The following is a 57283-nucleotide window of genomic DNA, read 5'->3' as shown; positions in this document are numbered from 1 at the left end:
GGTCGGCGTGCGGCGCCCCGGCGATCAGATGCTGATGTACGGATCGACGATGTTCCTGGTGCAGGTCATCGCCGAGTACTACAGCGATCCGGCGTTGTGGACCACGGCAGGCGTCGAACGAGGCACCCTGGCACTGGCCGCGGGTACCTCGACCGCGGGCAGCCTGATCAACTGGCTTCAGGGCGTCACCGGCGGGGCGTCCTTCGAGGAATTGGTGGCCGAAGCCCGGGATGTGCCGCCTGGCAGTGAAGGGTTGTTGGTGCTGCCGTACCTGGCGGGGGAGCGCACGCCGGTGTTCGATCCTCAGGCCCGCGGTGTGGTTGCCGGGCTGACCTTGCGCCACGGCCGCGGCCATCTGTTCCGCGCTGCCTACGAAGGGATTTCGTTCGGGATCCGGCAGATTCTGGAGCGTTTCGACGACGCCCACAGCGGGGCCCGCACAGTCGCGGTCGGCGGTGGCCTGCGCAGCCCGATCTGGGTGCAGGCGGTCAGCGACATCACCGGCCGCCCGCAGTTGATCCCGGAGCAGGGGATCGGCGCCAGCTACGGGGATGCCCTGCTGGCGGCGATCGGGACGGGGTTGGTGCCTGCCGACACCGACTGGGCCAAGATCGCCCGCGAGATCAAGCCCGACGCGCGCAACCGCGATCTCTACGACGATCTGTATGCGACGTGGCGTGAGCTGTACCCGGCGACCAGGGAGCAGGTGCACCGGTTGTCCGGTCCGATGCGGGGTGACGGTTAGGCCTGTTCGGTTCTCTCGAGGATGGCCGAGGCCGTCACCGGGTCGGTCACCAGTTGGTTGAAATACCCGCCGCGGGCGCCCGCAATGATCGAGTCGACCTTGTCACTGCCGACCGCGACGGCGATGGTGACCGGGACATGTTGCAGCACTTCGAGTTCCACCGCGATGAGGCGGTCACTGCCGTCGAATTCCACCGGTTCGCCGTCGCGATCGTAGAACCGCGAGCACACATCGCCGACCGCGGTGCGCAGCGATGTGGACCCGGTCGGCACGAACCGGGGGATGTCCGAACGGCTCAGCGGCGGAGCACCGACACCCATCAACGCGCATCGCGCACGCGGCCACAGGTTCAGCACGCGCTGAATGCTCGGATCGTTGAGCAGCGACGGGTAGAGGTCCGGCCCCGGCAACGCAGGCGCGAACAGGTAGTTCGGTCTGCCTTTGACGCGGTTGGCGACCAGCCGCGTGATCTCGTTGGTCTGGTACCACTCTTCGGGTTGGTCATTGCCGCCGACGGTGGGGGCGATCAGGACACCGGGTAGGTCGGCGAGTTCGTACTGGGCGACCTCGTAGACGGTGCGGCCCGACGACACCAGTAACACGTCGCCCGGCAGCAGTCCGGCCGCGGTCAGCGCGCGGCCGACCGCGGGCGCCAGTGCTGCGCCCATGACGTCGACGTCGGTGCGGCCGGGGCCCGGTTGAGCCAGTGGGTGACACAGGAACACGGTGTTGAGTGCCAGCGCGCGCGAGACCCGGTCTGCGACGTCGCCCGCGGTCACTTCCGCGGGCGGCACTACCTCGATGCGGACGATGCCGCGCCGCTTGGCTTCGGCGAGCAGCCGGCTGACGGTCGCGCGGCTGGTGCCGAGTTGGGCCGCGACATCGGCCTGGGTGGCGTCCTCGGTGTAGTACATCTTCGCGGCGGCGTACAGCAGCGAGGCCGGGAAGTGGCCGGATTCGGCGTCGAGCGATGAGCCGTCCACGCCGTTCGACGGCGTTGGCTGCGCTGACCTGGGCACCTGACGAGTATGACACTGAACATCTGTTCTCGTTGAGATTTCTCTGCACATTTGTTCTGGACATATGTGCATAGGCTGGTTAATGTGACACCAACCACAGTGCGAAAGGTGTCCGTCGTGTCCAATCCAGGCTCCGCCCAGATCCCCGAGAAGATGCAGGCAGTGGTCTGCCATGGCCCGCAGGATTACCGGCTCGAGGAAGTGGCTGTGCCACAACGCGGCCGGGGCGAGGCGCTGATCCGCGTCGAAGCCGTCGGCATCTGCGCCAGCGATCTGAAGTGCTATCACGGTGCCGCCAAGTTCTGGGGCGACGAGAACCGTCCGGCCTGGGCCGAGACCATGGTCATCCCCGGGCACGAATTCGTCGGCCGGGTGGTCGAACTCGACGACGAAGCCGCCGAGCGCTGGGGCATCGCCGTAGGGGACCGGGTGGTGTCCGAACAGATCGTGCCGTGCTGGGAGTGCCGGTTCTGCAAGCGCGGCCAGTACCACATGTGCCAGCCGCACGACCTCTACGGCTTCAAACGCCGCACGCCCGGCGCCATGGCCAGCTACATGGTCTATCCCGCTGAAGCGTTGGTGCACAAGGTTTCCGGTGATATCCCACCGGCCCACGCCGCGTTCGCCGAACCGCTGTCGTGCGCGCTGCACGCCGTGGAGCGCGCCCAGATCACCTTCGAGGACACCGTCGTGGTAGCCGGGTGCGGGCCCATCGGCCTCGGCATGATCGCCGGCGCGAAATCCAAGAACCCCATGCGGGTCATCGCCTTGGATCTGGCACCGGAGAAGCTCAAGCTCGCCGAGCGCTGCGGCGCGGACCTCACCATCAACATCGCCGAGCAGAACGCCGAAGAGATCGTCAAGGGCCTGACCGACGGCTACGGCGCAGACGTATACCTTGAGGGCACCGGCCACACATCCGCTGTGCCCCAAGGCTTGAACCTGCTGCGCAAGCTCGGCCGGTACGTCGAGTACGGCGTGTTCGGCAGCGACGTGACCGTCGACTGGAGCATCATCAGCGACGACAAGGAGCTCGACGTGCTCGGCGCCCACCTCGGGCCGTACTGCTGGCCCGCCGCGATCAAGATGATCGAGTCCGGCACGCTGCCGATGGACGAGATCTGCACCCACCAGCTGCCTCTCACCGAATTCCAGCGTGGCCTGGATCTGGTGGCCAGCGGCAAGGAATCCGTCAAAGTTTCCCTGATCCCGGCGTAGATGGAGCCCGAAGCAATGAACAGACGTGTCCGTCCCGGTTCATCGGGACCGCAGCTGTCGCGTCGAAGCATGTTGGCGGCCTTGGGAATCGCCGGGGCCGCTGCCGCCAGCGCGCCGATCCTGAGTTCGTGCGGTGTCGGTGGCCGGGTGTCGGCGCCCAATGGCGCCGACGAGATCACCGGTGGCTTCGACTGGAAGAAGGCCTCCGGTGCCACCATCAACATCCTGCAGACACCCCATCCGTATCAGCTGTCCTATCAGCCGCTGATCAAGGAGTTCACCGAACTCACCGGGATCACCGTCAACGTCGACCTCGTCCCCGAGGCCGACTACTTCACCAAGCTCAACACCGAGCTCGCGGGCGGCTCCGGCAAGCACGACGCCTTCATGCTCGGTGCCTACTTCATCTGGCAGTACGGACCACCCGGCTGGATCGAGGATCTCGGCCCGTGGCTGAAGAACACGTCGGCCACCAGTGCGGAGTACGACTTCGAGGACATCTTCGAAGGCCTGCGGACCTCGACGCGCTGGGACTTCACCCTCGGCCACCCGTTGGGAACCGGTGGCCAGTGGGCGATCCCGTGGGGCTTCGAGAACAACGTGGTGGCCTACAACAAGAAGTACTTCGATCAGCGTGGCATCACCAAGCTTCCGGACAACCTCGACGATTTCATCCAGCTGGCCGTCGACCTGACCGACCGCTCGGAGAACCGCTACGGCATCTCCACCCGTGGCTCGAAGTCGTGGGCGACCATCCACCCGGGGTTCATGACGCAGTACACCCGCGAGGGCGCCGTCGACTACAAGTTCAACGGTTCGGACCTGATCGCCGAGATGGACAGCGACATCGCGATCGACTTCACCAAGAAGTGGATCGACATGCAGCACCGCGCCGGGCCGACGTCGTGGACCACCTACGACTATCCCAATGCCACAGGCGATCTCGGCGACGGCAAGGCGATGATGGTGTTCGATGCCGACAGCGCCACCTACCCGAAGAACAAGCCGGGGGCCAGCAAGGAGGCGGGCAACCTGGGCTGGTATGCCGGTCCCGCCGGACCCGACGGCAACTACAAGACCAACCTGTGGACGTGGAGTTGGGCGATGTCGGCGAACTCGCGCAACAAACTGCCCGCATGGCTGTTCATCCAGTGGGCCACCGGCAAGGATTCGATGAACAAGGCCGTCGAGGGCGGCACCTACGCCGATCCGGTGCGAAAGTCGGTGTTCGACACCACGTTCAAGCGGGTGGCGGCCGATCAGTTCGGTTACCTGCAGGCCTTCGAGACCGTCATCGCTGAGTCGAAGATCCAGTTCACGCCGCAGAAGAAGTTCTTCGACACGACCCAGAACTGGGCCGTCGCGCTACAGGACATCTATGGCGGTGACGACGCCGCCACGCGGCTGCGCAGCCTCGCCAAGACCAATACATCCAAGGTCAACCTCTAGGAGCTCTGGCCCACATGACAATTCAGACTCCGAAGGCGCCGACGACATCGCAGGCGCAGCACGCCGCCGCGTCCCGCGGCAACCTGCCGGAGGTGCCTGCCTGGCGCCGACGGTTGCGGCCCTACGTGCTGTCCATCCCCGCGCTGGTGATCGTCATCGGCATCCTGTACCCGTTCGTCCTCGGCGCCTACTACGCCTTCCTCAACTACGCTGCGGTCAACCCGGATCCGCACTTCGTCTGGTTCGACAACTTCAAGTCCGTCTTGGGCGACCGGGTGTTCTGGAAAAGTGTCACGGTCACGTTGATCTTCGCGGTCGTCGCCACCGGTGTCGAGACCGTGTTGGGGGTGGGCCTCGCGCTCCTGCTGAACCGGTCGTCGATCATCGGCAAGATCTTCGAGAAGGTGCTCATCCTGCCGCTGATGATCGCCCCCGTCATCGCGGGCGTGATCTGGAAGCTGATGTTCAACCCGCAGTTCGGCGTGCTCAACCATGTTCTGGGACTGGGCAACACATTCGACTGGTTGTCCTCGACGCATGCGTTGTGGTCGGTGATCCTCGTCGACCTGTGGATCTTCACGCCGTTCGTGGCGATCCTGGTGCTTGCCGGCATCCGGTCGTTGCCCAAGGAGCCCTTCGAGGCGTCGGAGGTGGACGGCGCAGGCTGGCTCTACATGTTCCGCAAGCTCATGCTGCCGATGTTGTGGCCCTACATCCTGGTGGCGGTCATCTTCCGGTTCATGGACAACCTCAAGGTGTTCGACCACATCTACGTGCTCACCGCAGGCGGCCCTGGCGTCGCCACCCGCACCCTTCAGATCGGGGCGTTCGAGGACTCCATCATCAACCTGGACTACTCCCGCGGCAGCACCTACATGCTGCTGCTGTGGATCATCGTGTTCATCACCGCGCGCTACCTGGTGAGCGTGCTGGGCAAGGCGCAGCGCCGAGCTGCCGGAGCGGAGTCGTAACACCATGGGACTCTTCAACAGAACCGAACTGCTCCCGGGGCAGAAACGCCTGTCGATCGGGTCGGTGGCCGCCGATATCGGTCTGGTCTTCTGGTTCGTGTTCTCGCTGTTCCCGATCGCCTGGATGGTGATCCTGGCGCTCAAGAACGCCGAGCAGCAGACCACCACCTACTTCTCGTTCAGCCCGACATGGTCGAACTTCGCCACCGTGCTCACCGACAAGGGCACTCAGATGACCAGTGTCGATTTCAAGGCCTCGCTGCTGACCAGCCTGCTGAACTGTGGTGGCGCGGTGATCGTCTCACTGGTCATCGGCATCCCGGCTGCCTACGCCGCCGGCCGGTGGCAGTACAAGGGCTCCAATGACCTGATGTTCCAGATGCTCTCGTTCCGGTTCGCGCCCGAGCTCATGGTGATCGTCCCGCTGTTCGTGATCTACAATCAGATCGGGCTGTTCGACACCAAAGTCGGCATGATCTGGGTGCTGCAGCTGGTCACCATGCCGCTGGTGGTCTGGATCCTGCGGTCCTACTTTCAGGACCTGCCCGAGGATCTCGAGCAGGCCGCACTGCTGGACGGATATACGCGGCGGCGGGCGTTCGTCATGGTGGCGCTGCCCATCGTGCGGCCCGGTATCGCCGCCGCGGCGTTGCTCGCGTTCATCTTCGCGTGGAACAACTACGTGTTCCCGCTGATTCTCGCCGACAGCAATGCCGGCACGGTGACCGTTGCGATCACCAAATTCCTCGGCGGTGGCGGGCAGGCGTATTACAACCTGACCGCCGCGGCCGCCGTCATCGCCGCGCTCCCACCGCTGATCTTGGCTTTGACCATTCAGCGGTACCTGGTGCGCGGCCTGTCGTTCGGGGCGGTGAAAGCCTGATGGCAACGGTGTCGATTGCCGACGTACACAAGAGTTTCGGCAAGACCAAAGCGGTCGACGGCCTGTCGGTGGATATCGCCGACGGTGAGTTCTTCGTCATTCTCGGCCCCAGCGGCGCAGGCAAGACCACCACGTTGAAGTCGGTTGCCGGCCTGGTGGACATCGACCAGGGGTCGGTGCACATCGGCGGTACCGACGTCACGCAAGTGGAGCCGTATCACCGCAATGTGGCGATGGCATTCGAGAGCTACGCGCTGTATCCGCAGAAGACGGTGGCCGAGAACCTGGCCTCGCCGTTGAAGAGCGGCCGCACCGGCCGATACTCGGAGCAGGACCGGGCCGAGCGCATCGACCAGGTCACCTCGACGCTGGGAATCAACCACCTGCAGAAGCGTTTTCCGCGGGAACTGTCCAACGGGCAGCGTCAGCGGGTGGCACTCGGTCGAGTGTTGGTGCGACCTGCCGACATCTACCTGCTCGACGAACCGCTGAGCCACCTCGACGCCAAGCTGCGTGCGGCGATGCGCGCCGAACTCAAACAGCTCGGCGCGATGAGCAACACCACGACCATCTATGTCACCCACGATTATCAGGAGGCGCTCGCGCTCGGTGACCGCATCGCGGTGATGCGCGAGGGCAAGTTGGTTCAGATCGGCACGCCGGAGGACATCTGGCGACGACCGGCCGACACCTTCGTGGCGAAGGCACTGGGGCAGCCGGAGATCAACCTGATCGACGGCGTGGTCGACGACGGCCGAATCCGCCTCGGCGACGGCTCATTCGACATCGCAGTACCCGCGGGCCTCGAGTGTGCCCGCGGCGATGCGGTGCGGGTCGGTCTGCGGCCCTGCGATATTCACGTCACCTCGGGCACAGGCTCACTGCACGGGCGGGTGCTGTTGGCCGAACGTCTCGGCCGCAACGTCGAACTCACCGTCACGGTGGGTGGGACGCAGCTGATCGTGCTCACCTCCGGCCGCGAGGGTGTCGGCGAAGGCGCCGAGATCACCATGACCGTGGCCGATTCCGACGTTCACGTGTTCGCCGCCGGGGCGGGCGACACCCGCCGATTGGACGGCGGCAAGCGCGATTCCGCATTGGAGGCAGCTCAGTGACCACCACCGTGACACCACCCGAGACCGCGCAGAGCCTCACGCTGTCCAAGCTGGTGAAGACCTATTCGTCTCGGGGTCGCGAGAGTTTCCAGGCGGTCAAGGGCATCGACATGGCGATCCGGCCGGGGGAGCTGGTGGCGCTGCTGGGGCCGTCGGGCTGCGGTAAGACCACCACACTGCGCATGATCGCCGGTCTGGAGACGGTGACGAGCGGCTCCATCCGCATCGGCGAGCGCGAGGTATCGCAGCTGCCCGCGGCCAAACGCGGCATCGGCGTCGGGTTCGAGAGTTACGCGCTGTACCCGCCGATGTCGGTGCGCGAGAACCTGCTGTACGGGCTCAAGGCCCGCAAGGTCAAAGGCGCTGAGCAGATGGTCGATTCGATCAGCCGCCGCCTGGAGATGGACGACATGATGGGGCTGCGGCCCGCCGGCTTGTCCAGCGGGCAGAAGCAGCGGGTGGCGCTGGCCCGCGCCCTGGTGCGCAACCCACCGGTGCTGCTGCTCGACGAGCCGCTGAGCCATCTCGACGCCTCGGCCCGGCAGCGAGTCCGTCGCGAACTCAAAGTGCTACAACGAGAGTTCGGCTACACGACCATCGTCGTCACGCACGACCAGGTGGAGGCCTTGTCGCTGGCCGATCGGCTCGCTGTGATGGATGCCGGTGTGGTGCAACAGTTCGGCACCCCCGACGAGGTGTTCGACGATCCCGCCAATCTGTTCGTCGCACAGTTCGTCGGTGAACCGCAGATCAATGTTCTTCCCGGCGTGGCCCGGGTTTCCGGTGGCACGGTCCGGGTCGAGATCGGTTCGGGCGCAGGCGCACTGGAAACCACGGTGACCGGCGTCGCCGACGGCACAAAGGTCACCGTCGGCATCCGGCCGCAGGATTGCGTGATCGGCACGTCCGACGGCGACGGTATCCGGGTCACCGTCGCCTATTTCGAACACCTGCTGGAATTCGGGCTGGCCACCAGCACCGTCGCAGGCGTCGAGGAGGGCATCGTGGTGCAGACCCCTGCGGCAGAACGCTACGAACCCGAACAGCAGGTCACGCTCAGCGCTGCGGCCCAGCGCGTGTATCTCTTCGACGCTGATTCGGGGGAGAGGTTGCGCTGACGGCAGCCGCTCACCGGCGGAACACGACCCAGCGCATCGCGCTGTACATGTAGACGGCCTCGCAGGCGCCCGCGGCGATCCTGGCCAGGTGGTACTCGACGCCCAGTGCGGCCAGACCGCTCGACACTCCCAGGATGAACGCCGCGTAGTTGATCGCGACCACGACGATGTACACCGTCAGCTGAGGGCCGACGGAGGCGTGCGACCGGAAGTTCAGCGTCCGGTTGAGGTAGTAGGCCAGGGCGAACGCACACGCGTACGCGACGGTCACCGCCACTGGCAGCGGCAGCCCGAACGAGCCACGCAGCAGCGTCAGCACCAGCAGGTCCACGCCGAAGGTGAAACTGTTGATCAGCGCGAACCCGAGGAAGGTCGGCGCCACCACCGTGCTCAGGCCGAACGGCAGGCGACCGACGGCCCGTTCGCAGAATCGGTGAAACCGCCCCGCCGTCGACACTTGCTCGGTGACCACATGTCCACCGTGACAGTTGCGGGTGTCGGGACCGTGATCACCGGGCGAACGATGTGGGTCGGTGTCACTTCCGCGAATGGCCAGTTGTGACGCGGGTTTTCCGCTGCGCCGTGCGATAACTGGCCGTTCGGCGCCGGACCGGACGCACGCGTCGACGCCGGGCTAGTGCCCTTTCGGGATCATCGCGAGCTGGCGGCTCTGCACGATGACCTGCCCCGCCGCATCGAGGATGAGATGGTCCTCCTCGAACAGGGTCTCGCCGATGACCGTGGCGCTCGCCATCACCCGCATCCAGCCCGGCGCGGGCCTGCGGCGCAGGTAGGTGGTGAGCTGAACCGTCGGCGTCCAGCCGAACATGCCGCGGTTCATCGTCACCGGCGCGCTGATGTCGCCGGCCATGACGGCGAACAGCAGTGCCGTATCGGGATCGGCCTCGTCCTGTGCGAAGGGTCGCAACCACATTCGATTGATCGGTTCGCCCTGCTGCCCGGCCAGGAACAATGCCGCCGACGGGTCGATCCGCAGGTCGCAACCCTGTGCGACATGCACGATCTGCCCCATGGGATGCGCGGGGGTGACATGTACGGCGTCGGCTGACGGTTCGGCAGCCATGTCCGACAGGGGCAGCGGATCCTGATGGCGAGGATCGGCCACATCGAGATGCCCGAGGGTGACCGCGGAGGACACCGCCACCACAGCTCCTTGGGACAGCTCGACATCGACAACGCTGACCTGCCGTCCCCGCTTGCGGACCGTGGCGGTGAGCGTCACGTCGCCCGGTTCTGGGGCGTGAAGATAGTTGGCGCTCACGGCGATCGGCTGCAGATCCGCCTCCGCGCCGAGGGCCCGGCGCGCCGCGGCCGCACACAGCGCCATCATGCAGCCGCCGTGCACCTTGGGGCCGATGGTCCAGATGGGGTCGACGGACGCCGTGTACGTGCCGGCGCCGACAGGCTCCAGCGTCGTCAGGTCCGTGAACGGACGCGTGCTGGTCAACGTATGCGTCAAGGTCATCTCTTTCACTCGTTGACCTTGCACACTAACCGGCAGGCAGAACCTGTCCCGTCGCCAGCCTCACGTAAACCGGGTGCCGGCGGGCCAGGTTCATGCCGAAGGTACGGCGAGGCCCAGCATCCTGGCCCTGTCGAGGATGATCCGGGCGCGGTTCAGCCGCGGAAGGTCGCTGCCGTCCTTGGGCTTGCCGCCGTGGCTGTTGAACTGTTCGACGAAATCCGTGGCCCACGAGATGTCGGAATCGGAAGGGCTCAGACCCTTGTTGATAACGTCGGCGTCCGTCGAGCGCAGCGCGAGTTTGCCCGTCATGCCCATCTGTCTGGTCAAGGCCACTCCTTCGGCCAATTGCTCGGGGTCGCGGGTGGGTCCGTCGATGGGCCCGGGGATGTGTGCCGCGCGCGAGGCGACAACCAGCTGAGAACGGCTGTACGCCAGCGCCAACGGGTCCTGTTCCACACCGATGTCCAGCGTGTAATCGTTGACACCGAAGGCAATTCGGAAGCATGGCCGGGCCGCGGCGATGTCGTGGACGCGGGAGAGGCCCCGGGCGGTCTCGATCAAGGCGATCACCGGCGAATGGCCACCGAGCCGGGCGGCGGTGTCCCACATGTGATTTCCGCCCTCTGTCTTGGCGAGCACCACGCCCGACAAACCCTTGGCGTCGGCGAGGGTGCGGCAGTCGACCGACCAGTACTCACTGGAAGCGTCGTTGACCCGCACCCAGGCTTGTCCGCCCGAGTTGAGGAATTCCATCACGCGCTCGCGCGCGGGTTCTTTCTCGTTGGGCGCGACGGCGTCCTCCAGGTCGAGGATCACTTGGTCGCACGCGGTGGATGCCACGAGTGAGTGCAAATCATCCTCACGCGAGGGGTTGACCAACAGCCAGGAGCGTGAAGCCTGTGGGTTGATTTTCACGGGGTCCAGCATTTCGCATTCGCGGCCCGGCGCTCACGCGATCGTAACCATCAGTAAATACTGAACGGTATGTCCATAAATATCACGTGGACACGAACGATTTCGGTGCCGTTCAATGCTGTAATGACCACCGCAACCGCACGCCAGGGCGCCTTCATGGCAATCGCGGCGATGCTCATCGTGCAGCTCGGCGCTGCCATCGCCGTCGAGCTCATCGACGACTTGGGCGCCGTGGGTGTCGCGTGGCTGCGCCTGGCCTGGGCCGGGCTGCTCCTGCTCGCGATCGTCCGGCCGCGCCCCACCCATTTCACCCGGTCGTCGTTCGTCGCATGCGTGCTGCTGGGGGCGGCCACGGCCGGCGTGACCATCCTGTTCATGTTGGCGGTGGCACGCATCCCGCTGGGCACCGCGAGCGCTCTGGAATTCCTTGGGCCACTGGGCGTTGCCGTTGCCAAAGGCAGCGGCCGCGGACGGTTCGTGTGGCCGGCGGCGGCCGGGCTCGGCGTGGTTTTGCTGACCGAGCCGTGGACGGGGTCCGTCGATCCGATCGGCGTGCTGTTCGCCCTCGCAGGGGCTCTGTGCTGGGCGTCCTACATCCTGCTTACCCAGCGCGTCGGCGACGAGGTGGCAGGGCTCAGAGGCCTGGCCATCTCGATGCCGGTCGCCGCGCTGGTCGCCAGCCTGGCAGCCGGTCCCGCCACGTTCGGGCGGCTCACTCCAGAGCTCCTGTTGATCGGTCTCGGCCTGGCGATCCTGTTGCCCGTCATCCCGTTTGCCCTGGAACTGTTGGCGCTGCGCCGGCTCACTACTGCGGCGTTCGGCACGCTGATGAGCCTTGAACCCGGCTTCGCGATGCTCATGGGACTGCTCATCCTGCACCAGGTTCCGGCCCTGTTCGGTGTGGTCGGCATCGCGCTGGTGGTTGTGGCCGGTGTCGGCGCGACGAGCAATGGCGCACGCACAGCACCGGTGCCCGCCGAGGTCGGCTGACCACTCATCCTCACCGAGATTGACGCCAGGGCTGTGAAATTCGAAAATCCACAGCCCTGGCGTCAATCTCGACGACACCGCTTACGCGTCGATGCGCTTGCGCCGGTAGAGCGTTCCCGCCATCAGCAGCACCAGGCTGATCACCAGAATCGCGGTGGCCAGCACGTTGATCTGGGGTGGCACTGCGGCCTTGACCGCCGCGTTGACGTACAGCGGGTAGGTGACCGTCGAGCCGCTGACGAAATAGGTGATGATGAAGTCGTCGAGCGACAACGCGAACGACAGCATCGCCGCGGCGACGATGCCCGGAACAATCAGCGGCAGTGTCACTTTGAAGAACGTGCGAGTGGGGCTCGCACCGAGATCCATTGACGCGTCCTCCAGCGTCCAGTCGAATCCACGGACCCTGGCCCGCACCGTCATCGCGATGAAGCTGACCTCGAAGGCGATGTGCGCGATGAGGATCGTGACGTAGCCCGTCGCCCACCCCAGGTCGAGGAACAGCGTCAGCAGCGACGCACCCATCACCACCTCGGGCGCCGTCAGCGGCAACACCAGGAACGTGTCGACAGCCTTCTGTCCCCGAAACCGTTGGCGCACCAAGGCGATCGCCACCAGCGTGCCCAGGACGAGGGCCACGGCGGTCGACACGGCGGCGACGTTGAGGCTCAGCTTCAGTGCCGCGGTCAGGTCCGGGTACTTGAACGGATGGGTCCAGTTGTCGAAGGTGAATTCCTGCCACGTGTAGTTGAACTTGCCCGCAGGCTTGTTGAACGAGAACAACACGATGACGAAGATCGGCAGGAACAGGTACAGCAACACCAGGCCCGCCACGATGCGCAACGCCCAGTCACCCCACCTGGGGGTGCCCTTGACGGTCTTCGGTACATCCGGACTCGTCGCGGCGGCAACCGCTACGGATGTCATACCAGGTCCTCCGTACCCAGAGCCCGCGTGTAGAGCAGGACACCGACAAGGATGATCGCCATCAGAACCATGCTCAGTGCGGCCGCGACCGGATAATCCTTGACCACCAGGAACTGTTTCTGGATCACGTTGCCGATCATGCTGGTCTGCGTGCTGCCCAGGTAGTCGGCGTTGATGAAATCTCCGACCGCCGGTATGAACACCAGCATGCTGCCTGCCAGCACACCGGGCATGGACAACGGCAGGATCACCTTGGTGAAGCTGCGACGATTGGTCGAGTACAGGTCTTTCGACGCCTCGATCAGGCGCGGGTCGATCTTCTCCAGGCTCACGTAGAGCGGCAGGATCATGAAGATGATCCAGTTGTAGACCAGGCCGCCGATCACCGCCCAGCTCGTCGACAGCAACCGGCCCTCACTGGGCAGCAGGCCGATCGAGCCGAGTGTGCTGACCACCCATCCGTCGTCGGCCAGGATCGTCTTCCACGCCAGCGTGCGGATCAGGAACGTCACGAAGAACGGCAGGATGACCAGGCCGAGCAACAGGTTTTTGTACCGGCCCGCCTTGAAGGCGATGACGTACGCGAGCGGAAATGCCAGCAGCGCACACACCACGGTCGCGGTCAGCGCGTAGCCGAACGAGCGCAGGATCTGCTCGCTGTAGGTGCTGAATGCCTTGGCGTAGTTGCCGATACTCCAGTCGAAGGTCAGCGTGGGCAGATACACCGATCCGCCCGAGCTCGACAACGACGTGCGTGCCAGAGAGAAGAACGGCACCACGAAGAAGATCCCGAGGTACACCAGCGCCGGCAGGATCATCAGATACGGAGCCACCTTGCTCCGCTGCCGGCTACTGGTTGCTACACCTGCCATCGGCGTCAGCCGCCGGTGACCGCGGCGTACATGGCATTGAACTCCTGGGTCTGCTCGTCAGTCAGCGCCGCCCAGGACTTCAGCTTGGCGAGTGTCTCGGCGGGCGGGTTGATCAGCGGGTTCTTGCTCAAGTTCGGATTGATCTTGTCGAGTTCCTCGGCCATGTCCGTCAACACGGGCACGTACTGGGTGAACGCCACGAGCTTGGCGTAGTTCGGGCGGTCGTAGACGTAGTTGATCCACGCCTCGGCACCCTTCTGGTTCTGGGTGGTGTAGGGAATCACCATGGTGTCGATGAACCAGTCACCGCCCGCTTCGGGAACCACGAAATGCAGATTGGGGTTATCTGCCTGCAACTGCACCACGTCGCCCGAATAAGCTTGGGCGACAGCGATATTGCCGGCGGCCAGGTCGTCGGCGTAGTCGTTGCCGGTGAACCTGCGGATCTGGCCCTTGTCTTTCTGCTCGCGGACCAGGTCGACAGCCTTCTGGACCCCTTCCTTCGTGGGGTTCTCCGGGGAGTTGCCCTGCGACTGCATGATCATGCCGAGCCCGTCCTGGGTGTCGGAGAGCAGGCTGACGCGGCCCTTGAACGCAGGGTCCCACAGGTCCTCGACCTTCGTGATGTCGCGGCCGGTCGCGGACTTGTTGTAGGCGAGACCGACCATGCCGGTCATGTAGGGCGCCGTGTACTTACGGCCCGGGTCGACCTGCGCGTTGAGCAGATCGGGGCGCAGGTTCTTCTTGTTGGGGACGCGGGAATCGCGGATCTCGTTGAGCCAGTGCAGGCCGTTGAGCCGAAGCGCCATGAACTGGGTGGGCACCACCAGATCGGCGCCGATGTCCTGCTTGCGCGACAGCGGCTCCTTGACCTTGGCGAACCACTGCTCGTTGTCGTTGAAGTCCTCTCGATAGTCCACGGTGAGCCCGGAGGCCTTCTGGAAGGCATCGACGAACCCGGGTGCCATGTAGAGCGGCCAGTTCGAAATACGCAGATTGCCGCTCGCCGGGGTGCCGTCATCCGGTGGCGCGGAGCTCGTGGGGCTGCTGGATTTTTCGCTGGAGCCACATGCCGCCAGGAACGACGGGCCAAGGGCGAGCGCGGCTGCGGCCGCCGCGCCTCCGCCAAGGAACCGGCGCCGGGAGGTGGGGCTGGCGGCAAGCCGGGCGAGCAGTGCGGGATCGGTGTGGTTGGGCATGAGCGACCTTTCGGTGAATTGGGGCGCTGACGGATGAAGGGGAGTGGTGAATGCTGCCGGCGACTACGAGTCGTCGAGCATCTCTTCGAGGTCTTCGGTGGTCGGGATGTCCGCCGCGGGCAGCACCCGGGAGGCGTCCGGAGACCAGCTGACGTGCACCGCGTCACCGGGCCGCAGCAGCGGCAGGTCCTGCTCAGCGCCGACATGGGCGATGATGGTCGAATCATCTTGTGCGGCAAGGGAAAGCCGTACCACCGGACCCTGGAAGGTGAGATCCTTGACGGTCGCAGGCACGGTCGCGAGGTCACCACTCGGCCGGTCCATGGTCACGCGGACCCGTTCGGGTCGGACCATGAGCGTCGCGTGCCCGCCGGGCTCGATCGTCGTGTCGCCGGGCTTGGCCTTCAGCGTCGTTCCCAGCACGTCGACTTCGACGAAATCGCGGTTGGCCCTACCGGTCTGCCGTCCGGCCCACAGGTTGGCCTGGCCGATGAAGCTCGCCACGAACACCGTGGCCGGCCGGTCGTAGATCTCGGTCGGGGTGCCGATCTGCTCGACGTTGCCGGCGTTCATCACCGCGATCCGGTCGCTCATGGTGAGCGCTTCTTCCTGATCGTGGGTGACGTAGATGAAGGTGATCCCGACTTCCCGCTGGATGCGCTTGAGTTCGAACTGCATGGCATGCCGCAGCTTGAGATCCAGTGCACCCAACGGCTCGTCGAGCAGCAATGCGCTGGGGTAGTTGACCAGCGCGCGCGCCAGGGCGACCCGCTGCTGCTGGCCGCCGGACAGCTGACCGGGCTTGCGGTTGGCGAAGTCGGTCAGCCGCACGATCTCCAGTAGCTCGTCGACGCTGCGCTTGATCTCGGCCGCACTTTTCTTGGCGGACTTCTTCCGGCTACGCGGCCCGTAGGCGACGTTGTCCCACACCGTCATATGCGGGAAGAGTGCGTAGTGCTGGAACACCGTGTTGACGTTGCGCTTGTGCGGCGGGACGTGGGACACGTCGACGCCTTCGAGCCGGATCGCCCCCTCGCTGGGGCTCTCGAATCCGGCGATCATCCGAAGCGTCGTGGTCTTGCCGCACCCGGATGGGCCGAGCATGGAGAAGAACTCGCCGGAGGCGATGGAGAAGTCCGCCTCCTGTACCGCGACGTAGTCGGCGAAGCGTTTGGTCACATGGTCGATCTCGATAACTGGGCTGCCACTCGTGGGTGGCGCTCCAGCGGGTCCCGCCGAATCGTCGATGGCGGTGGTGTCTGGGCCGGTCAGTGGAGTTCCTCCTCAGGGCGCAGCGGGTGCTGTGGGTAAACCATCGCGGATGAGGCCGACGTTCGCAAGCGATTCCGCAACGATTTAACATTTCTACAATGGAATCCTTCGTTTGAAGGCGTCTTTTGCACGTATTCCTACAGTGAAGGGGGCGTGCGACCACAACAGCGCGTCACCGAGTACGGGTGTGGGGAACCTGCGGATCAGTTTCTCAGGGCACCGACATCGGGCGGCGCGAAACCGGCGACGGGATCAGCCCCATTCGTGGTTCATCGCACGCGACGACGACAGGGTCTGAACCGATTGCCCATGACGGTCGGCAGTACGTGACACAGCGATGAGAACCATCGCCAGGGCGGCGGTGACCGCGCCGGCGATGAAGATGACGATGAAGCTGGATTCCGAAGGAACCCGGGCGTGGCCGATGAGCACTGCGACGATCGCGGCGGCGACAGAGCTGCCGACCGTCCGAGCGATGGCGTTCATGCTCGTGGCGATACCCGTCTGTGCGGCGTCGACCTCGCTGACCACCAGCGCGGGCAAGGCCCCGTACCCGAGGCTGATGTACGCGTTGGCCAACACCCCGGCAACGATGACCTGCCACGCCCGGTCGTGGGCGACTGCCAGCACCACGAATCCGGCGATGCCCGCGACGGCCGCGACGGCCATCACCCGCCGGGCGCCGTACCGGTCGATGAACCGGCCGCTGACGAGCGCCACGACGAAACCGGTGAGCGCACCCGGCAAGAGGAAGTAGACGCTGACCTGCAGCACGGTGGCGCCGAACCCGTAGCCGGCCACCTCGCGCGGCATCTGGACGAACTGGGTGAGCCCCAGGAAGGCGAAGTACAACCCCATGCCGACGAACGCCGTGGCGACGTTGGTCAACAGGATCGGCCGCCGGGTCAGCATCGCCGTCGACACGAGCGGCTGCTCCACGCGCCGCTCCCACAGCCACCACCCGGCCAGCACGACGACACCGGCCGCCAGCAGGCCGAGCGTGGCCGGACTGGCCCAGCCCCACGCGTTGCCCTGGGTGATGCCCAGCAGCACCGCCGACAGCCCGGCCGCAAGTCCGATGGCACCGAGCCAGTCGATGGCTCCGGTCGTTTCCGGTCGACGTTCCGGAACAGCAAGTGCCGCAACGACAATGACCACGGCGGTGAAGGCAGTGGTCAGCCAGAAGACGCGGTGATAGCCGGCGCCGCCGGACATCAAAAGACCCGTCACAACCAGCCCGGCGCCGCCACCGAATCCGAGCGTCCCCGACAGTATCGACATCGCGCCGACCAGTCGGTCCTCGGCAAGTTCGGTCCGCAGTACGGCGATGCTGATCGGATAGAGGGCGTAGGAGGCGCCCTGCAGCACGCGCGCCACGATCAGCAGCGGCAACGACGCGGTTGTCGCAGCCAGCACCGAGCCGGCCAGCACGACGGCAAGCACGGCGAGCAACACCCGCTTCTTGCTGTAGAGGTCCGCGAGCCGGCCGATGAGCGGCGTGGCCGCGGCTGCGGCGAGCAGGTTCGCGGTCACCGCCCAACTCACCGCAGCGGGCGTCGATCCCAGTTGCGTCGCGATGACTCCGAGGACGGGCACCACGGCGGTCTGCAGGACCGCGACGGTCAGCACGACGAGACTCAGCCCGGCGATCAGCACGGCGGGCCGGGTCGCGGTGGCTTCAGGGTTTCCCGTCCTGGGCACCACCACCGTCACTCCGTTCGTTAGCCTATCTTTTCAAGTTTCCCGATTATGAACCGGCGGTCGTCGGCATGGTGAAATGGGCCATGCCTTCTCGATCCAACGTGCTCAACGCCAGCGCCTTCACCGGGCGCCGGCCGACGGGCGCCGGCGACCTCGCGGTCGAAACGCACGGCATCGCGCCGATCGGAAAGGATCAGCGCTACGGCCGTCCCGCGCGGTTGTTCACGGTGTGGTTCGCACCCCAGGTCAATATGACGGGCGTCTTCACCGGGACCCTGGCCATCGCGCTGGGTCTGGGCTTCTGGCTGGGCATGCTGGCCATGGTCATCGGGACGATTCTCGGGTCCCTGGTGGTGGCCTACTTGTCGACGTGGGGCCCGCGCACCGGGGCCGGCCAGTTGCCCAACGCGAGGATGGCGTTCGGTGGCTTCGTCGTGGTGCCCGGGATACTGCAATGGGGGTCGTCGATCGCCTGGGACGCCTTGGTCGGCTTGTTCGGTGGGGAAGCACTGGCCGTCCTGGTGGGCATCCCGTTCTGGATCGCCGTGCTCATCGTCCTCGGGGTACAGGGTGTCGTCGGATTCTTCGGCTACGAGCTCATCCATCGGTTGCAGGCGGTGCTCACCGTCGTCCTGCTGGTCACCTTCGTGGTGTTCGCCGTCAAGCTGGTCCGCGGGCAGGACGTGGTCACGCCGGCGACCGTGCACGGGGCAGCGCTGGTCGGCGCTTTCGTCTTCGAGGTGACCATCGCGCTGAGCCTGGCCATCTCGTGGGCGAGCTATGCCGCGGACTTCAGCCGGTACCTGCCCGCGACGGCGCCCCGGGGCCAGGTGTTCGGATACACGTTCGCCGGTATCGCGTCGGCGTACATCTTCGTTCAGGGGATCGGCATCGGCGGCGCGGCAGCGATCGGTGAGCAGACCGCCGAGGGTGTGCGAACGGTGATGGGCGGCGGCGTCCTCGGTGGGCTGGCACTGTTGATCATCGCGCTGGCCGCCGTCGGTTCGGGGGTGATGAACGACTACAGCGGGTCACTGGCGCTGCAGACCATCGGGGCGCGAGTGCGCAGGCCGGTTTCCGCCGTCATCGTCACGGCGCTCGCTTTCTTCTTGATCTTGTGGTTGCACGCCGCCGACACCGCGAGCCGATTCACCGACGTGTTGTTGTTGGTCAGCTACTGGATTCCGGCGTTCGTGGCAGTCGTGGCGGTGGACTGGGCGATCCGGATCCGCGGACGCGACACGCTCGATCCGTCGGCCGAAGAGACGCGCCGGTCCGACGCGGCGGCCGCACTGATCACCTTCGTGATCTCCTACGCGGTGGCGATGCCGTTCATGAACACCTCATTGATCCACGGGCCGGTGGCAACCGCGTGGTACGGCGCCGACGTCGCGTATTTCGTGAATTTCGGTGTAGCCCTGACGCTCTACGGCGGTTACCGACTGCTGCAGGCCAAGCGCGAGCAGCCGTAGAACCTCACAGCGGGTGTGCGGCAAACCAATCCAGCAGCAGGCCCGCCACGGTGTCAGGCTCTTCGTCGGGCAACCAGTGTGAGGCGCCGCGAATGGTCTCGAACCGGTACGGTCCGGACACGAATTTCGCCGTCTCGTGGGCCGGTTTTGCGGTGATCGCGGTATCCCCGTCGCTCCAGATGTACATCGTGGGGACCCGCACCCGGTGCTTGATGTCGCGCGAATCGGACAGCAGCATCGCGCGGTACCAGTTGAGCGCAGCGGTCAGCGCGCCGGGTTCGAGCATCGCCGCGGTGTCGCGTTGCGCGTGCGCGGCGGCCTGCCCGCTGCGGACCAGAGCATCAGTGATCCTGGTACCGACACCACCCCGGCCGAGCAGCAGCCGCTCGGGAAGTCGGGGGAGTTGCGCGACGTACATGTACCAGGACGCCAGGCCTTGGCGGCTGGTCGGCATCGCACGTAGGAAGGCCACCGGATGCGGAACCGAGATCGGCGAGAACGACGCCAGTCGATCGGGGTACCGCAGCGCAACTCCCCAGCCGACAGCAGCGCCCCAGTCGTGCCCGACGAGGTGCACGCGGTCGGCTCCACTGCCGTCGATGAGGGCCAGTGCGTCGTCGACCAACTCGGACATGCGGTAGTCACGGCGCCGCAGCGGCCGCGCCCCGGGGGAGTAGCCCCGTTGATTCGGTGCCAGGCACCGGTATCCGCGGGTGGTCAGCTGCGCCATCACGGCTTCCCAGCTGGTGTTGCGCTGGGGGAATCCGTGCAGGAGAACTACAACGGGGCCGTCCGCAGGGCCGTCGTCGATGACGTCGAACACCAGGCCGCCGCGGCGGAACTGATCCATATGCACCCTCTTCCCCGACGTGGCTGCCAGGATCGGCACGGATTGACCTCTCAGGCAGCGTATTTGACGGCCACGCAAGGCCCGAGGATGTCCGGTTGCCGATCGCCGGATGCAGCCTAACGCCCGCTGGCGATATCCGATTCGAGGCAACCCGGATACCCGTGACCAAACATGCTGACAGCGACGTCGCAGTGCGGCACAGTTACCGACATGACCAGTCCGAAGCTTCCCAAACCGAGTGACCTCAGATCGGCCGCGCAGGCTGCGGTGGAGACCGCTCAGTCGGCGGTCGAAACCGCGCAGGCCGTCGCGAACAGCGCGATGCGCATACCTCCCGCCTCAGCCCAACTCGCGGTGCAGTTGCCCGATCTGATCGAGAATCTGGCGGTTGCGACTGAACGGCTGAACACGACGATCGACCGCACCGAGCGCTATCTCGCAATGGCCGACCCGATGTTCCGCACGATGGATCGGCTTCTACCCCAGTTGGAGGCTCTCGTCGCCACCGGAAACGACGTCTTCCGGATGTTGTCGAACATCCCGGGGCTGTCGAAGTTCAATCCGTTCGCGGCGCGCCCGACGGACGACCGCGGCGCCGGATAGCCTGATGGGCCGCCCCGAAACTGGCGGCCCATCAGCAGTTTTGGGGGATTTACATCGGGATCCAGGTGCCGAGGAACCAGAAACCCCAACCGTGGCCGTCCGCTGCCTGCATCGGCGTGACCTGCTGACCGTTCCAGTTGAACGGCTGGTGGTCGTTGCGGCCTTGATCGATGCCCCGGTTATGCCAGTCGACCGGACCAGCCGGGCCCCGGTCGGGCCCGCGATCGTCGCGGTGGTTGTCGCACTGCGGGGAGCCTGGACGGTCGCAGCCCCAGCCCGGGTCTGCGCTTGCCGTGCCGAGACCGACACCGAGCAGCCCGGCCATACCGATGCCCGCGGCCAGCGCCGAGACACCCAGGGTTCGCTTGAACGTCATAGGTTTACTCCGTTTCTTCGTGTTACGGCGTCACCGCCGGATGCGAAGTAAAGCTATGACCTGGATTTTTGCCGGCACTGTGGCGACCGTATGGCGCAGCTGTGCAAGCGATAACGGTTCGGCTACCCCGGTAACGAATTGAAAACTGTTTGCTGTCAATGCTATTGACGGCATTGACTCCGAGATGTCACGGGCAGGAATCCGATCGCGAATCGATACTGAAGGAATCGTCGCGGATCCAGCCGGAACGGGTGCCGACATCGATTTTGAACCACCGCTGTGGAGCACCGGCCCACGATGTGTCGGCGATGTCGGACACCTTGTACGTGCCCGCCGCCACTTTCACCGATTCCTGCCCGAACGGGTCCGGTGTCTCGCGCAGCGTCAGCAGCGGGTTGGCAACCGTCACAGCACACGTGCCCGCCGCGACGGTTGGTGGTGCCGTGATGCGGGCGCTCGGGGCGCTGGAATTGTGTGCCGTGGAGCTGTCGTCCACGCTGTGCCGATCGAAAACCTCGTGCCACCACCACGGTACGGTCGCCCCGGAGAGCAGTGTGATTGCCACCGGAACCCCGATCGCGGCCAGTATCTTTCCGCGGGAATGGGTCTCGACGTCCACGGCTGTCCCTCCGAATATCCGCTGGGCAGGCACCCTCGTCAGATGTGCCGACATCCAGGGTCGGCCCGAGAATCGGGGATTGGGTAGCGTAGTGCGCTACTCGAATGGCCGGCTCAATGGTGCTGGGTAAAGCCGGGAATGCCGGTCGGTCCTGCCGCGTCGGTCGTCGAATTCGGCATCGCGACTCGTGGTACCGCAGGGGTTCCGAGTTGCGCCGCCAACCACGGCAACGCATCGCCGAACGCCTGCGACGCGAACAGCCAGTCATGCCTGCCGGGCCGCGTCACCACCGTGGACGCGATGCCTTCCGTTGCGCCGGTCGCCGACAGTGCGCGCGCGGCGATATCCTGGCCCTCCGGATTCGACACGGGATCACGCGCCGTGCCGTCAGGCGAACCGGGCACCTCGAACCATCCCGTCAAACCGGTATAGCGGCCGTGCCGTTTCATGACGGTGGTGGGATCGAAGGCGGCCCACGCGTCGGCGTCGCCGCCGAACAGGGTGGCGATGCTGTGCTCGCGGCTGCCGGTGTTGGGTCCGATATCGCCTGCGATGTCGACGAACGCGCTGAACAGGTCGGGGTGCATCACAGCCAGGTCGACCGCGCACGTACCGCCCATCGACCAACCGGCGATGCCCCAATGGGTGCGCTCGGCACTGACACCGAAATTCGCCGCCATGAACGGAGCAACGTCTTTCGTGAGGTGATCGGCAGCGTTCCCACGCGGTCCGTTGACGCATTCGGTGTCGTTGTCGAAGGCGCCCGTCGCGTCCGCGAAGACCACCGCAGGCGCGCTTCCGTCGTGCTGGCCGGCGAAATCGTCGATGGTGGCGACCGCATTACCGACCCGAAGCCAGTCGGCCGGCGTGTTCAACGCCGACCCGATCATCATCACCACTGGCAAGCGAGGCGGCGGTTTACTCGCGAACCATATCGGTGGCAGGTAGACGAATTCTCGACGATGCGCGAAACCCGATGCGCTGGAGTCGATCCGCACCGGGACCACGACGCCTCGATCGGGCCTTGCGTTCGACAACTGCATCGCGGTGACGCCGACCCGGTCGGTCTGATCGGGTAGCGGACTCGTGGTGAGTTGGTTCCACGCCGTGCGCACCTTCGGGAAGTAACCGACCCAGGTGTTGACCGACAGCGCCGCACACACCACACACAGCGGGACGGCCAGCACCGCCGCGCCACGCCGCCACCACGACGCGCGCTTCCAGGTCAGGAAGATAAGGCTGAGAGCCGCTCCGACCAATCCGATCCACAGCCACAATCGGCTCGGCGCCGCCTCACCGGACACTCCGATCGAGGAGATGTAGTGGCGAGCCCACAGCGCGAACGGAGTCCCGATCAGGGCGGCGATGGCCAGCCGCCGCCAGCCCCGGCGGTCGGCGTGCGCCCACACCACGTACAGCAGAAGCAGTGCAGCCAGCACCTGCACCGCGATCGGCACCCACCCGTCGACCAGGGACAATTGTGCGATGCGGTGGCGCAAAGGCTCTGCCATCTCAACCGCCACGGTCATATCCTGCAGACGAGAACCTGTGCGGTTGCTGTTGCCGCCTGCCGTCACCCACAGTCCGTGGGTCTACTCCGCCCTGCGGTATCGCAGGCGTTGCGACACGCGGTAGCGGGATGTTCCCATCGGACTGCCAGGCGCCGGTCTCTTACTGCAACGAGGTCAGGAGTTGACCGAGAGTTCGTGATTCAGTGCCCGGGTCGGGCGTAGGGGCCCGCAGCGCAGTCAGAACCTGGTCGATCTGACCGTCGAGCACGTCCCACCCGGCATTGTCCATCGGCTGCAGGGTTGCCTGATCCTCGTCCCACGTGGTTTCGAGGTCCTTGATGCGGGTGGTCGCACCGGCCTGATCGCCTGCGTTGAGCTTCACCAGGGTGTCCTGGACGATGCCGCGGTACTTGGTGACCGCCGCGGGCGGGAACTGTGCTGTGACCGACTGCCCTGCCGGTACCGACACCGCGGCCGCCGACTCCGATTCCGCCTCACCGCCTGCGGGCATCGCGTGAGGTCGGCCGGCAGCCCACGTCAGGAGCACAACGGTCCCGACGGCGACCACGCCGAGATAGCCCAGCATGACGCGCTCGCGCGCCGGATCGCGATGCGGAGCGGCGCTGTGTCGCGTTCGATGACGTCGGCGCGGGTTGCCGCCAGGTAGGCGACGGTCGCCAGGATCGCCGCGAGGAAGATCACGCTCGTCGTGGCGACACCCAGTCCGAGGCCCTGCTCGGTTTTCGGCGCGGCCAGCCAGTCACCGAGATTCGCGCCCAGCGGACGCGTGAGGATGTAGGCGAGCCAGAACGAGAGCACAGCGTTGGCGCCGAGCCGGGTGACTTCGGGCACCCGGCTCAGCGTGGCGGAACTGGTGCCCAATCTCGCGGTATCGGCCATGCCCCGAGACGCTAGAGGCGCGTCGCTGAACCGACGCTGAGAAAAGCTCAACGGAAGCTGTTGGCCCGCAGGCAATCAGCCCGCGTCAAGCGGAATGTGCGCGGTCAACGTGGTGCCCTGGCCCGCGGGGCTCGAGATGTGCAGGCGGCCGCCCAGTGCGTCGACACGGTCTTTGAGGCCTACCAATCCCGATCCACTGCGGACGTCGGCGCCACCCACGCCGTCGTCGGCCACCACGACACGCAGGGTGGAGCCGTCGACGTCGACGGTCACGTCGACGTGGGAGGCGTCGGCATGCTTGGTGACGTTCGTCAGCGCCTCGGCGACAACGTAATACGCGCCCACTTCGACGGATTCGCGTGGTCTGTTCGCGACGTCGACAGACACCTCGACGGGTACCGGCGCCCGGCGGCCCAACGCGCGCAATGCCGGCCGCAGGCCTCCGTTGGTGAGAACCGCAGGGTGTATTCCGTGGGTGATCTGGCGGAGCTCCTCGCTGGCCGCGACCAATCCGTCTCCGAGTTCGGCAATCTCGTGTGCCAGCGCATCGTCGGGGTCCAGGGATGCCTGCAGCGATCGGCTGGTCAATGCCAGCGCGACCAACCGTTGCTGCGCTCCGTCGTGCAGGTCTCGTTCGATCCGCCGCATGGCTTCATCACCGGCTGTCACGATGCGGGCCCGTGAGGCCATCAATTCGCGGCGGGATTCGGTGTTGGCAATCGCCGTCGCCACCAGTTCGGCGAAGTCGGCAAGGCGTGATTCCATATCCGGCGGCGGCGACTCGGGTCGTGACGATCCTGCAATGGCGGCGCCCCACAGGCGCCCTTCGACGATGATCGGGGCGCCCACACCGGAGCGCAGGCCGAGGTCACGGATCAGCGCAGCGGCCGCCCCGGAAGCATCCTCGTGACTGTCCAGACGTGCCGCACGCCCGGTCCGCAGCACCATGCCTGCGACATTGTCGCCGGTCAAACGTATTCGGACACCCACGGGCATCCGAGGATGGCCGGCCTCGTCGTGCACCGCGACGATCTCGCCGTACTCGTCGTCGACATACCGAAACAACGCCGCATTGCCCATGTGCAGGGCGTTGGCGACTTCGTCGGCAACGGCCGTCAGCACCTCGTCGGGCGGCGCCCCGCGGGCGACCAGCGTAGCGACCCGGCGCAGCGCCGCCTGCCGCTCGGCGAGCTCGCTGACCTTCTCGGCCGCCTCCCGGGCTTCGACCGCACGCAACCGTGCCTGTCCGACGAGCAGATTGGCGAGCAGGGCAACGGGCAGGTACACCACAATCGGGATCAAGTCCTGCAGGGTATGGGGAATCACCATGCCACCCAGGTGCATCCGCAGGTAGACGACGGTGCTCACGAACGTCATCACCACGCCCATCCACATCGGCCAACCGGCCGAGATCACAAGCACGCCAAGGAAGAAGACCACACCGAACATCTGGTGCGGCAGCGCCCGGCCGAGCAGGTCCACCAATGCGGCCTCAGCGATGATGAGCACGGCTCCGACCGCGAAGCCCAGCCACAGCGGTGCCGTCGGCCCCAACAGAAACGGCGTCAGCCCAGGCGGCGCCCAGCCGTTGCGCGGTCGGTCCGCGCCGTCGGACCTCACGGCCAATCCCTCCGAAGTCATCGATTGCATCCTCGATCCCGCACATTGTTCGAAGAGCCGATTATCCTCGCCCGCCCAGCGAGTCCGCGGACATGGACGGTGCGTCAGGTCAAAATGGAGGCACCCGTGCCCTCAACTGAGCGATCCCGCCTGGAAGGACGCCACCATGACCGACTCCGCCACCACCGACCTGCCCGTCTCGGGTCTCGAACTTCGCTCCCTGCTGACCGATGCCGGTGAACTCGACCTGACGCTCGAACCCCAGTCGGTCACTGCGCCGGGCCGCGGCGAGGTCGTCCTTCGCGTCGAGGCGTCGCCGGTCAATCCGTCAGACCTGGGTCTGCTGCTGGGCGCGGCAGATCTTGCGACCGCCAGAACCACGGGCGACGGCGCTGCCCGGCACACGTCGATCTCGGTTCCGGCCAAAGGCTTTCAGGCCATGGCGAGCCGCGTCGGGCAGTCCATGCCGGTGGGCAACGAGGGTTCAGGCGTGGTGATCGCAGCGGGCGAAGATGCGAGTGCGCTGCTCGGGAAAACCGTTGCGGTGCTCGCAGGCGGCATGTACAGCCAGTACCGCACGGTGCCGGCGGCGAGCTGTCTGGTGTTGCCCGACGACGTGACCGCCGCCGAGGGTGCCTCGTGTTTCGTCAACCCCCTCACCGCGCTGGGCATGGTCGAGACCATGCGCGACGAGGGACACACTGCGCTGGTCCACACTGCCGCCGCATCCAACCTCGGGCAGATGTTGAACAAGATCTGCGCGCAGGACAATGTCGGACTGGTCAACATCGTGCGCAGCACCGCACAAGAAGAGTTGCTGCGGGGAATCGGTGCCCGGTATGTGTGCAACTCGACGGCCGACGACTTCGTCCCGGCGCTCGTCGAAGCGGTCGCCGAGACCGGCGCCACCCTGGCCTTCGACGCGATCGGTGGCGGCCACCTGGCCAGCACAATCCTCTCTGCCATGGAGACTGCCGCTGGTCGACGGATGACGAGCTACAGCAGGTACGGATCGTCGGTGCTCAAACAGGTCTACATCTACGGGTCCCTCGATACCGGGCCGACCGAGCTCGACCGCACATTCGGCATGAGCTGGAGTGTCGGCGGGTGGCTGTTGACTCCCTTTCTCCAGAAGATCGGGGCCTCCCGAATCGCCGAGTTACACGCCCGGGTGGCGGCCGGAGTGAAAACCACCTTCGCCAGCCACTACACCCAAACGGTCTCGCTGGCCGATCTGCTGAAACCGCAGATCCTGCAGATGATCTCGCGTAAGGCGACGGGGGAGAAGTTCCTGGTCACACCGGCGCAGAACTGAGGCGCTCGGACTGACTTCCCGATTCGACCAATGTTCGCACGGAGTCCGGCAATTCGGCCGACGACCACGAAGCACGGTGCGGCGTACCGTAATTGACGACGAACGGGACGGTGCCCGCCCATACGTCGGTGTCCTCGTCGGGCTCCTTGACCGAGCTGTCGTTGACCTTGTACACCCAGTCCCCGTCGGTGATGGGCATTGCGACGACATTGGTGGCGGCGATCTCTTTCGGTGTCATGCCACGGACTTCGGCGGTGCGCCCGGGGAGTAGCAGGTCGCTGAAGCGGTCCAGGAGCATGGCCCGTTCCTCGCGGCGGGCGGCCTGCAGTTCGCCGTAGAGCACCGCCGAGCGGTAGTGCACCGACGAGTCGAACGTGCTGTGAGCGACCACGAGCGCATCCATCGCCGTCACACAGAAGGCCGCGGACGTTGCCGCGGCGTTGGCTCCCATCGCGCCTGCACCGGTCGAACCGTGCATGAGAATCCGGTCTTCGTGCCGGACGAACAGCGTCGGCACAGCCAGCGGCCGCGTCCTGCCGTCACGGCGTGCGACGCTGCCCATCGCGAGCACACCCCACCATTGGCCATCGAGGAATTCCTCCAGTGCGGCACGCTCGGTGGACTGTCGACCTTCTTTGCGGGTGAGCTTCTCCATGGCACAACCAAACCATGATTGCGGCCTTGCCGGAACAGCCAGAAACTGCAGATATCAGATGCCAGTATTGTGAGCAGATGCCGCGGCACACCCGACTGGTCCATCTCCCATTGGACACCAGCGATCTGAGCGCGAAGTCGATCGCCACGCAGATGGTGGCCCTGATCGCCGGCGGCCAACTCGCCGACGGGGACTGGCTGCCCTCTACCCGCGCGTTGGCCGACGAGCTCGGATGTTCACGCACCATGGTCGCGGCGGCCTACGACGAGCTGGTCGCCGCCGGATTCCTCGAAGGGGTGCCAGGATCGGGTACCCGAACGACGTCCGGCGCGGCGTCCGCGGCCGCCGCCGGCCTCTCCAGTCGCCCGTCCGACCACCCCGACATCGACCGCTCGCGGCGTCCCTCGCCACCTGAAGACACTGCACCCGAGCGCAATCCGCCGGTAGACCTCCGCCCGGGCTATCCGGACCCGGGGTTGATCGATATGCGCGCGTGGACTCGCGCCTGGCGTGCGGCGGGCGCCCGGACCCCGACCATCTCGTCACCGTGGCAGGACACCAGCGAGTCGTTCGTCGCGGCGTTGACCGATCACCTGCGCACCAATCGCGGGATCGATACCGACACGGTGATCGACGTGCCCGGCTCCGGAGCGGCCTTCCAGGCCATCGCGGCGGTGAGCGGTCTCACCCGCTGCTATCTCGAATCCCCGTGCTACCCGGCCGCATACGAGGAATTCCTCCGCGCCGGGCTGGATCCGGTCTTCGTCCCGGTCGATGACGACGGCCTGCGCGTCGATCAGCTGGGCGATGACGCCGGCCTGGTGTATTGCACGCCGGCGCACCAATACCCCCTGGGACACCGATTATCGGTGAATCGACGCGCCGAACTGGTTGCCTGGGCCAAGCGGACCGGCTCGATCATCGTCGAGGACGACTATGACGGTGAGTTCCGCTACGGGGTGGCGCCGCTCCCGGCGGTTCGGTCGGTACCGGGAGCGGGGGAGCACGTCGCCTACATCGGGACAGCGTCGAAGATTCTCACGCCCGGACTGGGCGCAGCGTGGCTGGTACCGCCCCGACCCCTGTGCGATGCCGTGCTGGCCTACCTGCGTGAGCGTCGGCTCGCACTGTCCGTGATCACCAGGGATGCACTCGCGGAACTGATCCTTGCCGGTGATCTGCAGCGGCACCTGGCCCGCGCCGCACGCGAATACCGGCATCGTCGCGACATTCTGATCGCCGCGCTCGGCACATACTGCCCCGAACTCTCCGTCTTGGGCGTCGAGGCCGGCCTCCACGTCGCCGTCGTACTGCCCCACGACAATGATGACCGGCGCGTGGCCGAGCAACTCAGCGCGCGGGGATTCGTCGTCGAACCCCTATCGCTCTATCCAGGCGCAGCGGACCGCCAAATCAATGGACTGGCGGTATGTTTCGCTCTGATCGACCGAGTGTCGGCCAACGGCTTCGCAATTCGCCTCGCCGCGGCACTCAACCAAAGTTCGAGGTGAACTCGGCGTCGAATCGGTGTCGGTGTGGGAAAATAACCGGACGGCGAGAGGCGCGATATGCGGATGAGAACGTCGGTTCGGGGAATCCTTGGATCGATCGCGGTGACCACGGTGGCCCTGTCGCTGGCTGCATGCGGCACAACCGCGACACCGAAATCCGCCGACCCCTTCATGGTGGCGGGCATGCCTGCCACCGATGGCCCCTCAGGTCTGCGCCCAAACGCCCCCAAACCCTCGCGCACCGTGACCAATACCGACGGCGGCGCCATTGACCTGTTGGCCGTCCAGTCGGTCAGCGATGTCGAGGACTATTGGGGCAGCGGCGCGTATCGTGACGCGTTCAAGCGCAACTTCACCCCTGTCGCCAAACTCATCTCCTGGGACTCGCGGCGTTCTTCTGACGCTGTATCCTTCTGCGGCGAAACCACTTCGGGCCTGGTGAACGCCGCGTTCTGCCCCGTGGACCGGTCGATCGGGTGGGATCGTGGCGTGCTGCTGCCGTCACTGAAGAAGACGTATGGCGACATGGCGGTGACCATGGTGTTGGCGCACGAATACGGGCACTCCGTGCAGCATCAGGCCGGATTGAACTCGCCCAACACGCCCGTGCTGGTGGCCGAGCAGCAGGCCGACTGTTTCGCGGGGGCGTACATGAACTGGGTGGCCCAAGGTCATTCCCGCCGCTTCACCCTCTCCACGGGCAATGGACTCAATACCCTGCTCGCGAGCATGATCGCGTTCCGCGACCCACTCATGTCCGGCAGGCGCGCGGCGGCGGGCGGGGGCGAACACGGATCGGCATTCGAACGGATCTCGGCGTTTCAGTTCGGTTTTGCCGAAGGGCCGGGCACGTGCATGGACATCGATGTGGATGAGGTCACCCGCCGGCGCGGTGATCTGCCGGTCGAGTTGCAGCGCAATCAGACTGGCAACTGGCCGGTCTCGCAGACCTCGGTGAAATCCGTCATCGCGGCGATGAATATCTTGTTCAAGCCTGCGAATCGGCCGAGGCTGAGCTTCGACAGCAGTGCAGCGACCAAATGTCCCGACGCGAAAGCCACCCCGCCGGTGTCGTTCTGTCCGGCCACCAACACCGTTGGCGTCGACCTCCCCGCGCTGAAGCAACTCGGCGCCCCAACCGACGGGCAGGCCGGCCTCACGGGCGACAACACCGCCTATTCCGTGCTCATATCGCGATATCTGCTGGCGGTGCAGCAGCAGGCCGGGTTGCCGCTGGACACGGCCAACGCCGGGTTGCGCACAGCATGCCTGACCGGCGTGGCCACCACCAAGCTTGCGCTCCAGGTCAACACACCCGACGGCAACACCGTTGCGCTCACGGCCGGAGACCTCGACGAAGCCGTGGCCGGGCTACTCACCAACGGTCTGGCGGCCAGTGACGTCAACGGCCGCACGGCACCGGCCGGCTTCGCACGCATCGACGCGTTCCGCACCGGTGTGCTCGGCGATCAACACGTCTGTCTCAATCGGTTTCCCTAAGCGGTGAGGTGCTAGCCGATCGTGGCGTGCTCAGCGGGATAGGCATGGATGAGCGCGGTGGTCAGCTTTGGTACCGCATGGATGAGGTCGTGCTCGGCATCGTGGGCAATCCGGTGGGCACTCGCGAGGCTGAGGTCGGGGTCGATGTCGAGTTCGGCATCGGCGTGCAGACGGTGGCCGATCCAGCGCATGCGCACACTGCGCACCGCTCGTACTCCGGGGTGTGCGGCCAGGACGGACTCGGCAGTGTCGATGAACGCGGGGTCCACCCCGTCCATCAGACGACGGAACACATCTCGAACGGCCGTGCGCAGCACCACCAGAATCGCCACGGTGATCAACAACCCGACGATGGGATCGGCGAGCGGGAATCCCAGCGCCACACCACCGGCACCGATCAGCACCGCCAGGGACGTGAAGCCGTCGGTGCGGGCGTGCAGTCCATCGGCGATCAGCGCGGCCGAACCGATCCTGCGCCCAACCCGGATGCGCAGCAAGGCAACCCATTCATTGCCGAGGAATCCCACAAGGCCTGCGAGAGCCACCCAGCCGACGTGTTCGATCGGCTGCGGCTCGATCAACCGCCGGATCGCTTCCCAGCCGGCGATCACCGCAGACAAGGCGATCATCGCGACGACGAAGAGCCCCGCGATGTCCTCGGCGCGGCCGAAGCCGTAGGTGTATCGGCGGGTTGCGGCCTTGGTGCTGAGCACGAAAGCGATCCATAGCGGCACGCTGGTCAAAGCGTCGGAGAAATTGTGGATGGTGTCGGCTGCCAATGCGATGGATCCCGACAGCGCCACGATGACGATCTGGGCGATCGCTGTCAGCCCCAGCACCAACAGACTGATCTTGACGGCCCAGATTCCGGCCGCGCTGGACTCCAGCGCGCTGTCGATACTGTCCGCCGCATCGTGGGAGTGCGGCGCGAAGATTTCCCGGACCAGATCGCGCACACCGCTCGGGTGCTCGTGATCGTGGTCGTGGTCATGATCGTGGTGGTGATGCGGGTGATGGCTACTCATCGCCGTGCGGCTTTCGGTCGTTGGGCATCGACGCTCAGTTCACGCACCCGCGCATCGTCGCGGTGGTGCGGCGGAACGCCGGGGCCGGCGTGCTCGGCATTGAACACCGCGTCGACGACCAATTGGCGGACGTGCTCGTTCTCCAGGCTGTAGAAGATCGTGGTGCCCGACCGCCGCGTGCGTACCAACCGGGCCATGCGGAGCTTGGCCAGGTGCTGCGACACCGATGGGGCCGGTTTGCCCACGCGCGTGGCAAGGTCGTTGACCGACAACTCGCCGCCGGTGAGCGCCCACAAGACCTGAATCCTGGTGGCGTCGGCAAGCATTCGGAACACCTCGACGATCAGAACCGCTTGTTCCTGATCCAGGGGATGCACCGAAGCATTATCTGCATGCATACGTAGATACTAACCCTCGCAACAAGGCGCGGAGAAGCCCGAGCCGAGACTGTGCAAGTCGGGTAGGTCCTTACGCTATGCCGCCGCCCGCCGCGATGCGATGGTGCCGTTGGAGTCGCTGAACTGCCCAAACACAGATCTGCGGAGGGATCACCATGGCACACCACGTACTGCGCAGGCCGGCATCGATAGCCCTGTTCGCCGCGTTGGCAGCGGCTTCCAACCCGATACCCGCACAGGCGGATCCCACCGATCTACCCTACGGACCGGATACCTGCATCCAGGGCTACGTCTGGCGGGAGGCGCGAAGCGGCGACACGGTATGCGTCACCCCCGAAGTCCGTGCGCGCACGGCCCAGGAGAACGCCACCGCCGCCGACCGCCGCGAACCCAACGGCGGGGCCTACGGGCCCAACACCTGCATCCAGGGTTTCGTGTGGCGCGAGGCGTTCGACGGTGACGTGGTGTGCGTGACGCCCGATGTCCGAACCCAAACGCGTGCCGACAATGCCGCTGCGGCGTCGCGCAAACAGGCCAACGCGCCGAAGAACGATCCCAGCGGACCGAACTTCGTCATCTGGGTGGCACCGGACTGTTCGGTCGTGCTCGACGGTGCGGGACCCGGCCGCGACACCCTCAACGTCGGCTATCAGGTGCAGAATCTCGGACCGGGCACCGTCGACAAGCTCGTTCCGGTTCGCGTGTCGCTCGACAGCGGAGCCAGCGTCAACTACAACTCCTCACTGGGCGGCGGTCCGGATGGGCGGGCCCAGAACTACGCCCAGATGACGGTGGACAGCAGCTTCTACCAGCGTGACAACCGCGTCACAATCACCGCGGACCCGGACAACCAGTACGCCGAGCGCGTCGAGTCCGACAACTCTGCGGCGGTACTCATCCCACGGCAACCTCGGCCGGCCAACAGCATGATCGACCTGAAATGCCAAGCCGTATAAGTGTTTACCGGGTGCATCTGAAAAAACGACGTACGGAATCAGAACTCGCTGGTTGACCCGGTCGGGCAGCACCGAGATAGTCGTTGGGACCTGTGCGCGGCGATGCCGCACAGGCCATCGACGAGGAGGCTGCTGATGGCAGGCACGTGCACCGTCGGAATCGCGCAATGGCTGCCGGCGTGCAACGAGCCCGAGGTGAACCTGCGCGACGCCCTGACATTGATCGGCCGCCTCGCCGACCGGGGTTGCGATCTCGTCGTCCTACCGGAATTGTGGCCGTGCGGATACGACCCGGCGACCTTGGCGGGTGATGCGGCGGCGGCAGCCGAGCCGCTGGAAGGGCCTCGGGGCCAAGCGTTGTCAGCTGCGGCGGCCGGCGCGGGCGTCTGGCTGTTCGCCGGCACGGTGCCCGAGCGCGACGGTGAGTATCTCTACAACACCGAGGTGGTGTACGCGCCCGACGGCCGACTGGCCGCAGCCCATCGCAAGGTCCACCTGTACACCCCGCTGGGGGAGGAGCAGGTGTTCTCAGCGGGTCAGGACCCGACGGTCGTCGACGTCGACGGGATCGGCATCATCGGACTGAGTACCTGCTTCGACGGCGACCATCCCGCATATGTCCGCCGCCTACAACAGCTGGGTGCGCGCATCGTCGTCGAACCGGCCGCTTACGAGGTGGCTGCCGAGACGTGGTGGGACGTGCTGTATCCGGCGAATGCCCTGGTCAACGGGCAATGGTGGATCATGGCCAACCAATGCGGCGGCGAGTTGCTCGGCAAGAGCAAGGTCATCGGGCCCGACGGGATCACCGTGGCACAGGCAGGTCGGGTGGGAGACGCCGACGCGACCGAACTTCTGGTCATCACTGTCGATTTCGACGCAGGCATCGCCGAGGCCGATCGGACGGCAGCGGCGTTGTGGACCGACGTCCCGGCGCCCGGTTACGCCGCGCCGAGATCAACGCAAATGTAGCGCCAACCGCCGGAGCGCAGCATTTTCGTCGAACTCGCGGAACGAAGGGCGGACTCAGGTCGAGGCGCCGTCGCTGAACTGCGCACTGAGTTCCTTGGCGACTCGAACCAGAAGCGGGACAATGTGATCCGCTGAGTCAATGGTGACTCGGGCGGCGGGCCCGGATACCGAGATCGCCGTCGGTATCGGCGCATCCGGTACCGGAACGGCGAAGCACCGCACGCCGATCTCCTGCTCACCCTCGTCGAGCGCGTAGCCGCGATGGCGGCTGAGTTCGAGATCGGCGATGAGGGCATCAGGATCGGTCAGGGTGAACGCGGTCTGGGCAGTCATGCCGGCGCGGGCGACGATCTGCCGGACAGCCTCGTCGGGCAGCTGCATCAGGAGTGCCTTGCCGACGCCGGTGCAGTGTGTGTACACGCGTCGACCCACTTCGGTGAACATCCGCATGGAATGTTCGGAAGGCACTTGGTAGACGTACACCGCCATGGTGTCATCGAGCAGTGCCATGTTCGCGGTTTCCCCGGTGGTCTTGACGACCTCTGCCAAGAGCGGCCGCGACCAGGCGCCGAGCATCCGGGTGGCGCTCTCGCCGAGCCGAATCATCCTGGGCCCCAAGGAGTATTGCCGCGACGGCAGTTGTCGCACGTATCCGCGGTTGACGAGGGTGCGTGCCAGTCGGTGAATGGTCGGCACCGGCAGGCCGGAGGCTTCCGAGAGCTGACTGAGTCCGATGGGCCCGCCGGCGGCGGCCATCACCTCGAGCAGATCGAACGCGCGCTCGACCGACTGCACGCCGCCGGATGCTCCCTCTGTGCGTGCCATGGATGCCAACCCTTCGATTCGGTCTCGCCCGATGCCGCCATAGTAATCCACTAAGCGGAATCGACTATTCGTATCCCGAAGTGCATCCGGCGGTTGAACGACCGTCGAACCCGTCAGCGCGGCGGCCAGTTCTTGAACGTCTTCGGTCGCGGTGGGGCATAGGTACGCACCTTGGATGTGCTCAGGCCCAGCCGAACCAGCGATTCGGCGATGGTCACCGCAGCCGCGACACCGTCGACCACCGGGACGCCGGTCCGCTTGCGGATATCGGCGTCGAGCCCGGCCATGCCGCCACAACCGAGCACGATGACCTCAGCCCGGTCCTCGGTGACGGCGCAGTGCGCCTGTTCGACGATGGCTGTCACGGCGCGGTCCGGATCCTCCTCGAGTTCCAGGACCCCGAGGCCGCTGGCGCGCACCGATGCACACCGGGCGTCGAGTCCGGCCAGCTTGAGCCGGTCTTCGATCATCGGCACCGCGCGGTCCAAGGTGGTGACCACCGAGTACTTGTGGCCGAGGAACATCGCGGTGCTGGCGCCGGCCTCGGTGATGTCGACCACCGGCACGTCCAGCAGCTCTTGCAGCCCTTCACGGCCGTGCTCGCCGTAGCCCGCCTGGATGACCGCGTCGAACGGCTGGGGGTAGGCGCGCACGGTTTCCATGACGGCGATCGCGGCGAGATAGCTCTCGTAGTTGCCCTCCACCGAGTCGGCGCCGAAAAGCGGTGTCAACGCGATGACCTCGGTACCGGGGGAGGCCGCGGCGGCGGCCTGGCGTCCGATGGAGTCGGTCATCGACTCGGTGGTGTTGACGTTGACGACAAGGATGCGCATGTGCTGGTCCTTCGGAAATGAGGTGTCGGCCGGATTAGATCAGTGCACGCTGGGGACGGCGATCGGCTCGCCGGACACGTCCTCGAACGTTTGGCTGCGGTCGGCGATCAGCAGATAGATGATCGCACCGAGGCCTGCACCGAAGAACCAGGAGAACGGCGCGACGGCGTGCAGCGCGGGAATGAACGCGATCAGCAGGGAGAGCACCGCGGCGGGGATGAACGCGGCGATGGCGCGCGGATTGAATCCGTTGCGGTAGAAGTAAACCCCGGCAGGATCCTCGGTGTAGAGCGCCGGAACGTTGATCTTGGTGCGGCGCAACAGCCAGTAGTCGGAGATGATGACGCCGAAGAGCGGACCGAGCAGCGCGCCGAGGCCACCGAGGAAGTAGACGATCACCGCCGGGCTGTTGTAGAGGTTCCACGGCAGGATCACCAGACCGATGACGGCGCTGACCACACCGGCGCGGGCGAAGTTGAGCTTGCGCGGGAACAGGTTGGTCAGGGCGTAGATCGGTGCGACGAAGTTGGCCATCAGGTTGACCGCGATGGTGAGCACCAGCAGAGCCAGGGATGCCGCGACCAACAGGAACGTGTTGGGGATGGCGTGCACGATGTCGGCGGGGCTCTCGATGACGACGCCGTCGATCTTGAACTGGGCACCGGCCATCACGATGACGATCACGCCGAAGAACAGCATGTTGATGGGAATGCCCCAGAAATTACCCTTGACAATGGATCGCCGCGTCTTCGAGGCCCGGGTGAAGTCACAGAAGTTCAGCACGAACGTGGCATAGATCGACACCCACAGGGCGCCACCGGCGAAGATCTCGCGCCACATCGCGCCACCGGTCAGGGGCTTGTCGTTCGACCAGGCGATCCCGCCACCGGCTTTCATGAAAATCCACACCGCGAGTGCGGCCATGGTGGCCAGGATGATCGGACCGGCGACGGCCTCGTACTTGCGGATCATGTCCAAACCGTGCTGGACGATATAGGTCTGCACAAGCCACAGGACGCCGAAGGTCAACCAGCCGAGCGTGGACAGACCAAGGATCGAATTGTGGTCCCACGTCTGCAACCCAGGGATCAGCGCGATGAGCAGCACACGCAGCACCAGTGAGGCCAGGTAGGTCTGGATACCGAACCAGACGATGGCGACGCCACCACGGATCGCGCCGGGGATCTGGGCGCCGCGGACACCGAACGAGATGCGGCACATGACGGGGAACGGAACGCCCGTCTTGTAGCCCATGAAACCGGAGAAGGTGAGCAGCCCGAACAGCAGGGCCGCGCCGATACCGAGCGCGAGCAGGATCTGCCAGCCGCCCAATCCGAGAGCGAACAATCCCAAGGCAAAGCCGTAGTTGCCCAGGCTGTGTACGTCGTTGGCCCACAGCGTGAAGATGTTGTAGCCGCTCCAACGCCGGCCGGCCGCCTTGGTTGGCGCGAGGTCCTGGTTATAGAGCCGCTCACTGACGTCGGGCAGCCCGGGTGTGTCCGCCGGCGGGTGATGCAGGATCGGGTCGTGGTGGCCGGAGGATTGCGGCCGCGCCGGCGTCGCCTCGCCGCGCCGCCACCGACTGCTCACCATGGATTGAGTGTGTGGCTGGTCTGATATCGCCATCAGGCGCTCCTCGTTGCAGGGGGATATCGGATCTGGCGTCAGCGGCGAGGAGACCTCGCGCTGGCATCAAATTTCGTATTGCGAAATTTGGCTCTCGATATACGAAAGTCTGCCGTGTGGCGGGCATCACGTCAAGCCCTCCATCGCAATCGACCGCCGCCGACGGCTCGACGTCCCGCTGCGAGGGATACCGCGTTGACATTCCTGAGAATGCTCCGACCTGTGCAGATGTACACATCCCCAAAGGGTCCGCGTCGAAACTGGCCCAATCCGACGGCGCAGGCACCCTTGACATCAGCCGCGTCAGCACGCTTCACTGTGTTCACACCACGAAATAGATATTCCACAATGCGAAAAATAGAGGATCGGCGGATCTCACGCCGCCGCACCGACAACGAGGAGCGACACATGGCCGAGCTGTTCTGCAACGGGGGAGCGATGCGAGGCGGCAACCTCCACCACAACGTGTCCGAACACCGATTCCTGGGGGCCGTCCGCACCGCGCCGATCTACCGCTTCTTCTCGGTACGCGACGAGTTCCCGGCGCTGTTGCTGACCGCAAGCGGTGGCGCTTCGATCGAGGGTGAGCTCTACGACGTGCCGCTGGACAACATCCGCACCGACTTCCTGCCGGAAGAACCCGCGGAGCTCGAGCTCACCGTGGTCCAACTCGACGACGGCCGTTCGGTTCTCGCGGTCGGCCTGCGTCCGGGGTTGGTCGACACCAAGGGCGATGAACTCATCGAGATCACCCAACACGGCGGATGGCGGCGCTACCGCGGACTCCCGGATCCCGACGCCGCCCCGGCCTCCTGACGCCCCATCGAACCGAGAAGCGAAAGAACACCGATGAATACCACTAACTACACCGTCAACTGCTCGATCCTGCTGACCGATGTGCCGCTGCTGCAACGACCGCAGGCGGCACGCGACGCGGGGTTCGACGCTGTCGAATTCTGGTGGCCGTTCGATACTTCCGCACCGCGCGACAGTGACGTCGACGCGTTCGTTGCGGCGATCGAGAACGCCGGCGTACAACTCACCGGCCTCAACTTTGCGGCGGGCGACATGCCCGCAGGCGATCGCGGGCTGTTGTCCGACCCGGCCCAGGTCGCCGCGTTCCGGGACAGCGTCGAGGTCGCGATCAGCATCGCAGAACGACTGGGCACCAAGGCTTTCAATGCTCTGTACGGCAACCGTATCGACGGTGTCGACCCGAAACAGCAGGACGACATCGCCACGGAGAACCTCGCGCACGCGGGCAAGGCGGCCGACCAGATCGGCGCGGTGGTGCTCATCGAGCCGGTGAGCGGGGCGCCGTTGTATCCGCTGACCCGCGCGGCCGACGCGATCGCCGTGATCGACCGGGTCAAGGCCGAACACGGCGTCGAATCCCTGCGTCTGCTGGCCGACCTGTATCACCTGGCGGTCAACGGCGACGATGTCGGCGCGGCCATCGACGCGTACGCACTCCGCATCGGACACGTGCAGATCGCGGATGCGCCCGGCCGCGGCGAACCCGGAACCGGGAGCCTCGATATCGACGGATACCTGCGCCAACTCGCGGGACACGGCTATCGCGGCTATGTCGGGCTGGAGTACAAGTCCACCCGGCAGGACACCTTCGACTGGCTACCGGCCGATCAGCGCGCATCGCGCGCCGCCAACTGACAACCACTCCTCTGACGGAATCGAGCACACTCGTGAGCACCATCGCATTCATCGGACTCGGAATCATGGGCAGCCCCATGGCCGTTCACCTCGCCAAGGCAGGCCATCAGGTCATCGGCTACAACCGCTCGCCAGCGCGCACCGCGGCGTTGGTCGATGCCGGCGGAACCGCCGCGGAGTCCATCGCCCAAGCTGTCGCCGATGCGGACGTCATCGCCGTCATGGTCCCCGATTCGCCTGACGTACAGGCCGTGCTCGCCGGTGAGCACGGCGTGTTCGATCACGCCAAGCCCGGCGCTCTCATCATCGACTTCTCCAGCATCCGGCCCGACGTCACCACCGAACTCGCCGCGCAGGCCGCCGAGCGCGGCTTCCGGTTGCTCGACGCCCCGGTGTCCGGCGGCGAGGCCGGCGCCATCAATGCCGCGCTGTCGATCATGGTCGGTGGGTCGGCCGAGGACTTCGCAACGGCCAAACCGATCCTCGACGTCGTCGGTAAGACGATCGTGCATGTCGGCCCGAGCGGGTCCGGGCAGACGGTCAAGGCCGCCAATCAGCTGATCGTCGCAGGCAACATAGAACTGTTGGCCGAGGCGATCGTCTTCCTCGAGGCCTACGGGGTGGACACCACGGCCGCGGTCGAGGTTCTCGGCGGCGGACTGGCCGGGTCCGCGGTGCTCAACCAGAAGGCGCAGAAGATGCTGGACCGGTCCTTCGACCCCGGTTTCCGGATCGAACTGCACCACAAGGATCTCGGCATCGTGACCGCCGCGGCCCGCGAAGCCGGTGTGGTGACCCCGCTCGGCGCCGTCGTCGCCCAACTCATGGCCTCGGCGCGGGCGAACGGCGATGGCGGCCTTGATCATTCAGCTCTGTTCCGCGGAGTCGAGCGGCTGTCCGGCCGCAAGCCCGAGTGAGCTCATCCCAACTACTTTTTCGACGGAGAACCGATATGCCTCGTATGCGCGCCGTGGATGCGGCAGTCAAAATTCTGGAGCTCGAAGGTGCCACCCAGGCCTTCGGCCTCCCCGGAGCGGCGATCAACCCGTTCTATTCCGCGATGCGCGCTCACGGCGGCATCCGGCACGTTCTCGCCCGCCACGTCGAGGGCGCATCGCACATGGCCGAGGGGTACACCCGCGCCAAGGCCGGCAACATCGGCGTGTGCATCGGTACCTCAGGACCTGCGGGCACCGACATGATCACTGGGCTGTATTCGGCCATGGCGGATTCCATCCCCATTCTGGCGATCACCGGCCAGGCGCCTGTCGCACGCCTGCACAAGGAGGACTTCCAGGCCGTCGACATCGCGGCCATCGCGGGACCGGTGACCAAGATGGCGATGACCGTGCTCGAACCGGCCCAGGTGCCCGGAGCGTTCGCCAAGGCATTCCATCTCATGCGGTCGGGCCGTCCGGGTCCGGTGCTGCTGGACCTGCCCATCGACGTGCAGCTGGCGGAGATCGATTTCGATCCGGACACCTATGCACCGCTGCCGGTCCACAAACCGGCCGCGACGCGGGCGCAGGCCGAGAAAGCGCTGGACATGCTCGCCGCGGCGGAGCGGCCGTTGATCGTGGCCGGTGGCGGCATCATCAACGCCGACGCCGCGGATCTGCTCGTCGAGCTGGCCGAGCTGCTCGATGTGCCGGTGGTGCCGACTTTGATGGGCTGGGGCGTGATTCCCGACGATCACCCGCTCACCGCGGGCATGGTGGGCTTGCAGACCGCGCATCGCTACGGCAACGCAACGATGCTCGCCTCAGACTTCGTCCTCGGTATCGGCAACCGGTGGGCCAACCGGCACACCGGTGGGCTCGACACCTACCGCAAAGGCCGCAAATTCGTGCACGTCGACATCGAGCCGACCCAGATCGGCCGAGTCTTCGCCCCCGACTACGGCATCGTCTCGGATGCGAAGGCTGCCCTCGAGCAGTTCGTCGCGGTGGCACGGGAGCGTAAGGCCGACGGCACGCTGCCGGACCGGTCGGCGTGGGTGGCGGACTGCCAGAACCGCAAGCGCACCATGCAACGCAAGACCCACTTCGACGACATCCCGGTCAAACCGCAGCGGGTGTACGAGGAGATGAACCGCGTCTTCGACCGGGATACCCGATACGTCAGCACAATTGGGCTCTCCCAGATTGCCGGCGGGCAGTTCCTGCACGTGTACAAACCTCGGAACTGGATCAACTGCGGCCAGGCCGGGCCGTTGGGCTGGACCATTCCCGCGACGCTCGGCGTGGTCACCGCTGACCCGGATGCGACCGTGGTGGCGCTCTCAGGTGACTACGACTTCCAGTTCATGATCGAAGAACTCGCCGTCGGTGCCCAGTTCAACCTGCCGTACATCCATGTGGTGGTGAACAACTCCTACCTCGGCCTGATCCGCCAGGCACAGCGGGCATTCGACATGGACTACTGCGTTCAGCTCGGTTTCGACAACATCAACTCCGAGGAGACCACCCAGCACGACACCCTGCCCGCCATGCCCAAGGGCTACGGCGTCGACCATGTCAAGGTTGCGGAAGGACTGGGCTGCAAGGCAATCCGGGTGACCGACCCCGGTGAGATCGCCGGCGCGCTGCAGCGGGCCCGCGTGCTGGCCGGCGAGCACAAGGTTCCGGTGGTCGTCGAGGTCTTCCTGGAGCGCGTCACCAACATCGCGATGGGCACCGAGATTGACAACGTCGCCGAATTCGAGGAACTCGCATCGAGCCCCGAGCACGCCCCGACGGCCCTGCTGTTGCTGGATTAGGGCATCGTGGCACGCGTACTCGTCGCGCCCGACAAGTTCAAGGGCTCACTGACCGCGGCGGAGGTGGCAGACGCACTCGCCGACGGGATCACCGCAGGGGACCCGTCCTGGCCGGTCACCACGGCACCGGTCGCCGATGGGGGTGACGGCACCGTTGCTGCCGCTGTCGCCGCCGGTTGGACGCCGGTCCCGGTGGCCACCACCGGTCCGACTGGTCGCCCTGTCACGGCTCTCTACGCCCGACGCGGCCCGACCGCCGTGGTCGAACTGGCCTCGGCAGTTGGCCTGGTGTCCCTTGCTGCAGGCGAGCTGAACCCGCTGGGTGCCAGCACATTCGGACTCGGCACCGTGATCGGGCACGCACTCGACGGGGGTGCGCGCGAGATCATCGTCGGTGTCGGTGGCAGCGCGTCGACCGACGGGGGCGCCGGGATGCTGCAAGCCCTCGGGGTGCGGATCCTCGACGCCGACGACAACGAGGTAGGCCCCGGCGGCGCCGCGCTGCGGCAGGCCGTGCGCATCGACATCGCCGCCCTGCATCCGGCGGCCCGCGCAGCACATTTCCAGCTCGCGTGCGATGTCGACAATCCGCTGCTCGGCCCGCGCGGTGCGACGGCGGTGTACGCACCGCAGAAAGGCGCGACGGCAGTGCATCTGGTGATCTTGGAAGAGGCGATGACCCGGTGGGCTCAGCTGCTGCACGTCGCGACCGGCCGGGACGACAGCCGGGTGCCTGGGGCGGGAGCCGCAGGCGGCACCGCGTTCGCAGCAATGTCGGTCCTGGGCGCCGCCACCCGGCCCGGAATCGAAACCGTGCTCAACCTCATCGACTTCCGGCGCAAGCTCGCCGAGACGGATATCGTCATCACGGGTGAGGGATCACTGGACGCACAGAGCCTGCACGGCAAGGCTCCTGTTGGAGTGGCCGCCGCAGCCCGCGAGGCCGGCGTGCCCGTCATCGCGGTCGCCGGCCGTAGCTCATTGCGCGATGTTCAGTTGCGCGACGCCGGAATTGCCAGGGCATACACGCTCGCCGAGCTCGAGCCCGACACCCATACCTGCATGGTGAACGCGGCAGACCTGTTGCGCCGGATCGGGCGCACCATCGCGGAATCCGCCGAGTTCGTCACCACCAGCCGATAAGGAGAATCATGAGCACCGATTTCACCGCGCTACCCGATCTCGCCTCGCGCGCACTCGGAGGCAGCGTGTCAGCGGCCAACGATGAACTGTTCGCGCAGCGCGAGAATCTGATCAAGCCGGGCGCGCCGTTCTTCGACCCGCACGAGTTCGGGCACAAAGGCAAGGTCTATGACGGCTGGGAGACCCGGCGCCGCCGCGACGATGGCCACGACTACGCGATCGTTCGGCTCGGCACGGCTGGCATTATCCACGGAATCATCGTCGACACAGCGTATTTCAAGGGCAACTACCCGCCGTTCATCTCGGTCGAAGCCGCCTCCATCGAGGGCTACCCTTCGATCGAGGAAGTCATGAAGGCGGATTGGCAGACCATCGTCGCGAAATCCCCCGCGCAGGGCGATACGCCCAACGCCTACGAGGTGACCGACCGCCACCGCTGGACCCATGTACGGCTGTCGATCTATCCCGACGGTGGCGTGGCGCGGCTGCGCGTGCACGGCGAGGTGGTGCCGGATCCGAGGTTCCTCGACGGGACCGTCGACCTGCTGGCCGCGGAAAACGGTGGGCGGCTGGTGGATTGCTCCGATGCGTTCTATGCCTCGCCGGCAAACATCATCCTGCCCGGCCGGGCCCGCAACATGGGTGAGGGCTGGGAGAACTCGCGCCGCCGTGGCGGTGGCAACGATTACGCGGTGTTCGCTCTGGCGGCAGCCGGGCGTCCCCGCCACGTCGAGATCGACACCAGCTACTACGTCGGCAACGCCCCCGGCTGGGTGCGGCTGAGCGGGATCGACGCGCGGTCGGCCGATATCGGTGCTGCCGACGCGTGGACCGAACTGTTGGCGCGCACCGCCGTGCAACCGGATACGCGGCACCGTTTCCTGCTGGACGGCGCCGCCTCGGTGACCCATCTGCGGCTCGACGTATACCCCGACGGTGGGCTGTCCCGGCTGCGGCTGTTCGGCGAACTCGATGAGCAGGCGAGCTCTGATGCGCGCCGCACGTGGTGGGACGCCCTGCCGGCCGGCCACCAGGCTCTTGTCGCCGATCAGGCTCCGACTGCTCAGGGAAGGTAATCCGATGTCCGACAAGCTGGACCTGGTTTTCCGGGCGCCGCGCGTGATCACGGCAGCCGGCGAGGTGGCGCGGTGCGTCGGCGTGCGCGACGGTCGCATCGTCACCATCGAGCCCTTCGATGCCGACCTCGACGCCGACCAAATCGTCGAGCTTGGTACCGACGAGGTGCTCATCCCCGGGCTGGTCGACACTCATGTGCACGTCAACGAACCCGGGCGCACCGAGTGGGAGGGGTTCGCCAGCGCTACGCGCGCAGCCGCGGCAGGCGGCATCACCACGATCGTGGACATGCCGCTCAACAGCATCCCACCGACGGTGAATGTCGAAGCGCTACAGGTCAAGCGACGTGTAGCGGCGGACCAGGCGTACGTCGACGTGGGCTTCTGGGGCGGGGCCGTGCCCGGCAATGTGCCGGACCTGCGGGCCCTGCACGACGCGGGAGTGTTCGGCTTCAAGTGCTTTCTGCTGCACTCGGGCGTCGACGAGTTCCCGCCGTTGGATCCCGACGGACTTGAGTTGGCGCTCAAGGAAATCGCCTCGTTCGGCGCCTTGATGATCGTGCACGCCGAAGATGCACACGCCATCGACCGCGCGGCCTCGCCGGGTGGTGACAACTACGCCGATTTCTTGTCGTCGCGACCGCGCGGCGCGGAGAACCTGGCGATCGCTGAGGTCATCGAGCTGTCGCGGTGGACCGGCTGCCGGGTCCACATCCTGCACCTGTCCAGTTCCGATGCCCTGCCGATGATCGCCTCGGCTCGCCGCGACGGCGTCAAGCTCACCGCGGAAACCTGCCCGCACTACCTGTCGTTCGTCTCCGAGGAGATTCCGGCGGGCGCCACGCAGTTCAAGTGCTGCCCACCGATTCGGGAAGCGGGTAACCGGGAACTGTTGTGGCAGGGGCTCGTCGATGGCGTCATCGATTGCATCGTGACCGACCATTCCCCGTGCACCGCGGATCTCAAGCGGTTCGACATCGGTGACTTCGGGGTCGCCTGGGGCGGGATCGCCTCGTTGCAGGTATCGCTGTCCGCGGTGTGGTCGGAGGCCAAACGCCGCGGCTACAGCCTCAACGATGTAGTCCGGTGGATGGCCGAGAATCCCGCCAAGCAGGTCGGCCTGAACACCAAGGGCCACATCGCCCTTGGTTACGCCGCCGACTTCGCCGTCTTCGCGCCGGACGACGCCTTCGTGGTCGACGCGAAAGCGCTCCAGCACAAGAACCCCGTGTCCGCCTACGACCAGCGAGCGCTCGCCGGCGTGGTGCGCAGCACCTGGCTGGCCGGCAAGCGGATCGATCTCGACGAGGAGCCTCGTGGGCGGCTGCTGAGCCGGGGGATGGCGTAGCCGACGATGACGATGTCACTGACCGACTTCAACGATGCAGGCCCGGCGGACGCCGCGGCTGCCGTGCGGCCCTGCCTCGACGTGGACCGCTGGGTGGACGCCATCGTCGCCGGACGGCCGTACCCGGACGTCGATGCGGCGGTGGCCGTCGCTCGGTCGGCCGCCGACCCGTTCACCGACGACGAGCTGACGACCGCGCTGAGCCATCATCCGCGGATCGGTGAACGCGCATCAGGTGCCACGGCAGAGGCCGACTTTTCGCGTGCCGAACAGTCCGGCGTCTCCTCGGACGCCGACGTGCAGCGCCGGCTGCTCGGGGGAAATCGCGCGTACGAGAAGCGGTTCGGCCACGTGTTCTTGATCCGCGCGGCCGGCCGCAGCAGCGAGGAGATCCTCGCGGCGCTCGAAGAACGTCTCACCAACGACGCCGCGACGGAGAGGTCGATCATGGCCGATGAGCTTCGGCAGATCGCGGTGCTTCGCCTGCAGGGAGTGTTGTCATGAGCTACATCACCACCCACGTGCTCGACGCCACCGCGGGGCGCCCTGCCGCCGGCGTCGCCGTCACGCTGCGTGCCGTTCCCACCGACGAGCAGATCGCCTCCGGGATCACCGATGACGACGGCCGGATCGCCGATCTCGGGCCCGACCACCTCGAGCCCGGTCACTATCGGATCGACTTCGGCACCGGCGACTACTTTGCCCGCCGCGGCCAGGACACGTTCTATCCGCAGGTCTCTATCACGTTCAGCGTCAGCGCCGATCAGGCGCACTACCACGTGCCGCTGCTGCTCAGCCCCTTTGCGTACTCGACCTATCGCGGCAGCTGACCACCCGCCAAGCCTCCCACCAGAATCCACAACCTCTAGGAGCGATCGACATGAGCGACGTTGTGCTCACCGCCAACCAGTACGGAAAAGCCGAGAACCGGGTCGTCCGCATCACGCGCGACACCGCGCGGCACGAGATCGAGGATCTCAACGTCACGTCCCAGTTGCGTGGCGACTTCGAGGCGGCACACACCGAGGGCGACAACTCCCACGTGGTGCCCACCGATACCCAGAAGAACACGATCTTCGCGTTCGCCAAGGACGGCATCGGTTCTCCCGAGGCGTTACTGCTGCGGCTGGCTGATCATTTCACCGGCGAATTCGACTGGGTCACCGGCGGGCGCTGGGCGGCCGAACAGTACCGGTGGAGCCGGATCAACGACCACGACCACTCCTTCTACCGCAGTGGGCCCGAGACCCGTACCGCGGTGCTGGTCCGCGACGGCGACACCGACACCATGATCACCGGCTTCTACGGCCTGACGGTGCTGAAATCCACGGAATCCGGCTTCGTCGGATATCCCAAGGACAAGTACACGACGCTGGCCGAGACCACCGATCGCATCCTCGCCACCGATATCGCCACCCGCTGGCGGTACAACACCACCGATCTCGACTTCAACGCGGTCTACGAGGACGTGCGCTCGATCATGCTGGACACGTTCACGCAGGGATACTCAAAAGCCCTGCAGCACACCCTGTATCAGATGGGTGAGGCAGTGATCGGCGCGCATCCCGAGATCGACGAGATCAAGTTCTCGTGCCCCAACAAGCACCACTTCGTCGCCGACCTGTCCTTCTGCGGCCTGGACAACCCGAACGAGGTGTTCTTCGCCGCCGACCGTCCCTACGGCCTCATCGAGGCCACCGTCGCCCGCGCCGGAGCCCCTTCGGCCGACGCCGCCTGGGTGGGGATCGCCGGGTTCTGCTGAGGAATGTGACCATGAAACTGCACCGCAATCGGACGGTCGACGACGGCGCCGAAGAAGTCCAGCGCCCCGAGGACGAGCGCCTCGGGATCGGGCGATCATTCGCCTACGGCGCCCAGCACGTGCTCACGATGTACGGCGGCATCATCGCGCCGCCGCTGATCATCGGCGGCGCGGCGGGAGTGCCGCCTGCGCAACTGGGCGTACTGGTGGCCAGCTGCCTGTTCATCGGCGGCCTGGCGACCATTCTGCAGTCGGTGGGCATTCCGTGGTTCGGCTCCCAATTGCCTCTGGTGCAAGGCACCTCATTTGCCAGCGTGGCAACTCTGGTGGCCATCGTGACGCAGGGCGGGGGACTGCCCGCAGCGTTCGGTTCGGTGATGGCCTCGGCCGCAATCGGTTTGGTGATCACGCCGTTCTTCGCCCGCATCATCAGGTTCTTCCCACCGGTCGTCACGGGCACCGTCATCACCACCATCGGGCTGAGCCTGATGCCGGTGGCAGCCAACTGGGCGATGGGCAACAACGCCAAGCTGCCGACCTTCGGCTCGATCGAGAACATCATGCTCGCGGGCTTCACCCTGCTGGTGGTGATCATCCTCAGTCGGTCGAATGTGCCTGCCATTTCCCGGCTTTCGATTCTGTTCGCGATCATCATCGGCACCGCTGTTGCCACCGTCCTCGGCAAGGCCGACTTCTCCAAGGTGGCAGACGGTCCCATCGTCGCGTTTCCTGAGCCGTTCTTCTTCGGCGCACCCGTGTTCACCGTCGCAGGCGTCCTGTCGATGACCATCGTGGTGCTCGTCATCCTCACCGAGACCACGGCCGACATCCTGGCGGTCGGGGAGATCGTGAAGACCCGCGTCGACCGCCGCCGGATCGGCAACGGACTGCGGGCGGACATGGGCGCCTCGTTGGTATCGCCGATCTTCAATGGCTTCGTCCAGAGCGCGTTCGCCCAGAACGTCGGCCTCGTCGCCATCACCGGGGTCAAGAGCCGCTTCGTGGTCACCGCGGGCGGGGCCATCCTGGTCATCCTCGGTCTGCTGCCGGTACTCGGCCGCGGCGTCGCCGCTGTGCCGTACCCGGTGCTCGGCGGAGCCGGTCTCGTCTTGTTCGGCACCGTGGCCGCATCCGGTATCCGGACGCTGGCCAGGGTGAACTACCAGGGCAACATGAATCTGGTCATCGTCGCGACCTCGGTGGGCATGGGCATGATTCCCATTGCCGCACCGAACTTCTGGGAACACTTCCCGGCCTGGTTCCAGACCATCTTCCACTCCGGAATCAGCTCGGCGGCCATCGCTGCGGTGCTGCTCAACCTGTTCTTCAATCACATCCGATTCGCGCGCCAGAAGCCGGGGTCATCGGTGTTCGCCGCGGCAGACCGCTTCATCGCCTTCGACGAGGTCGCGGCCTACAGCAAGCTCCGCGAAGGCGACCATATCGAAGGCGGCCGCATCGTCGACGCGGACGGTAAACCGCTGCGGGTCAAGCAGAGCGACGGACAACTGGTCGATGTCCCGATCTGTGCGGGCTCGGGCGATCACTGAGCGATCGTTACAGTGTCCCCATGACGCTGCACGCCGACGCCGCCCATCCGGATCTGGTCGCTGTCGGGGTGCCGACGCACTGGTACAACCTGGCCGCCGAACTCGATCAGCCCATCCCGCCGCACCTGCACCCCGCCACCAAGGATCCCGTCGGCCCGGACGATCTCGCGGCGCTCTTCCCGAGCGGATTGATCGCCCAGGAGGTGTCGACCGAGGCGTACATCGCCATCCCCGAGGTGGTGCGCGAGATCTACTCGATGTGGCGACCGTCGCCGTTGATCCGGGCCCGGCGGTTCGAGGAAGCGCTCAACACCGGCGCCCACATCTACGTCAAGTACGAGGGCGTCAGCCCCGTCGGTAGCCACAAGACCAATTCGGCTGTGGCACAGGCGTATTACAACAGCATCGACGGAGTCAGGAAGCTGACCACCGAGACCGGCGCAGGCCAGTGGGGCAGTGCGCTCGCGTTCGCGGGGGCACAGTTCGGCCTCGAGATCGAGGTATGGCAGGTCCGGGCGTCCTACGATTCGAAGCCGTACCGCGGTCACCTGATCCGGACGTACGGAGGCACCGTCCACCCGAGTCCGTCAGAGCTCACCGAGTCGGGACGCGCCATCCTGGCCCGGAACCCGAACACCACAGGCAGCCTCGGCATGGCCGTGAGCGAGGCGGTCGAGGTCGCGGCCGGTGACCCCGACACCCGGTATGCGCTGGGCAGTGTGTTGAACCACGTCGTGCTCCATCAGAGCGTCATCGGCCAAGAGGCCGTCGCACAGCTCGCCGCGGTGGAGCCGAACGGCGCCGATGTGGTGTTCGGCTGCGCCGGCGGCGGTTCCAACCTCGCCGGGCTGGCGTTCCCGTTCCTGCGCGAGAAGATCCATGGGCGGTCCAACCCGCGCGTGGTGGCCGCCGAACCCGTCGCGTGCCCGTCGATCACGCAGGGGGAGTACCGCTACGACCATGGCGACGTGGCGGGTCTGACGCCCCTGCTGAAGATGCACACGCTGGGCATGGATTTCGTGCCCGACCCCATCCATGCGGGCGGGCTGCGCTATCACGGGATGGCGCCTGCTCTCAGTCACACCGTCGAACTCGGGCTGGTCGAGGGCGTCGCCGTCGCGCAGCATGACGCGTTCTCCGCGGGTGTCCAGTTCGCGCGGTCTCAGGGCATCGTGCCCGCACCCGAGTCGACTCACGCGATCGCCGCCGCGGCGGCGCACGTGGCCGACGACCCGGCCGAGCAGGTGGTGGTGATCGGATTGTCGGGCCACGGTCAACTCGACCTGCCCGCCTATGCGGAGTTCCTCGACAAGAAGTTCTGACCCGACACCGTCCTCGCGGTGTCGGTCAGCCGGCGGCTCTCAAGGTGATGTCGGAGATGGCGGTGCGGCTTTGCCCGCCGACCGTGCCCAGCTTCGAAATCCAGACCAGCACATTCGACGTTTTCGTCTTGTTGTCGATCGGAATGGTGTTTTGTCCGGGCCGCAATGACACGTTCGAGGTCAGTTCGGTCGTGTCGGACAGGCTGCTCGGCGCGTCGCTGTCGGACGCACGAATCTGCACCTCGGTCCCGGTGCTGGGCACGTCGAGCGTCACTTCACTCAGTGCCGTGGGCGCAGCCAGTTGCAGCATCAGGCCCACGCCCTGTTTGAACGTGGGGAACGGCGTGGCGTCTTGGTAAATGTCGGTGGGCCACGCCGTGTCGGGATTGCCGTCGATGGCCTTTCCGGCGTCGTTCGGATGGTCGGGTGACCCGCCGGGGGAGAACACCGTCGCACGCTGCGGCGTGACGAGCGGCCCCGGTCCGCCCTGCGACGGGACGCCGAAACCTCCGGTGACGAAGTACACCGCCGTGGCCACGACCACGGCGATCACCGCGAGCAGTCCGACAACACGTGCCGGGCGGGACTTCAACACGGATTTCTTGGCCGGCGTCACCTCGAAGGAGTCGCGGCGGCGGCGGCCGCGCGTACCCGCGGAATGATTGACCACCGCGTCGGCGAAGAGGGTCCGGTCATCCCAGAAGCCGCTGACCTCCACCACGTCGCCGTCGGAGAGTTCACCCGTGATGGAGTTGCCGCGCAGTTCGACCGGCACAACGGTGTGGGCGTGCCCCGTCGAGTCGTACCGCTCCACGCGGAACGTCCAGACTTCCTCGTCCGCGTCGGGGGCGGTCGGTCGTTTCTGCACCCCGCGGGCCGTACCGAGCACGGTGAGAACGCCCAGCGGCCGGGTCTGCGGGGAACTGCGGGCGAGATCGCCGGGATTCTCCAGCCCGGCGGTGAACACACCCGAATCAGCCGGTACCCGCTCCAGTGCCGGTTCGGGCGCGGTCGCCTCGTTCAGACGCCCGTTGAGGGCCCGGGCGAAGTCGATACACCGCGCGTAACGCTGATCGGGGTCCTTGGCCAGCGCCTTGGCCATGGCGGCGTCGAGGTGGGCAAGGTCGGGGCGGCGTTCCGACAGCCGCGGCGGCGGGGTGTTGAGGTGTTTTCCGGCCACGACGATGCGGTTGGCGTCGTCGAACAGGGGCGCGCCGGTCAGCAGGTGGAACGCGGTGGCGGCCAGGGCGTACTGATCCGCGCGGCCGTCGAGCGCCTTGCTGCTGAGCTGTTCGGGAGCGACGTACGCGACAGTGCCGATGGCCATGTTGGTCTCCGTGAGACCGCTGACGTCGTCGGCCTCGCGGGCGATGCCGAAATCGGTGAGCAGGACGCGGCGACGGGCGCTTGCCGTGGGCGTGGTCACCAGGATGTTCGCCGGTTTCACGTCACGGTGCAGCAGGCGCCGCTCGTGGGCGAAATCGAGGGCTTCGGCGACCGCGGTCACGATCTCGACGACATCTTGGTAGGGCATACCCGACGGGTACTGCTTCTCGACCATGTGCCGGGCATCTGTGCCCTCGACATAGTCCATGGAGATCCACAGATGGCCTTCGAACTCGCCGCGGTCGTGCACACCGACGATGTGCGGGTGCCACAACGTCGCAGCCAGCTCGGCCTCTCTGGTGAATCGCGCGCGGAACTCATCGTCGCGCGTGGTGTCCGTTGACAGGATCTTGAGCGCGTCCAGTCGGGGCAGCCTCGGATGCTGGGCGAGATACACCTCGCCCATGCCACCGGCACCGAGCAGCCGCTGGATGGAGTAACCGGCGAAGACGTCACCGGAGTTGAACGGCATATGTTGGAGCCTACAAACGAGGGCCCGTCGAACACGAAATTGCCGTTGTTTTCGCTGGCCACGCCGCCAGAGCCCGCACTCGTGTAGCAGACTGCTACACTCGTAGCACAGTGCTACACAGGAGGCCGTCATGACTGACACCGCGGACCGGGTGACACGTTTCGCCGCTGATCTGATGGACAGCGCCGCGGCCGAGGGTGCCCGTCAGAGCCGGTCGGCCAAACAGCAGCTCGATCACTGGGCACGGGTGGGACGGGCCGTGTCCAGCCAGCAGAGCGCCGCACGCCGCAAGGTGGAGGCCGCCCTGGCCGGCGACACGCCTTTGCGGGATCTGACGGCCGAGGAGGGCATTGTGTTCAACGCCGAGATCTCGGCGGCCATCGAGGAGAGCCTGGCACGCGCCGACTACGGCGCGGCACTGGCCGCCCGCGGGGTCACCACCGTCGCGCTCGACGACAACGGCGACATCGTGCAGTACCGCCCCGACGGAACCACCTCCGTGCTGGTTCCGCAGCAGTGAGCGCCGACGAACTGCACGCCGACGTACGGTGAAACGCCTCGACCTCGTCGTCGGCTCCAACGGCGCGGGTAAGACGACCTTCATCGAGCTCACTTTGGCACCGCTGCTGCCGAACAGTTCCTTCGTCAACGCCGATGAGATCGCCAAGCGGCGCTGGCCCGACGACCCGGCCACGCATTCCTACGAAGCCGCGCGTATCGCCGCGCAAACCAGGGACGCACTCATCGAGCGGGGCGAATCATTCATCGCCGAGACGGTGTTCTCGCACCCGTCGAAACTTGAACTCATCGACCATGCGCACAAGGCGGGATACGGCGTGGTGTTGCACGCGGTCATGATCCCGGAGGACCTCGCCGTGTGGCGCGTGCGGCACCGCGTCGAGGCCGGCGGCCACGATGTGCCGGAAGCCAAGATTCGTGAGCGCTACCAACGGCTTTGGCCGCTGGTAGCCACCGCCGCGGCCCGCTCGCAATCCGCGACGTTCTATGACAACAGCACGACCAAAGGCCCGCGCATCGTGGCCCAGGTGGCAGGCGGCTTCGCCGTCGGGGCGCCGACGTGGCCGAGATGGACACCGGCCGTGCTCGTTTCGACGTGGCCCAGGCGGTAGGCACATCCGTTCGACTCAGGATCCGGCACCGGCCTGAGTGCCGTTTTGTATACGTTTCGCGAATTTCGAGTGCCATTTCGGTAGCTGTGCGGCGCTGGATGCTGCTGCGACGATCTGGGTCCAGGCAGATTCGACACCGCATAGGAGAAACCGTCTATGACCGAGCCTCGCCCTACCGCTACGCCGCGCAAGCGGGCCGCGAAGACCACGGCCGCCAAGACCAAGGCTGCCAAAGCCCCCGCAGCGGTCGAGGAGGCAGTGCAGGCGACGGTGAAGCCGAAGCTCGGCGACGATATGCGTGAAGTCAGCGTCGGCACCGACGCGGCCTTCGCGTCATCTCCCTCTGCCGCGTCGAAACGCCGTCCGCTGCGCAATATTTCGGAGGTGCGCCACTTTTTCCGCACCAATGACGTCCCGGTGTACTTCATCGGCGCGACACCCTTCAACCTGCTCGGCCTCGACCGCTGGGTACGCAGGTTCTCCTACATCACCTATTACGACGCCTGGGACGGCGCACATCCGCGGGTGTTCACCCCGATCCACAAGCCCTACCAGGAGTTCGCCAGCGGCGAGGAGATCAACAACTGGCTGTTGCGCAACGCCGAGGTGCGCGCCCACATGAGCCGCGGTGTGCAGCCGGGAGTGCGGCCCAAGGTGGCGATGGTGTTCTTCGACGCCGAGACCGAGGCCATCTGCGCCGAGCTGGGCTACGACCTGATCCTGCCCCCTGCCGCGCTGCGCGAGCACCTGGACTCCAAGATCGTGACCACCAAGCTGGGCAACGAGGCAGGTGCGCCGAGCGTGCCCAACGTGCTGACCAAGGTCGACAGCTACGAGGATCTCACCGCCGCTGCCGAAAAGGCCGGTCTCGGTGACGAACTCGTCGTACAGACGCCCTACGGCGACTCCGGCAAGACCACCCTCTTCATCTCGTCGGAGGCCGATTGGCGCAAGCACAGTGCCCACATCGTCGGCGAGGACATCAAGGTCATGCGCCGCATCAACAACCAACCGGTGGCGGTCGAGGCCGTCCTGACCCGGTGCGGCACGGTTGTCGGTCCGTTCATGACCGAGCTGACCGGCTACGCCGAACTGACGCCGTACCGCGGCGGCTGGTGCGGTAACGAGATGTATCCGGATGTGCTGTCACCGGAGCGGCGCGCCAAGGCAACCGAACTCGTACGACGCTTGGGGGATCGGCTGAGCCAGGAAGGCTACCGCGGCTTCTTCGAGGTCGACGTGCTCGTGGACGTCGACACCGACGAGGTTTATCTCGGCGAACTCAACCCGCGGATCAGTGGCGCATCGGCGATCACCAACGTCACCGCAGGGGCCTACGCCGATGTGCCCCTGTTCCTGTTCCATCTGCTGGAATACATGGGCGTGGAGTTCGACATCGATGTCGACGAGATCAACGAACGCTGGGAGGAACTGGCTTCCGCCGATGTGTGGAGCCAGATGATCATCAAGGAGACGGCCGACATCGTCGAGCTGCTCGAAGCGACTCCGCCGACCGGCCAGTACTACCTCGACTCCACCGGAGCCCTGGTGTTCCGCCGTGCGGCACTGGACTGGCATCAGTTGCAGGATGAGTCGGAGTCGTTCTTCCTGCGCATCTATGGCGCTGGTGACTACCGCTGGAAGGGCGCAGATCTCGGAGTGCTCGTCACCAAGGGTCGCCTCCAGCGGGAGTTGGCCCAGGGCGGTTCTGCACTCACGATTCGCGGTGTGCACCTTATCGATTCGTTGCGAGCCCTGTACCGCGGCACACCGCTTGCCGAGCCCGCCACGATCGAACCGGCCGCGGGTCTCAAGCCGCTCTGACAGGTCCTGTTCACCAGGCCCCCTGGGGGCTCGGCATCTCGCCGTAGACATTTCGTCGAAATGATCGGCACAACTTCGACGATCTGTACACTGCGGCGATGGGCGTTCCGGTGTCCTGGGTGCTCGCGCAGTCCGATCTGTCGCTGCGGCTCCTCGGTGGCAGCGCCGGAGTGTTGCGCGAGGTCACCCTGGCACTGACCACCGAGCTGTCCGAACCTTTCCGCTGGCTTTCCGGCGGTGAACTGGTCCTCACCACCGGGCTCGGATTGCCGACGACTCGGGCGAAGCGGGCGGCCTATCTGCGCGGGCTCAACGAATGTGGGGTCTCCGCAGTCGGTTTCGCCATCGGGCTCAGTCATGCGACGGTGCCGCCGGATCTCATCGCCGCCGCCGACGAGATCGGTATTCCGCTGCTGGAAGTCCCGTTGGAGACACCGTTCGCGGCTGTGGTCAAGCGCATGAGCGAACGGCTCGCCGATCAGCACTACGAAGCGGTACTGCGCGCGTCGCGCGCTCAGCCGAGAATCACCCGCGCCGCGGTCAGTGGTGGTACGCCCGCTGTGGTGGCGGAGCTCGCCAGGGTGCTCTCGGCGAAGGTACTCATCCTCTCCCCGTCGGGCGACGTCATCGAATCCCATCCGCGGTCCTTGGATCCCAAACTGGTCGACGAAGTGCGCGCTGTGGTGGCGGCGGCCGGGGCAGGCACCGTCGTCGCGGGCACCGCGATCACATACCAGCGCATCAAGGTGACCCGCAAGATCTATGGCGCCTTGGCTGTGGTGACCGCTGCGCCGCTGTCATCGATCGACCAGATTCTGCTGGGCCACGCCAATTCACTACTCGCACTGGACTTCGAGAAACCCGCTCGCCTGGTCGAGGCCCACCGCGAACTCAACGCGAGTGCACTGGGACTGCTGCTGAGCGGCGAGCACGATCTCGGCCCGGCACGTGCGCAGCTCGCGCAGGTCGCCGATGCGCACGGGCATATCCGGGCCCTCGTCATCGACTGCGGGTCCGCACCCGCCATCGAGCAGGCGCGCGCCGCACTCACACCGGCGGTCGAGCGCACCGGGTCGGTGCTCTTCGCACGGGTGCAGGGACGCCAGCTCATCGCTGTGTTACCGGGCACGCACGATGTCGCGTTCGCCCGCCGCGTCACCGCAGATATCGCCGTGCCTGCCCGCAAACTCACCAGGGTCGGCCTCAGCGAGCCGCTCCCGGTCGGTCGACTGGAGGTGGCGGTGGAGCATGCCAAAATTGCCGCTGCGGCGGCCGAATGCGGGGGACCGCCACTGGAATTCACGGCGTTCGCCGGCCGGGCGCTGCTCTCGATCGATTCGACACGTCAAGTGCTCAACACCGTCGCCGACACCTTCCTGGCGCCGCTCGGCGCATACGACCGCGAGCACGGCAGTGAACTTCTGGTGTCGTTGCGGGCGTTTCTGGAAGCCAACGGACATTGGGAGACAGCAGCATCCGTGATCGGCGTGCACCGCCACACCTTGCGTAAACGTATGACCGCGGTGCAGGAGTTGATCGGATGCAACCTCGACGTCGCCCGGGTCCGCGCAGAGTTGCTCTTGGCACTGTTGGCCTACCAGAGTTGACGGGCGCGAGAGATCACCCGAGAACGTAGGGCAGGCGGTCGATCATGCTGATGGCACCCATCCGGTCAGGGCAGCGCGGACTGTCGCACGGCGTCGAAAGGGGTGTTGCCGCTTACCCGGTTGACGATGCCCGCGGTGGTGAACTCTTTGGCCAGTCGCACTGCGTCGCCGACAGACGATCCCGTCGCGAGCGCCGCGGTGATCGCGGCAGCCAGGGTACAGCCGGCTCCGGCCACCCGAGCCTGCCCCACTTTGGCCGTACGCAGAATCTCTACGTCGCTGCCGTCGTAGAACACGTCGACGGCGTCGTCGCCGGGAAATTCCACGCCGCCTTTGACGACCACGTTGCGAGGTCCGAGGTCGGCGATGCGTCGGGCCGCTTCGACGAGGTCGTCAACAGACGAGATGTCGTCCATCCCGGCCAGAGTGCGCGCCTCGAACAGGTTCGGCGTGGTCACGGTCGCCAGCGGCAGGATCTGACTGCGCAGCGCTGTGTCGGTGTCGAGGGCAGCACCGGGTTCCTGTCCTTTGCAGATGAGGACGGGATCGACGACGACGTGCCGCCAGGTCTGACGCGCGAGGGCCTGCGCGACGACGTCGATGGTGGCGGGGGTGCCTAACATGCCGATCTTGACGACGTCAAGGTCGTACGCGGACGTCGCGGCTTCGATCTGATCGGCGACGACGTGCGGCTCGACGGGGACAAAGCGGTGTGCCCAATTCGCTTTGGGATCGAACGACACGATGCATGTCACGGTGCCCACGCCGTAGGCGCCGAGCTCTTGGA

The 57283-nt window shown here is 66.0% G+C and carries 55 protein-coding genes (2 of these 55 cut by a window edge); 31 read left to right on the top strand and 24 right to left on the bottom strand.

Going from position 1 to position 57283, the window contains the following annotated elements:
• Positions 1 to 745 carry the 3' portion of an FGGY-family carbohydrate kinase gene (locus A5784_RS18335; protein ID WP_064946307.1) on the top strand. The gene continues 743 nt to the left of window position 1, outside the view, so the window shows 745 of its 1488 coding nt (coding positions 744–1488); its start codon lies off the left edge, out of view; the stop codon is at positions 743 to 745.
• On the opposite strand, the gene A5784_RS18330 is transcribed toward A5784_RS18335, so the two are convergent.
• Positions 742 to 1764, bottom strand: a complete 1023-nt coding sequence (locus A5784_RS18330) for a sugar-binding transcriptional regulator (protein WP_064946306.1) — start codon at positions 1762 to 1764, stop codon at positions 742 to 744. The genes A5784_RS18335 and A5784_RS18330 overlap by 4 nt on opposite strands.
• A gap of 153 nt (positions 1765 to 1917) precedes the next feature.
• On the opposite strand from A5784_RS18330, the gene eltD reads away from it, so the two are divergent.
• The 6 genes from eltD (at position 1918) to A5784_RS18300 (ending at position 8518) form a co-directional block, all read left to right on the top strand.
• A complete protein-coding gene (gene eltD, locus A5784_RS18325) occupies positions 1918 to 2982 on the top strand; it encodes an erythritol/L-threitol dehyrogenase (RefSeq protein ID WP_064946366.1) in 1065 nt (354 codons plus the stop codon).
• Between the two features lie 69 nt (positions 2983 to 3051).
• Positions 3052 to 4431 (top strand): extracellular solute-binding protein, encoded by a 1380-nt coding sequence (locus A5784_RS18320; RefSeq protein ID WP_165606269.1) that lies wholly within the window; start codon positions 3052 to 3054, stop codon positions 4429 to 4431.
• Between the two features lie 14 nt (positions 4432 to 4445).
• A complete protein-coding gene (locus tag A5784_RS18315) occupies positions 4446 to 5402 on the top strand; it encodes a carbohydrate ABC transporter permease (protein WP_064946305.1) in 957 nt (318 codons plus the stop codon).
• 4 nt (positions 5403 to 5406) lie between these two features.
• Positions 5407 to 6285 carry a carbohydrate ABC transporter permease gene (locus A5784_RS18310; RefSeq protein WP_064946304.1) on the top strand — a complete coding sequence of 293 codons (879 nt, stop codon included), beginning with the start codon at positions 5407 to 5409 and terminating at the stop codon, positions 6283 to 6285.
• Complete coding sequence (locus A5784_RS18305) at positions 6285 to 7400, top strand: ABC transporter ATP-binding protein (RefSeq protein WP_064946303.1); 1116 nt, start codon at positions 6285 to 6287, stop codon at positions 7398 to 7400. Before A5784_RS18310 ends, A5784_RS18305 begins: the two co-directional genes overlap by 1 nt.
• Positions 7397 to 8518 (top strand): ABC transporter ATP-binding protein, encoded by a 1122-nt coding sequence (locus A5784_RS18300; RefSeq protein WP_064946302.1) that lies wholly within the window; start codon positions 7397 to 7399, stop codon positions 8516 to 8518. Before A5784_RS18305 ends, A5784_RS18300 begins: the two co-directional genes overlap by 4 nt.
• Positions 8519 to 8528: 10 nt before the next feature.
• On the opposite strand, the gene A5784_RS18295 is transcribed toward A5784_RS18300, so the two are convergent.
• From A5784_RS18295 to A5784_RS18285, 3 genes are all read right to left on the bottom strand, one after another.
• Complete coding sequence (locus A5784_RS18295) at positions 8529 to 8990, bottom strand: GtrA family protein (RefSeq protein ID WP_064946301.1); 462 nt, start codon at positions 8988 to 8990, stop codon at positions 8529 to 8531.
• A 162-nt stretch (positions 8991 to 9152) separates the two neighbouring features.
• Complete coding sequence (locus tag A5784_RS18290; protein ID WP_064946300.1) at positions 9153 to 10004, bottom strand: thioesterase family protein; 852 nt, start codon at positions 10002 to 10004, stop codon at positions 9153 to 9155.
• A gap of 90 nt (positions 10005 to 10094) precedes the next feature.
• Complete coding sequence (locus tag A5784_RS18285) at positions 10095 to 10931, bottom strand: HpcH/HpaI aldolase/citrate lyase family protein (RefSeq protein WP_064946299.1); 837 nt, start codon at positions 10929 to 10931, stop codon at positions 10095 to 10097.
• Between the two features lie 111 nt (positions 10932 to 11042).
• Between A5784_RS18285 and A5784_RS18280 the strand changes: the two genes are divergently transcribed.
• Positions 11043 to 11909 carry an EamA family transporter gene (locus A5784_RS18280; RefSeq protein WP_064946298.1) on the top strand — a complete coding sequence of 289 codons (867 nt, stop codon included), beginning with the start codon at positions 11043 to 11045 and terminating at the stop codon, positions 11907 to 11909.
• 81 nt (positions 11910 to 11990) lie between these two features.
• On the opposite strand, the gene A5784_RS18275 is transcribed toward A5784_RS18280, so the two are convergent.
• The 5 genes from A5784_RS18275 to A5784_RS18255 all read right to left on the bottom strand — a co-directional run bounded on the left by A5784_RS18275 (position 11991) and on the right by A5784_RS18255 (position 17880).
• Positions 11991 to 12836 carry an ABC transporter permease gene (locus A5784_RS18275; RefSeq protein ID WP_064946297.1) on the bottom strand — a complete coding sequence of 282 codons (846 nt, stop codon included), beginning with the start codon at positions 12834 to 12836 and terminating at the stop codon, positions 11991 to 11993.
• Positions 12833 to 13708, bottom strand: a complete 876-nt coding sequence (locus A5784_RS18270) for an ABC transporter permease (RefSeq protein WP_064946296.1) — start codon at positions 13706 to 13708, stop codon at positions 12833 to 12835. The genes A5784_RS18275 and A5784_RS18270 overlap by 4 nt, the downstream gene beginning before the upstream one ends.
• 5 nt (positions 13709 to 13713) lie before the next feature.
• Positions 13714 to 14907, bottom strand: a complete 1194-nt coding sequence (locus tag A5784_RS18265) for a polyamine ABC transporter substrate-binding protein (protein WP_064946295.1) — start codon at positions 14905 to 14907, stop codon at positions 13714 to 13716.
• A 63-nt stretch (positions 14908 to 14970) separates the two neighbouring features.
• Positions 14971 to 16086, bottom strand: coding sequence for an ABC transporter ATP-binding protein (locus A5784_RS18260; protein ID WP_064946294.1), 1116 nt, complete (start codon positions 16084 to 16086; stop codon positions 14971 to 14973).
• Between the two features lie 345 nt (positions 16087 to 16431).
• Positions 16432 to 17880: an MFS transporter gene (locus A5784_RS18255; RefSeq protein WP_502687521.1), complete on the bottom strand. Its 1449-nt coding sequence runs from the start codon at positions 17878 to 17880 to the stop codon at positions 16432 to 16434.
• 83 nt (positions 17881 to 17963) lie between these two features.
• Between A5784_RS18255 and A5784_RS18250 the strand changes: the two genes are divergently transcribed.
• Positions 17964 to 19352 carry a purine-cytosine permease family protein gene (locus A5784_RS18250; RefSeq protein WP_197514786.1) on the top strand — a complete coding sequence of 463 codons (1389 nt, stop codon included), beginning with the start codon at positions 17964 to 17966 and terminating at the stop codon, positions 19350 to 19352.
• A gap of 4 nt (positions 19353 to 19356) precedes the next feature.
• Here A5784_RS18250 and A5784_RS18245 read toward each other — a convergent pair whose 3' ends face one another.
• Positions 19357 to 20202 (bottom strand): alpha/beta fold hydrolase, encoded by an 846-nt coding sequence (locus A5784_RS18245; RefSeq protein ID WP_064946293.1) that lies wholly within the window; start codon positions 20200 to 20202, stop codon positions 19357 to 19359.
• Between the two features lie 210 nt (positions 20203 to 20412).
• Between A5784_RS18245 and A5784_RS18240 the strand changes: the two genes are divergently transcribed.
• Positions 20413 to 20805 (top strand): hypothetical protein, encoded by a 393-nt coding sequence (locus A5784_RS18240; protein ID WP_064946362.1) that lies wholly within the window; start codon positions 20413 to 20415, stop codon positions 20803 to 20805.
• Between the two features lie 49 nt (positions 20806 to 20854).
• On the opposite strand, the gene A5784_RS18235 is transcribed toward A5784_RS18240, so the two are convergent.
• The 6 genes from A5784_RS18235 to A5784_RS18210 form a co-directional block, all read right to left on the bottom strand.
• A complete protein-coding gene (locus tag A5784_RS18235) occupies positions 20855 to 21181 on the bottom strand; it encodes a hypothetical protein (protein WP_064946292.1) in 327 nt (108 codons plus the stop codon).
• Positions 21182 to 21368: 187 nt separating this feature from the next.
• A complete protein-coding gene (locus A5784_RS18230) occupies positions 21369 to 21800 on the bottom strand; it encodes a hypothetical protein (protein WP_064946291.1) in 432 nt (143 codons plus the stop codon).
• A gap of 113 nt (positions 21801 to 21913) precedes the next feature.
• Positions 21914 to 23311: an alpha/beta hydrolase gene (locus A5784_RS18225; protein ID WP_064946361.1), complete on the bottom strand. Its 1398-nt coding sequence runs from the start codon at positions 23309 to 23311 to the stop codon at positions 21914 to 21916.
• A gap of 160 nt (positions 23312 to 23471) precedes the next feature.
• A complete protein-coding gene (locus A5784_RS39235; RefSeq protein ID WP_064946290.1) occupies positions 23472 to 23897 on the bottom strand; it encodes a hypothetical protein in 426 nt (141 codons plus the stop codon).
• The gene (locus A5784_RS39230; RefSeq protein ID WP_064946289.1) at positions 23849 to 24211 is read right to left on the bottom strand and encodes a COG4705 family protein; all 363 of its coding nucleotides are present in this window, start codon (positions 24209 to 24211) and stop codon (positions 23849 to 23851) included. Before A5784_RS39230 ends, A5784_RS39235 begins: the two co-directional genes overlap by 49 nt.
• Positions 24212 to 24286: 75 nt before the next feature.
• Positions 24287 to 25852 carry a GAF domain-containing sensor histidine kinase gene (locus tag A5784_RS18210; RefSeq protein WP_082944926.1) on the bottom strand — a complete coding sequence of 522 codons (1566 nt, stop codon included), beginning with the start codon at positions 25850 to 25852 and terminating at the stop codon, positions 24287 to 24289.
• 145 nt (positions 25853 to 25997) lie between these two features.
• Here A5784_RS18210 and A5784_RS18205 point away from each other — a divergent pair, with 145 nt between their 5' ends.
• The gene (locus A5784_RS18205; protein WP_064946288.1) at positions 25998 to 27146 is read left to right on the top strand and encodes a zinc-binding dehydrogenase; all 1149 of its coding nucleotides are present in this window, start codon (positions 25998 to 26000) and stop codon (positions 27144 to 27146) included.
• On the opposite strand, the gene A5784_RS18200 is transcribed toward A5784_RS18205, so the two are convergent.
• Complete coding sequence (locus A5784_RS18200; RefSeq protein ID WP_064946287.1) at positions 27127 to 27801, bottom strand: pyridoxamine 5'-phosphate oxidase family protein; 675 nt, start codon at positions 27799 to 27801, stop codon at positions 27127 to 27129. The genes A5784_RS18205 and A5784_RS18200 overlap by 20 nt on opposite strands.
• A 77-nt stretch (positions 27802 to 27878) precedes the next feature.
• Between A5784_RS18200 and A5784_RS18195 the strand changes: the two genes are divergently transcribed.
• Together A5784_RS18195 and A5784_RS18190 are read left to right on the top strand one after the other, a co-directional pair.
• Positions 27879 to 29312, top strand: coding sequence for an aminotransferase-like domain-containing protein (locus A5784_RS18195; RefSeq protein ID WP_064946286.1), 1434 nt, complete (start codon positions 27879 to 27881; stop codon positions 29310 to 29312).
• A 63-nt stretch (positions 29313 to 29375) separates the two neighbouring features.
• Complete coding sequence (locus A5784_RS18190) at positions 29376 to 30812, top strand: neutral zinc metallopeptidase (RefSeq protein ID WP_064946359.1); 1437 nt, start codon at positions 29376 to 29378, stop codon at positions 30810 to 30812.
• Between the two features lie 11 nt (positions 30813 to 30823).
• Here the strand turns inward: A5784_RS18190 and A5784_RS18185 are convergent, their stop codons facing one another.
• A complete protein-coding gene (locus tag A5784_RS18185) occupies positions 30824 to 31837 on the bottom strand; it encodes a cation diffusion facilitator family transporter (protein WP_064946285.1) in 1014 nt (337 codons plus the stop codon).
• A complete protein-coding gene (locus tag A5784_RS18180) occupies positions 31834 to 32235 on the bottom strand; it encodes an ArsR/SmtB family transcription factor (protein ID WP_064946284.1) in 402 nt (133 codons plus the stop codon). The genes A5784_RS18185 and A5784_RS18180 overlap by 4 nt, the downstream gene beginning before the upstream one ends.
• A 155-nt stretch (positions 32236 to 32390) precedes the next feature.
• On the opposite strand from A5784_RS18180, the gene A5784_RS39225 reads away from it, so the two are divergent.
• Positions 32391 to 33191, top strand: a complete 801-nt coding sequence (locus tag A5784_RS39225; protein ID WP_232006117.1) for a hypothetical protein — start codon at positions 32391 to 32393, stop codon at positions 33189 to 33191.
• A gap of 135 nt (positions 33192 to 33326) precedes the next feature.
• Complete coding sequence (locus tag A5784_RS18170; RefSeq protein ID WP_064946283.1) at positions 33327 to 34163, top strand: carbon-nitrogen hydrolase family protein; 837 nt, start codon at positions 33327 to 33329, stop codon at positions 34161 to 34163.
• Positions 34164 to 34217: 54 nt separating this feature from the next.
• On the opposite strand, the gene A5784_RS18165 is transcribed toward A5784_RS18170, so the two are convergent.
• The 3 genes from A5784_RS18165 to A5784_RS18155 form a co-directional block, all read right to left on the bottom strand.
• The gene (locus A5784_RS18165; protein WP_064946358.1) at positions 34218 to 34988 is read right to left on the bottom strand and encodes an IclR family transcriptional regulator; all 771 of its coding nucleotides are present in this window, start codon (positions 34986 to 34988) and stop codon (positions 34218 to 34220) included.
• A gap of 113 nt (positions 34989 to 35101) precedes the next feature.
• Positions 35102 to 35821 (bottom strand): aspartate/glutamate racemase family protein, encoded by a 720-nt coding sequence (locus A5784_RS18160; protein WP_064946282.1) that lies wholly within the window; start codon positions 35819 to 35821, stop codon positions 35102 to 35104.
• A 39-nt stretch (positions 35822 to 35860) separates the two neighbouring features.
• Positions 35861 to 37414, bottom strand: coding sequence for an NCS1 family nucleobase:cation symporter-1 (locus tag A5784_RS18155; RefSeq protein WP_082944922.1), 1554 nt, complete (start codon positions 37412 to 37414; stop codon positions 35861 to 35863).
• A gap of 441 nt (positions 37415 to 37855) precedes the next feature.
• Here A5784_RS18155 and A5784_RS18150 point away from each other — a divergent pair, with 441 nt between their 5' ends.
• Genes A5784_RS18150 through A5784_RS18095 form a run of 12 tightly spaced genes read left to right on the top strand, consistent with a single transcriptional unit; the run spans position 37856 to position 50077 of the window.
• Positions 37856 to 38263 (top strand): allophanate hydrolase-related protein, encoded by a 408-nt coding sequence (locus A5784_RS18150; protein WP_064946281.1) that lies wholly within the window; start codon positions 37856 to 37858, stop codon positions 38261 to 38263.
• 33 nt (positions 38264 to 38296) lie between these two features.
• Positions 38297 to 39118, top strand: a complete 822-nt coding sequence (locus A5784_RS18145; RefSeq protein ID WP_064946280.1) for a hydroxypyruvate isomerase family protein — start codon at positions 38297 to 38299, stop codon at positions 39116 to 39118.
• A 32-nt stretch (positions 39119 to 39150) separates the two neighbouring features.
• Entirely contained in the window at positions 39151 to 40035 is an 885-nt protein-coding gene (locus A5784_RS18140; protein WP_064946279.1) for a 2-hydroxy-3-oxopropionate reductase, read from the top strand.
• Between the two features lie 35 nt (positions 40036 to 40070).
• Positions 40071 to 41876: a glyoxylate carboligase gene (gene gcl / locus A5784_RS18135; protein ID WP_064946278.1), complete on the top strand. Its 1806-nt coding sequence runs from the start codon at positions 40071 to 40073 to the stop codon at positions 41874 to 41876.
• Positions 41877 to 41882: 6 nt separating this feature from the next.
• On the top strand, positions 41883 to 43019 hold the full coding sequence (locus A5784_RS18130; RefSeq protein WP_064946277.1) for a glycerate kinase: 1137 nt from the start codon (positions 41883 to 41885) through the stop codon (positions 43017 to 43019).
• An 8-nt stretch (positions 43020 to 43027) separates the two neighbouring features.
• Positions 43028 to 44095 (top strand): allantoicase, encoded by a 1068-nt coding sequence (gene alc, locus A5784_RS18125; protein WP_197514785.1) that lies wholly within the window; start codon positions 43028 to 43030, stop codon positions 44093 to 44095.
• A 4-nt stretch (positions 44096 to 44099) separates the two neighbouring features.
• Positions 44100 to 45443: an allantoinase AllB gene (allB, locus tag A5784_RS18120; protein ID WP_082944921.1), complete on the top strand. Its 1344-nt coding sequence runs from the start codon at positions 44100 to 44102 to the stop codon at positions 45441 to 45443.
• Between the two features lie 6 nt (positions 45444 to 45449).
• The gene (gene uraD / locus A5784_RS18115) at positions 45450 to 45947 is read left to right on the top strand and encodes a 2-oxo-4-hydroxy-4-carboxy-5-ureidoimidazoline decarboxylase (protein ID WP_197514784.1); all 498 of its coding nucleotides are present in this window, start codon (positions 45450 to 45452) and stop codon (positions 45945 to 45947) included.
• Complete coding sequence (uraH, locus tag A5784_RS18110; RefSeq protein WP_064946275.1) at positions 45944 to 46273, top strand: hydroxyisourate hydrolase; 330 nt, start codon at positions 45944 to 45946, stop codon at positions 46271 to 46273. The genes uraD and uraH overlap by 4 nt, the downstream gene beginning before the upstream one ends.
• 50 nt (positions 46274 to 46323) lie before the next feature.
• A complete protein-coding gene (pucL, locus tag A5784_RS18105) occupies positions 46324 to 47205 on the top strand; it encodes a factor-independent urate hydroxylase (RefSeq protein WP_064946274.1) in 882 nt (293 codons plus the stop codon).
• 11 nt (positions 47206 to 47216) lie between these two features.
• Positions 47217 to 48755 carry a nucleobase:cation symporter-2 family protein gene (locus tag A5784_RS18100; RefSeq protein ID WP_064946273.1) on the top strand — a complete coding sequence of 513 codons (1539 nt, stop codon included), beginning with the start codon at positions 47217 to 47219 and terminating at the stop codon, positions 48753 to 48755.
• A gap of 20 nt (positions 48756 to 48775) precedes the next feature.
• On the top strand, positions 48776 to 50077 hold the full coding sequence (locus A5784_RS18095; protein ID WP_064946272.1) for a TrpB-like pyridoxal phosphate-dependent enzyme: 1302 nt from the start codon (positions 48776 to 48778) through the stop codon (positions 50075 to 50077).
• A gap of 25 nt (positions 50078 to 50102) precedes the next feature.
• Here A5784_RS18095 and A5784_RS18090 read toward each other — a convergent pair whose 3' ends face one another.
• Positions 50103 to 51935 carry a serine/threonine-protein kinase gene (locus tag A5784_RS18090; RefSeq protein ID WP_064946271.1) on the bottom strand — a complete coding sequence of 611 codons (1833 nt, stop codon included), beginning with the start codon at positions 51933 to 51935 and terminating at the stop codon, positions 50103 to 50105.
• A 130-nt stretch (positions 51936 to 52065) separates the two neighbouring features.
• Between A5784_RS18090 and A5784_RS18085 the strand changes: the two genes are divergently transcribed.
• The 4 genes from A5784_RS18085 (at position 52066) to A5784_RS18070 (ending at position 56496) form a co-directional block, all read left to right on the top strand.
• On the top strand, positions 52066 to 52455 hold the full coding sequence (locus A5784_RS18085; RefSeq protein ID WP_064946270.1) for a TA system antitoxin ParD family protein: 390 nt from the start codon (positions 52066 to 52068) through the stop codon (positions 52453 to 52455).
• Positions 52456 to 52483: 28 nt separating this feature from the next.
• A complete protein-coding gene (locus A5784_RS18080) occupies positions 52484 to 53065 on the top strand; it encodes an ATPase (protein ID WP_064946269.1) in 582 nt (193 codons plus the stop codon).
• Positions 53066 to 53221: 156 nt separating this feature from the next.
• Positions 53222 to 54889: a biotin carboxylase gene (locus A5784_RS18075; protein ID WP_232006114.1), complete on the top strand. Its 1668-nt coding sequence runs from the start codon at positions 53222 to 53224 to the stop codon at positions 54887 to 54889.
• Positions 54890 to 54987: 98 nt separating this feature from the next.
• Entirely contained in the window at positions 54988 to 56496 is a 1509-nt protein-coding gene (locus A5784_RS18070; RefSeq protein ID WP_064946268.1) for a PucR family transcriptional regulator, read from the top strand.
• A 65-nt stretch (positions 56497 to 56561) separates the two neighbouring features.
• Here the strand turns inward: A5784_RS18070 and thiD are convergent, their stop codons facing one another.
• Positions 56562 to 57283 carry the 3' portion of a bifunctional hydroxymethylpyrimidine kinase/phosphomethylpyrimidine kinase gene (thiD, locus tag A5784_RS18065; protein ID WP_064946267.1) on the bottom strand. Its footprint extends 76 nt past the window's final position, so only the last 722 of its 798 coding nucleotides appear in the window; the start codon falls outside the window, past its right edge; it ends in the stop codon at positions 56562 to 56564.

Source organism: Mycobacterium sp. 852013-50091_SCH5140682 (assembly GCF_001665685.1).
In the GTDB taxonomy this organism is placed as follows: domain Bacteria; phylum Actinomycetota; class Actinomycetes; order Mycobacteriales; family Mycobacteriaceae; genus Mycobacterium.
This window is presented reverse-complemented; position numbering and strand designations above follow the sequence as displayed.

Coding starts and splice junctions, on each gene's coding strand:
- A5784_RS18195 (WP_064946286.1), top strand. CDS start 27,879: ATGCCGCGGCACACCCGACTGGTCCATCTCCCATTGGACACCAGCGAT.
- A5784_RS18250 (WP_197514786.1), top strand. CDS start 17,964: ATGCCTTCTCGATCCAACGTGCTCAACGCCAGCGCCTTCACCGGGCGC.
- A5784_RS18275 (WP_064946297.1), bottom strand. CDS start 12,836: ATGACATCCGTAGCGGTTGCCGCCGCGACGAGTCCGGATGTACCGAAG.
- A5784_RS18145 (WP_064946280.1), top strand. CDS start 38,297: ATGAATACCACTAACTACACCGTCAACTGCTCGATCCTGCTGACCGAT.
- A5784_RS18235 (WP_064946292.1), bottom strand. CDS start 21,181: ATGACGTTCAAGCGAACCCTGGGTGTCTCGGCGCTGGCCGCGGGCATC.
- allB (WP_082944921.1), top strand. CDS start 44,100: ATGTCCGACAAGCTGGACCTGGTTTTCCGGGCGCCGCGCGTGATCACG.
- A5784_RS39235 (WP_064946290.1), bottom strand. CDS start 23,897: ATGCTGGGCTATCTCGGCGTGGTCGCCGTCGGGACCGTTGTGCTCCTG.
- A5784_RS18315 (WP_064946305.1), top strand. CDS start 4,446: ATGACAATTCAGACTCCGAAGGCGCCGACGACATCGCAGGCGCAGCAC.
- gcl (WP_064946278.1), top strand. CDS start 40,071: ATGCCTCGTATGCGCGCCGTGGATGCGGCAGTCAAAATTCTGGAGCTC.
- A5784_RS18225 (WP_064946361.1), bottom strand. CDS start 23,311: ATGGCAGAGCCTTTGCGCCACCGCATCGCACAATTGTCCCTGGTCGAC.
- A5784_RS18075 (WP_232006114.1), top strand. CDS start 53,222: ATGACCGAGCCTCGCCCTACCGCTACGCCGCGCAAGCGGGCCGCGAAG.
- A5784_RS18185 (WP_064946285.1), bottom strand. CDS start 31,837: ATGAGTAGCCATCACCCGCATCACCACCACGATCATGACCACGACCAC.
- A5784_RS18245 (WP_064946293.1), bottom strand. CDS start 20,202: ATGGATCAGTTCCGCCGCGGCGGCCTGGTGTTCGACGTCATCGACGAC.
- A5784_RS18280 (WP_064946298.1), top strand. CDS start 11,043: ATGACCACCGCAACCGCACGCCAGGGCGCCTTCATGGCAATCGCGGCG.
- A5784_RS39230 (WP_064946289.1), bottom strand. CDS start 24,211: ATGGCCGATACCGCGAGATTGGGCACCAGTTCCGCCACGCTGAGCCGG.
- A5784_RS18100 (WP_064946273.1), top strand. CDS start 47,217: ATGAAACTGCACCGCAATCGGACGGTCGACGACGGCGCCGAAGAAGTC.
- A5784_RS18085 (WP_064946270.1), top strand. CDS start 52,066: ATGACTGACACCGCGGACCGGGTGACACGTTTCGCCGCTGATCTGATG.
- A5784_RS18155 (WP_082944922.1), bottom strand. CDS start 37,414: ATGGTGAGCAGTCGGTGGCGGCGCGGCGAGGCGACGCCGGCGCGGCCG.
- A5784_RS18290 (WP_064946300.1), bottom strand. CDS start 10,004: ATGACCTTGACGCATACGTTGACCAGCACGCGTCCGTTCACGGACCTG.
- A5784_RS18170 (WP_064946283.1), top strand. CDS start 33,327: ATGGCAGGCACGTGCACCGTCGGAATCGCGCAATGGCTGCCGGCGTGC.
- eltD (WP_064946366.1), top strand. CDS start 1,918: ATGCAGGCAGTGGTCTGCCATGGCCCGCAGGATTACCGGCTCGAGGAA.
- A5784_RS18270 (WP_064946296.1), bottom strand. CDS start 13,708: ATGGCAGGTGTAGCAACCAGTAGCCGGCAGCGGAGCAAGGTGGCTCCG.
- A5784_RS18070 (WP_064946268.1), top strand. CDS start 54,988: ATGGGCGTTCCGGTGTCCTGGGTGCTCGCGCAGTCCGATCTGTCGCTG.
- A5784_RS18305 (WP_064946303.1), top strand. CDS start 6,285: ATGGCAACGGTGTCGATTGCCGACGTACACAAGAGTTTCGGCAAGACC.
- A5784_RS18205 (WP_064946288.1), top strand. CDS start 25,998: ATGACCGACTCCGCCACCACCGACCTGCCCGTCTCGGGTCTCGAACTT.
- A5784_RS18190 (WP_064946359.1), top strand. CDS start 29,376: ATGAGAACGTCGGTTCGGGGAATCCTTGGATCGATCGCGGTGACCACG.
- A5784_RS18180 (WP_064946284.1), bottom strand. CDS start 32,235: ATGCATGCAGATAATGCTTCGGTGCATCCCCTGGATCAGGAACAAGCG.
- alc (WP_197514785.1), top strand. CDS start 43,028: ATGAGCACCGATTTCACCGCGCTACCCGATCTCGCCTCGCGCGCACTC.
- A5784_RS39225 (WP_232006117.1), top strand. CDS start 32,391: ATGGCACACCACGTACTGCGCAGGCCGGCATCGATAGCCCTGTTCGCC.
- uraH (WP_064946275.1), top strand. CDS start 45,944: ATGAGCTACATCACCACCCACGTGCTCGACGCCACCGCGGGGCGCCCT.
- A5784_RS18310 (WP_064946304.1), top strand. CDS start 5,407: ATGGGACTCTTCAACAGAACCGAACTGCTCCCGGGGCAGAAACGCCTG.
- A5784_RS18265 (WP_064946295.1), bottom strand. CDS start 14,907: ATGCCCAACCACACCGATCCCGCACTGCTCGCCCGGCTTGCCGCCAGC.
- A5784_RS18160 (WP_064946282.1), bottom strand. CDS start 35,821: ATGCGCATCCTTGTCGTCAACGTCAACACCACCGAGTCGATGACCGAC.
- A5784_RS18200 (WP_064946287.1), bottom strand. CDS start 27,801: ATGGAGAAGCTCACCCGCAAAGAAGGTCGACAGTCCACCGAGCGTGCC.
- A5784_RS18150 (WP_064946281.1), top strand. CDS start 37,856: ATGGCCGAGCTGTTCTGCAACGGGGGAGCGATGCGAGGCGGCAACCTC.
- pucL (WP_064946274.1), top strand. CDS start 46,324: ATGAGCGACGTTGTGCTCACCGCCAACCAGTACGGAAAAGCCGAGAAC.
- A5784_RS18210 (WP_082944926.1), bottom strand. CDS start 25,852: ATGACTTCGGAGGGATTGGCCGTGAGGTCCGACGGCGCGGACCGACCG.
- uraD (WP_197514784.1), top strand. CDS start 45,450: ATGACGATGTCACTGACCGACTTCAACGATGCAGGCCCGGCGGACGCC.
- A5784_RS18240 (WP_064946362.1), top strand. CDS start 20,413: ATGACCAGTCCGAAGCTTCCCAAACCGAGTGACCTCAGATCGGCCGCG.
- A5784_RS18095 (WP_064946272.1), top strand. CDS start 48,776: ATGACGCTGCACGCCGACGCCGCCCATCCGGATCTGGTCGCTGTCGGG.
- A5784_RS18320 (WP_165606269.1), top strand. CDS start 3,052: ATGTTGGCGGCCTTGGGAATCGCCGGGGCCGCTGCCGCCAGCGCGCCG.
- A5784_RS18165 (WP_064946358.1), bottom strand. CDS start 34,988: ATGGCACGCACAGAGGGAGCATCCGGCGGCGTGCAGTCGGTCGAGCGC.
- A5784_RS18090 (WP_064946271.1), bottom strand. CDS start 51,935: ATGCCGTTCAACTCCGGTGACGTCTTCGCCGGTTACTCCATCCAGCGG.
- A5784_RS18285 (WP_064946299.1), bottom strand. CDS start 10,931: ATGCTGGACCCCGTGAAAATCAACCCACAGGCTTCACGCTCCTGGCTG.